The following is a 57,671-nucleotide window of genomic DNA, read 5'->3' as shown; positions in this document are numbered from 1 at the left end:
AGCTTAAGCCATCGCTGCTTTTGCCCCCGCCGTTAGGAATACACCGTGACCAAACCCGCTACCAAGAAACCCGCTACCAAAATTTCGATAAAGCCTAAACGTGTCAATACAGCTTTACCACCCACCAACCGCGGTATCGGATTTGGTGGCTGGGTCAAGCGTATTTTGCTCATAGTCATTGCCTGTTTTGTTGCGTTTCATGTAATAGTTGCAGCCTTATTGGTTGTCTGGAAAACCCAGCCTATCAACAACAGCATGTTCATGATACTGTATCGCTTGGGCAATTTTGCCCCTGTCAGTCAGACCTGGGTGGATGATAATCAAATTTCGGTGAATGTAAAACGGGCGGCGATTGCCAGCGAAGATGCCAACTTTGTCAATCATGCTGGCTTTGATGTGCAGGGCATTGAGAATGCGATTAAGAAAAATGAAAAAGCGGGGGCTATCAGCGCGGGCGGCTCAACCATTAGCCAACAGCTTGCCAAAAATTTATTTTTATACCCCAATCGCTCGTATTTTCGCAAAGGTGAAGAAGCGTTAATTACCTTGATGATTGAAAACATGTGGACCAAAGAGCGGATTTTGCTTGCTTATCTCAATGTCGCAGAGTTTGGTAAAGGCGTCTATGGCATTGAAGCAGCCGCTCAGCACTACTACCATAAGTCGGCAGCGCATTTGACAAAGCGACAAGCCGCATCTTTGATTGCCATGCTACCCAATCCCAAATATTTTGAAGACAACCGTAACGACCGCCGCCTGCTTAACAAAACCCAAATCATTCTACGGCGCATGGGTGTGGCAGATTTGCCCGACACTGAATAGTCAAAAAACGCATCTATCGCTAAGCGGTTAAAAAATTACACTGTTAAAAATGATTTTTTATAGAAGGACTGTGCTATGCCAAACACTGCCAAACAAGATAAACCCAGCGAAGAGCATGTATCACAAATCAATCCGATACTAGGATTTAACAGCATTTGCTACCCAAACGTGTTTGAATACCAACAAAACGATAATGAGCTGTATTTTAATCGTGAATTGTCACTGTTACAGTTTCATCAGCGAGTACTCGCCCAAGCCACCAATCCCCGCCACCCACTACTTGAACGACTGTTTTTCTTGATAATTTTTTCATCCAATTTAGATGAATTCTTTGAAATCCGTGTCGCAGGCCTGATGCAAAAAGTACAAATGGGCGATGTGGTGAGCAGTATCGATGGTATGCGTCCCAGTAAGGTTTTGTCATATATCTCTGAAATCGCCCATCATGCGGTGGATAAGCAATACCGTATTTTAAATGATGAAATTCTGCCTGCACTGGCGGAGCAAGACATTCGCTACCTAAAACGTGATGAATTGACCCAAGAGCAAGCCGCATGGGTAAAAAAATACTTTGCCGAACAAGTCGCGCCCGTGCTGACGCCGATTAGTATTGACCCTGCACATCCTTTTCCTAGATTGGTGAATAAAAGCTTGAATTTTATGGTGGGCTTAGAGGGTAAAGATGGTTTTGGTCGCGATATCAACATGGCGATTGTCCCTGCACCTCGAAGCTTACCGCGGGTTATTCGTTTACCCAATGAACTGACAGGCGGTAAAGAACATCACATCATGCTCACCGCAGTGATTCACGGGCATATCGAAGACTTATTCCCTGGCATGACGGTCACAGGCTGCCACCAATTTCGTTTGACGCGTAACGCCGATTTAGATTTATCCGATGATGTCGAAGACTTGGCGAAAGCGTTGGAAGGTGAATTGGAAAACCGTCGATTTGGTGCCAAAGTGCGCTTAGAAGTGACCACCTATTGCCCACAGCCGATGGTGGATTATCTACTTGATGAGTTTGGTTTAAGCCAAGAGCAACTATACCGTGTCAATGGTCCTGTCAATTTGACGCGCTTGTTGTTTGATTTTAAAATCCCAAATTTGCGTTATCAGTCGTTTAATCATGCCATTCCCAAAGCGTTTCGCCGTGATAGCTTGGATAAAAATGAAAACGTATTTCATGCCATTCGTAAGCAAGATGTATTGGTGCATCACCCGTTTCATTCGTTTTCACCTGTGGTCAACATTTTGCGCCAAGCCGCCAATGACCCCCATGTATTAGCCATCAAACAGACCCTTTATCGCTCAGGGACAAACTCTGAAATTGTCCAAGCGTTGGCCGAAGCTGCGCGTAAAGGCAAAGAAGTCACCGCGGTGATTGAGCTGCGTGCGCGCTTTGATGAAAAATCCAACATTGAAGTAGCAAACTTTCTGCAGCAGGCTGGGGCAGTGGTGGTGTATGGCATCGTCGGCTACAAGACCCACGCCAAGCTGATGATGATTGTGCGCCGTGAGGAAGATAAAATCCGCCGCTATGTGCATTTGGGTACAGGCAACTACCATGCGGGCAATGCCAAAGCTTATACCGACTATGGTCTATTTACCGCCAATGAAGCAATCACCGAAGATGTGCATAAAATATTTAACGAACTCACAGGCATGGGCAAGCCAGCCAAAGTGCAAAAACTACTGCATGCCCCCTTCACCTTACATGACAGACTCATGGGTTTTATCGACAACGAAATTGCCCACGCCAAAGCAGGCAAAGAGGCGCATATCATCATCAAGGTCAACGCAATGACCGAAAAATTACTGATTGACAAGCTATATGAAGCATCGCAAGCAGGCGTTAAAGTCAATCTGATTATCCGTTCGATGTGCTGTATTCGTCCGCAATTACCCGGCATATCCGACAACATCACCGTGCGCTCTATCGTCGGGCGTTTTTTGGAGCATACCCGCGTGTATTATTTTGCCAATGGACATCAAAATCCCAATGCTAATGGCAAACGCACCCACCGTTTATATTGCGCCAGTGCAGACTGGATGGATCGCAATTTATTTAGCCGTGTTGAAGTGGCTTTCCCTATTGAAGACCCCGTCGTCTTCAAACGCATTATGGAAGATTTGCACAATTACCTAAAAGACAATGTTAATGCATGGGAGCTTGATGCCAAAGGCACATGGCGAGCGATTACCCCTGGTGAAGGTGAAGCAGCATTCTCGGCACAAGATTATTTATTGACTAAAATCACCAGAAAAAGCTAATTTTGCTAGTCATAGGTTTTGAGTCAATTACACCGCTATCTAGAGAAGATGGCGGTTTTTTTGTTGATGAATGCGCTGATTTACACCCAGCGTTCAAAATTTACCGAATAGTAATAAATCTGCCAGAATTTCACACAGCTAAACACTTATCACATAGTGATAACAGCTTGTTACGCGAATACTTATCACAAACTGGCTTTATTTGCTACTATCAAACTTATAAAAGCAAAAGTGTGAAAGCGATTGAATTGGCTATTTTTTACATAAAAATTTAATCGCGCTCTATTTAAAAGTCTTTGATTAAAATCTTTGACTTAAATTGATACTAATAAAAATCATAAGGAAAATTACCATGTCACAGAATCAAGCACAAAACCAAGAACAGAATCAATCAAGCAACCAAACCGAAATTCAAAAAGCGACAGAAAATGTGAATCCTAGTCAATTATCAGAAAATTTGGATAAACAAAATAGTGTGAAAGGTGAGCCACAAGACTTAGACAAAAGTGAAAATACCCCTTTTATTGACGAGTCATTGCGTACTGACAACCACTAGAATTTTAATTGTTAAACTTTTGAATACTAAGCTTTTAATCATTAAATTTTGATTTACTAATTTATACAGCTCAACCTATAAAATAATAACTAATTGAGCGATAACAATTAATTAAAGGAATAAAAAATGCAAAATCAAAATAACGTAGAAATTATAGATCCAAAAACAGGTGTCGCCGTGACCCCGCAAGCCGTTATAGTAGAAGACAGTGTCACTCATCAATCAGGGGATGGTGTCACTACAGGCATGTCACCCTCAATGGAAACGCCTGATATTTTTGATAATACGCCACAAGCGGCGGTAAAAGTCCAATCTGCAGAAGACGTGGCGAATGGCGAATTATCGGATGAAAATGTGGCACGTATTTCTGAGGAAGAGGCGCGGAAATTACAGCAAACTGCCCAAGCCAATCTCAATGCAGAAAATTCACTTCATACGTTATCAGATGGTAGTGTTGATATCGACCGAGATTACTAATTTTCGATATCATTAAGTTTAAGCATTTTATTGGGTTGATACCCAAAAAGGAATGACCATGAATTCACCAGAAGCACAAACCAAACACGTTAATTTAGGCGATAAGTCTGCCGAGTTTGTCGATCGTCGTAACCAACCGGGACAAGCGTTCGATGATAATGTTAATGAACATACAATTGGCGGGGACGCGGTTGGTAATGAACGGCTAAAAAGCGACACCATTAATGAGCGCAATCTTTATACTACCCCAGAAAATGCCCAAAAACGCACTATTAATCCTGATGGCTCTATTCCAAGCGTTGGTAGTGAGTGACAATAAGTGGCAATGAGTCGGTTTAAGGATTAAATTGTAATAGCTAACCATCCACTCCATTTGATGGTTAGCTTTTTTTATCGTTACAGTCTACAAAAACGTCACGCAATCCAACCTCATGCAATCCAACTGGGTACCCCACTATGAAAGCGTAATTCATCATCGGGTTCATTGATGAGATGCGCCTCTACTTGACGAAAAAACGCCACGCGAGCATCAATCGGCTCGTCACTGATACTTTGTGCTAATGCCAAATAATCTTCAAAATGACGACTTTCTGATTTTAGCAAATAGCGATAATATTTTGCCAAACGCTCATCCTCAATTACTTGTGACAGTGCCCAAAAACGTTCACACGATCGGGCCTCGATGAAAGCACCAATAATTAACGTGTCTATCATCGCTTGCGGCTCGTAAGTGCGTTTATGTTTGAGCATACCTGCGGCGTAGCGACCTGCAGCAATATGTTGCCATGCTTGTCCCCGCTCTGCCATCAATCCCATCACTTGCTCATAATGGAGCATTTCTTCTCGAATCAGCTGAGCAAGCTTTAATTGCAGCTCGGTATGCGACATATAGCGAAAAATCAAATTCATCGCGGTGCCTGCGGCTTTTTTTTCACAATTGGCATGATCTTGGATGATGGTCGGCAAATCTGCCATTGCGGCTTTTAGCCATTTATCCGACGTCGTACAACCCAAAAACGCCAAAACAGGGGTGATATCAATGGGTTTTGGCTGATAGACAGAGTTATCGTTATCCAAGTCGATGACGGCTAATTCATCAAAACTGCTGTCCGTTTGTACTGGATTATTGATAAGAGCGGAATTTGACAAGGGGTTACTCACTTATTCACAAGTTAATAAAGTGATATTTTACCAAAAATCAGCGATAAAACCCTTAGCACAAAAATTTATATATAACGATTATTTAAAAAATAAATAGTTTTTATTTCTTTATTTTTATAAATGATGTTCGTATAATCAAATGTGAATTTTTTGCTATTTTAGGTCAAAACATAAGGAAAAATGCCATGTCAGAACGCGTTCAAAAGGGTAGTCTAGCGATTGATACACAGCTTTATAATTTCATTGCCAATGAAGTTACGCCAGTCGTGGGCATCGATAACGAAAAATATTGGCAAGAATTTGAAAAAATTGTCCAAACATTCCAACCCCGTAATAAAGCATTGTTGGCAAAACGTGACGAGATTCAAACCCAAATCGATGACTGGCATGACAAAAACCCCGCTAGCAACGGTCAAATCGACAAAGCCGCTTATACCCAATTTTTAAAAGACATCAATTACATCGTGCCAGAAGGCGATGACTTTTTGGTTGAAACCCAAAACGTGGATGACGAAATCGCCCATATCGCAGGCCCACAGTTAGTGGTACCTGTACGCAATGCCCGTTATGCGCTAAACGCAGCAAATGCGCGTTGGGGCAGCTTGTATGATGCGTTATACGGTACCGATGTCATCGATGAGACCAATGGTGCAGAAAAAGGCAAAGGCTACAACCCTGTTCGTGGTGCCGAAGTCGTAAAATACGCCAAAAACTTCTTGGATGCCAACTTTGCCTTAGCTGAGGGTAAATATGCTGACGTTACCGGTTTTAAGGTTGAAGACGGTAAATTAGTGATACGCCAAGGCGACAAAGCTACCTCATTAGCCCAGCCAGAAAAATTCGCAGGTTTTCTAGGCGATGCGGCAAATCCAACGGGTATTTTACTGAAAAATAATGGCCTACATGCCGAAATCCAAATCGACCCATCAAGCCATGTGGGTAAAGATGACCCTGCAGGCATCAAAGATGTCTTGATGGAAGCCGCGGTTACCACCATTCAAGACTGTGAAGACTCAGTCGCTGCCGTTGACGCCGAAGAGAAAGTAGAAGTATATCGCAACTGGTTTGGCTTGATGAAAGGTGACCTGAAAGATAGCTTTGAAAAAAATGGCAAACAAACCACCCGTACCATGAATCCTGACCGTGAATACACCGCGCCAGATGGTGGTAAAATCACCTTGCACGGCCGTTCAGTGATGCTAATTCGAAACGTCGGTCACTTGATGACCAACCCCGCGATTTTAGTCGATTTTGAAGGCAAACAAGAAGAAATTTATGAAGGTATCATGGATGCGCTAATCACACCACTGTGTAGCCTGCCAGATATTTTGGGTAAAAACAGCTTAAGCAATTCACGCACAGGTTCAATGTATATCGTAAAACCAAAAATGCACGGTCCAGAAGAAGTGCAATTTACGGTAGATTTATTCTCAGCGGTAGAAAAAGCGTTAAACCTACCCGAGAATACCTTAAAAGTCGGTATCATGGATGAAGAGCGCCGTACTACCGTTAACTTAAAAGAATGTATCCGCGTTGCTAAAAACCGCGTTATCTTTATTAACACAGGCTTTATGGATCGTACCGGTGATGAGATGCACACCAGTATGAAAGCGGGTCCCTTTGTTCGTAAAAACGACATGAAAAATACCGATTGGCTCAATGCTTATGAGCGTTGGAACGTAGACATGGGCGTCAAATTGGGCTTACCTGGTAAAGCGCAAATTGGTAAAGGCATGTGGGCAAAACCTGACAACATGAAAGAAATGGTTGCCACCAAGTCCAATCATCCAAAATCAGGCGCGACTTGTGCTTGGGTACCATCGCCGACGGGGGCAACGCTTCACGCCATGCATTACCATGAAACCAACGTCATGGACGTGTTAGATGATATCAAAAACCGCGAGCCCGCCAAGCTAGATGACATTTTGACCGTGCCACTTGCTACGGATACCAACTGGACAGATGAGCAAAAAACTGCCGAGCTTGAAAACAACATTCAAGGTATCTTAGGATATGTAGCGCGCTGGGTTGACCAAGGCGTTGGCTGTTCTAAGGTACTAGATATTGATGACGTTGCCTTGATGGAAGACCGCGCTACCTTGCGTATTTCTAGCCAGCACGTTGCTAACTGGCTAGCGCATGGGGTTGTGACGCCACAACAAGTGGATGACGTACTCAAACGTATGGCAAAAATGGTCGATGAACAAAGCAAAGACGATCCAGCCTATATCCCAATGGCAAATGACTATAACACTTGGGCATACAATGCAGCGCGTGATCTTATCTTCAAAGGAACGGTACAACCCAGCGGATATACTGAGCCATTGTTACATCAAGCCCGTCTTAATCTCAAAGCTAACTAGATTTTAGCAATTAAAACCTATCAATCATTTGAAAACCATCAGATTTGTAACTGGTGGTTTTTTTATGGCATAAAAATATTGCAAAATGTTTCAGAGTGAATTACTCTACTTTCACAAGGAAAGTTTTAGATTTTGTTAACTTTTTCATTGTTTTGTAACAAATTGTTGGCAAAATCTATCTATGCAAAAGAATTGCTACGCATCTGTGTAGTTTTACCTAGGATACTGTGGAGAAATCCTTATGAAAAAAATCGCAATCGCTTCAGCCATCGCTTTAGCTTCAATCACTGCTGCCCATGCTGCGCCAACTGTATATGGTAAAGTCTTATTAACTGGCGAATATACAGATGTTGATGATAAAACTGCTAAAAATGATGATACTTCTAGTACAAAATTAGTTTCTAACTCTTCACGTATTGGTTTTAGAGGTGAAGATGATCTTACTGATACTACTAAACTTGTGTATCAATTAGAGTATGGTATTGATGTTGACGCTGATAGCAATGCCCGTAAAACTAACCAACAATTTTACTCTCGTAATACATTCATCGGTTTAGCTCATAACACTATGGGTACTTTACTTGCCGGTCGTCACGACACACCATTTAAACTAACTAAAGGTAGTGTTGATGTATTCAATGATTATGACAATGTAGCGCTAGGCAAGCTAATGGCAGGTGAACAACGCGTTGACAACGTGATTGCTTATAAATCACCAACATTGGTAGGTACGCCAGTTACTTTTTTAGGCGCGGTGAGCCTCGATGAATGTTCACAAAATGATGATGATAAATGTTTAGTAACTGCCGCGGTTCCTGCGACAGGTACTACTCCTGCAAAACCTGCCGTCTATCGTGACAAGAAAAATGCTTACTCTGCAATGGTAAACTATGACCAAAATGGTGTATATATCGGTTTAGGTTATGACAATTCGGTATATGGTAATGATACCAGTGGCTGGCGTGTAGCAGGTTCATTAGACATGGGCAAAATGAACATGGTTGATGGTCTAACACTGGGTGCGCTATATCAAGATTATGACTTTAACACTGATGATAATGAGCAATCATGGCTGTTAAGCGGTAAATACAAAATTGGGGCAACGCCATGGGCGGTTAAAGCACAATATATTGACACTTCAAACCAAAGTGGCGTGAAAGACCGTGATGCTACTGAAGTTGCGTTAGGTGCTGAATATAGCTTTAACAAAGCTACCAAAGGTCACTTGTACGCTGCACAAATCGATACTGATAATGTTTCAGATAGAACAATCGTGGGTGGTGGTTTAGAGTATAAATTCTAATTTAATTACCTAAATTAGACGTCTTTAAAAAGACTAATCAGATTGACTGGTTAGTCTTTTTTGTTATTATCCATTTCCTTCGTGAAATTAAATACTGCCACAGCGTATTTATAGCGCAATCAATGTAAAAATAGTAATGTAAAAATAGCGAGTAGCATGCACATGATAAAAAACCTATGGTTTGTCCCAATCGGGCTATTAGTCTCAATGGCCAATACCCAAGCAGCACCCCTCATTTATGGTAAAGTCTTTTTGACCGCAGATTATGTGCAAACCGATTATGACGAGGATTATCGGGCGACTACCACCGATACCCAGTCACCGAAGGATGAAAAAGTTACTGAGCTTAATTCCAACTTTTCTTATTTGGGCGTCAAAGGACAACAACCCTTAACCGATGATACGGATTTAATTTATCAGCTTGAGTATGGGATTGATGTCGATACCGATAGTAAAAATAACAAGGGTCAGTTTTACTCTCGCAACACCTATCTTGGTTTGTCTCATCAGCAGTATGGTACCTTGCGGTTATAGCGACGATAGATCATCTCTACGCGGGTCGAATCAGTCGGGACAATTATAAAGATGATACGATTGTTGGGACGGGTATCGAATACAAATTTTAATTCTAATTTAACTGGAAACTGCAATTATTGTATATGTTAACTAATTCTTTAGTTAGCTTTTTTTATTTCTTAGCATTCGCGCGGGGTTTGATAAAATAAAACTGTAAAGATTTCAATATGATTAAAAAAAACTGCATCGTTGTTTAAAAAACTATTGCAAAATATTTCAAAATTGTTATCCTAGTATTCAGAGGTATGTTTTTAGTAATTAGTACGAATAAAATGTAAATATATTCATACTTTATTGCTAGACTTATACAGTTAATAGTTGACGCTATTAATAGGAACCAAAGTAGCGATTTTCTTGCTTTGGTTGTTCGGAGAGGTAGTGGTGCTGACAAGTCACCAGTTATCTAAAATTTGTTTTTCCTGATAGAGATGTCCTATGAAAAAATTACTTTTAGCCACAGCCGTCGCTGCACTTTCAGTTTCTGCTGCCCATGCTGCTCCAACTGTTTATGGTAAAGCGTTAGTTACAGTTGATTATTCTGATTTTGACGATGAATCAACTACTAAGTTGAATTCTACTACCTCGCGTATTGGTTTTAAAGGTGCTGAAGCACTGACAGCTAATACTGACTTGGTATACCAATTAGAGTATGGTGTTGAAATTGATAGTGACAACGGTGGCACTGTAAAAGGCAAATCACAAAATCAATTTTATTCACGTGACACTTATTTAGGTCTATCTAACAAACAATATGGTACTTTGGTTGCTGGTCGTTTGTCTGCAATCGATGACAACATCAATTACGTTAGCCAAACTGTAGGTCAATACGACGGTTTCAATGCGGCTTATTGGGATGGTGACCGTGTAAACAATGCGATGTCTTACTTTTCACCAGCCTATAACGGTCTTCAATTCATGGGTATGTATGCATTTGAAGAGGATAACGCATCTGATTTAGACACAGATGCAGAAGCGTTTGGTGTAGGTGTTAAGTATGAGCCAGCAAATCAACCATTCCGTGCTGGTGCAACCTACATCAAATCAGGTGATTTCAATACTACTCGCGTAAGCGGTGCCTATGACTTAAATAACCAAATTGGTCTTGGTGCATTGTATCAAATCAGTGATTTAGACACTAGTGACAAAGAAAACTTGGCTGCAGTAAGTGCAACCTACAAAACTGCAACGCCTTGGACAGCCTATGCGCAAGCTGAAATGACCTCAAATGTTGGCGGTGTTGATGGTGATGATGCACAGCGTTTAGTATTAGGTGGTAAGTATGCATTCAATGCCAATGCAACGGGTCATGTATACGCTGGCTACTCAAATCTAGAGCAAGAAGGTCAAGATGACCAAGACGGTTTTGGTATCGGTACTGGTATCGAATACAAATTCTAATATTTACTAGAATTTGCTATCAAAAAATCCACTCAGCGATGAGTGGATTTTTTTATGAGCGAGCGATTTATTGATAAAAATAATTTTTTGCTAAACCTAGGCATTTTCGAGTAAAATTCTTTTTTACCAACGAGCGAAATAGATAACATGACAAAATTCATCTTTGTAACTGGCGGTGTCGTTTCTTCACTTGGCAAAGGTATCACCGCTGCATCGGTAGCCGCGATTCTTGAGGCACGTGGTCTGAAAGTCACCATGACCAAAATGGACCCTTATATCAATATTGATCCAGGTACAATGAGCCCGTTTCAGCATGGTGAAGTATTTGTTACCGAAGATGGCGCAGAGACTGACCTTGATTTGGGCTATTACGAGCGTTTTTTACGCCACTCAAAAATGACCCAGCGCAACAACTTTACCAGTGGGCGTATTTATTCGGCAGTGATTGAGAAAGAACGTCGCGGTGATTATTTGGGCGGTACGGTACAAGTCATTCCGCATATTACTGATGAAATCAAAGCGCGTATCCGTGCCAGTGGCGAAGGCTACGATATTGCGATGATTGAAATCGGTGGTACTGTCGGTGATATTGAAAGCTTGCCATTCATGGAAGCGGTGCGTCAAATGCAAGTTGAACTCGGCCGCAATAATGCGATGCTGATGCATTTAACCCTAGTGCCTTATATCGCGAGTGCAGGCGAGAGCAAAACCAAACCAACCCAGCACTCAGTCAAAGAATTACGCAGCATTGGCTTGCAGCCTGATGTGTTAATTTGCCGTAGTGAACACGCGATTAGCGATGATAATCGCCTAAAAATTGCATCGTTTACCAATGTTGAGCAACGTGCCGTTATCCTTTGCCCAGATGCCAAATCTATTTATCAAATTCCAAGTATCCTGCATGCCCAGCATTTAGATGATTTGATTTGTGAGCGCTTTGGGTTAGATACCCCAGAGGCGGACTTAAGTGATTGGCACCAGTTTACCCAAGCGTTGTTAAATACCCAAGAAACCGTAACTGTGGCGATGGTGGGTAAATACGTCGAACTGCCTGATGCTTATAAGTCAATCAATGAAGCCTTGCTACATGCGGGCGTGGCAAACAATGTCAAAGTCAATATTGACTATGTCGATGCCGAAAAACTTGAAAATGATGACAGCCTGTTCGAGCATATTAAATCTGCCGATGCTGTGCTTGTGCCTGGTGGATTCGGTGAGCGCGGCACCCTGGGTAAAATGAAAGCAATCCGCTATGCCCGCGAAAACAATGTCCCTTATTTGGGGATTTGTTTGGGAATGCAATTAGCCGTCATTGAGTTTGCGCGCAATGTATTGGGTCTTGACGCCAACTCAACAGAGTTTGATAAAAAAACCAAAGCGCCATTGATTGGTTTGATTACAGAATGGTTTGATGAAAAAGGCGAACTACAAGTACGTAGTGACGCCTCAGATTTGGGCGGTACCATGCGTTTGGGTGCCCAAAAAGCCGAGCTTGTGGAAGACAGCAAACTGCGCCAAATCTATGGCAGCCCTGTGATAACTGAGCGTCATCGTCACCGCTATGAAATGAATGGTCGCTATATCGAACAGCTGGAAAATGCCGGTATGAAAATTTCTGGTTATTCAGCCAAACAGCATTTGGTCGAGTCAGTAGAAATTGCCAATCACCCTTGGTATGTCGCGGTACAATTCCATCCAGAATTTACCAGCCAGCCACGCGGTGGTCATCCATTGTTCAATAGCTTTGTTGCAGCGGCTAAACAAACCAAAAAATAGTATTTATGATGCACAACAAAACCATCTATTACAGGTGGTTTTTTTGTTTTTGGCTGGCTTTGTATCTAGCCAATTATGATATAGTGATAATCAATAAAAACTTTAACAACATACTGAGAGCCCTATGACCACTAACTTACCGACACCGCAATCTCACATTCAGCTTAATGATATCACCATCGGCAATGATCAACCGTTTGTGCTGTTTGGCGGTATGAATGTACTAGAGAGTAAAGATTTGGCATTTGAAATTGCTGAAAGCTATATTGAAATCTGTAAGCGCTTAAATATCGGCTATGTGTTTAAGGCAAGTTTTGATAAAGCCAATCGCTCAAGCTTGTACTCGTTTCGTGGCCCAGGTCTGGAAAAAGGTATCGACTGGCTAAGCGATATCAAAAAAGCGTTCAATGTGCCCATTATCACTGACGTACACGAGCCGTACCAAGCTGAGCCTGTGGCAGCGGTGGCGGATATTATCCAGTTGCCCGCGTTTTTGAGTCGTCAAACTGACTTGGTAGCAGCGATGGCAAAAACTGGTGCGATTATTAATGTCAAAAAAGCACAGTTTTTGGCACCCCATGAGATGAAGCATATCATCAATAAATGCCTTGAAGCTGGTAATGATAAAATCATCTTGTGCGAGCGTGGCAGTGCGTTTGGCTATAACAATCTCGTTGTCGATATGCTGGGTTTTGACACTATGAAAAAAATGCAGGTTCCCGTGTTTTTTGATGTGACCCATAGCTTGCAGCAGCCGGGTGCGCGTGCAGATAGTGCAGGCGGTCGCCGAGAACAGATTACCACGTTAGCACGTGCTGGCATGGCAACAGGATTGGCAGGGTTATTTTTGGAAGCGCATCCAAATCCTGATGTTGCCAAATGCGATGGTCCTTGTGCGCTGAGGTTGAGCCAGCTTGAGCCGTTTTTAGCCCAGTTAAAACAGCTTGATACCTTAGTCAAAGGGTTTGAGGTGTTAGATACCCACTGATTTTCACTCAACCTTTTAACACAAATTTGCAACGCCTCGTTATTAAAATGCTATCAATCGATAACGAGGCTTTTTTTTGGCTATGTTATAGTGCTAGGTTATAGGACTAGAACAATATTTTATCACCCACAGCATAAATACAGGAATAATCATGGCAATTCAAACAGTCGCGTATGATTTAAAAGGCATTAATGACCCAGCAGGCTATGAGGAAGTCATGAAAGCTCTAACCACCATCGGCGGGGTGCAAGCAGTGCATCTTGAGCCTGAAAATCATCGCGTGATTGTAAGCTTTGATGATACCCAGACATCAGTTTTTGCCTTCAAAGCTGCGCTGACCAATGTTGACTATATCACCGAGCCGTTCCCGATTGAGGCACCTGCCAACCCTGCCAACAATCGTACTTTAGCGGGTGATTTGGCAAAAGATGGTAGACTTTTTTAAATTGTTTGTTCAGTGGCTACGCTCGGTGCGGCAAGGGTGGTTGGTCACGGAGTCATCTTGTACGCCATCTTGCAAGCCCTCTAAAATGCTACAGGTAGGCGAGCCATCTCCCAAACAATTATCGTGCCATCCTTGCAGGGTGGCTTTCATTGATTGTAACCGCTGTATTTTATCGTTTAGTTCATCGATGTGATTGCGCGTTAATGCTTTGACTTTGGCATTGCTACGCTGCTTGTTGTCTTGTAGAGCCAATAACGCTTCAATCTGCGCTAACGAAAAATCCACATCACGGGCATGTTTGATAAATTTTAGACGCTGTAATTGGGTATCGCTAAAAATACGGTAACCACTGTCCGTGCGCTGGATGGTCTGTAATAAACCGAGTTTTTCATACTCACGAATTTGCCTAGGTGATAATTCAGTCAATTTAGCGACTTCATTAATATTCATTTTTTGCTTGACCTTGACCTAATGTTAAGGTTTATAGTAATACCACAGTGTGATAAATCAATCTTTTTTTTCAAAGAACGTAAAAAAAGCAACCTGAAGGATATGAATATGAATAACATCATGGGTTTGCCATGGGTGGTGGCATTGGCGCTAGGTATGACAGCTTGTACAAAAAATGACACTACCCAAACTGCAACGACGGCATCAAGTACCGATTCAATGAGTACCCATGCGAGCATGACCCAAACGCAGTCAATGCATCATATGGCTTCGGCAGCGGATACGCAGTCACAATCACAGCCGCCGCATATCATGGCTTATATGGATATCATGAATAAAATGCACCAAGCCATGTCAGCAGGAGTGCAAGCTAAGAATGCCGATGTCGGGTTTGCCAAAGGCATGATACCGCATCATGAAGGCGCAATTGCGATGGCAAAAGTGGAGCTACAATATGGCAAAGATGCCGAAATGAAAGCCCTTGCGGAAAAAATCGTCGATGCCCAGCAAAGTGAAATCAGCGTGATGCAAAACTGGTTGGACAAAAACGAATCAAGTCAGATAGCGGCGAGCAATGCCAAAGAAATAACGCAAGCCTATCAACAAAAAGACATGAGCAACCACGATGCCATGATGCAAGGAACTATGGACGCCAACCCTGATATTGCCTTTGCTAAAGGTATGATACCGCATCACCAAGGCGCGATTGATATGGCAACGATAGAGCAAACTTATGGTAAAAATCCAGCGATGCTAGCACTCGCCAAGCAGATTAAACAAGCGCAGACGCCAGAAATCAAACAAATGCAAGACTGGCTTAGCAAACAAGCCCATTAACCAAACGAAAGTACTTATACAAAGTAACCAGACAAAAGTACCCAGAGAAAGAATAACCGCCTAAAAAAGGAGCGTAGTATGACAACCCAAACCATCACATTAAATATCCAAGGCATGACTTGTGGCGGCTGCGTCAAAAGCGTAACCAATGCCCTCAATCAAGTGACAGGGGTGCAATCTGTCGATGTCAGCCTTGACCATAATAACGCAACCATCAGCTTTGATAATAGTCAAACTCAAGAAAGCACGCTTAAAGAAGCGATTGAAGACGCTGGCTTTGACGTAGTATAACGACGCCACACAAAGACACCCTACAAGACAGACACTATCATGACTACTCAATCGATCACCCACGCGTCAGACAACGCCCATACCGAGCAAGTCATTCTTGATATCGATGGCATGACTTGTCAAGCCTGTGCCAGCCGCATCGAAAAAGTGCTCAATAAAAAGCCTGCGATAGTGCGAGCCGATGTCAATTATGCCAATGAAGTGGCGCAGGTGCAGTTTGATGCATCACAAACCAACGCCGAGCAGATTGTAGAATGGGTGAAAAAGACAGGCTATGAGGCAAAAATACAGCCGCAGAACGCGCTATTTGAGCATGAAGCCCATGAGCAAAAGGCGCCCTATATCTTGATTGCGGTCTGGATTTGCTTGCTGCCTTTTTTGATTGGCATGGCGGGCATGATGATGGGCAGCCACGCATTGATGCCACCGCTGTGGCTACAATTTGTGTTGGCAACTATCGTACAGTTTGGCTTAGCGATGGCGTTTTACAAAAGTGCGTGGGCGAGTATCAAAGGCGGTCTTGCCAATATGGACGTGCTGGTGGTGCTCGGCACACTGACAATTTGGGCGTATTCGACCTATAGTTGGTTAAGCTATCTGCAAACCACAGCCCAAATGGGTCATGATGGGATGGCGCATAGCATGCCCCATGTGTATTTTGAAGCCAGCGTGATGGTGATTGCCTTTGTCAAAATGGGGAAATACCTAGAAGCCCGTACCAAAAAACACAGCCTAAATAGCATTAATTTGATATTAGCCCTCACCCCTGAGCAAGTGGAAGTTAAAAACCCCAATCCGCAAAGCCAAGATGGGCAGTGGCAAACTATGCCACTTGAGCAAGTCACGGCTGGTCAAATTTTACGTGCTAAAGCAGGTACCCGCATTGCCACTGATGGCATCGTCACCTTTGGCGAAGGCTGGTGTGATGAAAGCCATTTGACGGGTGAATCAGTGCCCCTGTCTAAACATATTGGCAGTACGGTGCTAGCAGGTGCCATGGTAGAAAACGGCAGCTTTGAATACCAAATCACCGCTAAAGGTAGCCAAACACGGCTTGGCGATATGATACAAGCGCTCAACGACGCGCAAGGCAGTAAAGCACACATTGCCCGTATCGCAGATAAAGTCGCGGGGATTTTTGTACCAGTGGTGGTTGCCATCGCTTTGTTGACTTTTTTTGCCAATTATTGGTTCTTAGGCGCGTTTGACACGGCCCTCATGCGCGCGGTATCGGTGTTAGTGATTGCTTGCCCCTGCGCATTGGGACTGGCGACGCCGGCAGCCATTATGGCGGGCATGGGTGTGGCAGCACGCTCAGGGGTTTGGTTTAAAGATGCGCAAGCCTTAGAAGCGGCAGGTGCAATTGATACGGTAGTACTCGATAAGACAGGCACCATCACCCAAGGTAAACCCCAATTATCTGCAGCGTACCTAATAGATGACAATTTAAAACTGTTTAACTTAGATAAAGCAGTACTGTTGCAGCTTGTTGCCAGTGTCGAGCGTCATGCGAACCACCCGCTTGCGACCACGCTAGTGAACTATGCTGAATCCTATACTAAGCAAACTGATACGCCTCAAAGCCCAGCGGCATTTACCATCAGCCACGTGGAAACAGTGCTCGGACAGGGGATACAGGCACAGGTAGCCACTATTGGGCGGGTGAAAATCGGCACGCCAAGTTTTGCCAATCTTCAGTTGCCTGCAGCGACTATCCAAGCCAATCCCGTTTGGCAAATTGCCAGTCAAGTGGCGGTAAGTATCAATGACACCCCTGTGGCAGCCTTTGCGCTAGCCGACGAGCTTAAACAAGACAGTGTTAAGGTGATTGCGTCGCTGCAAGCCCATCATTTAGATGTGGTAGTGATGAGTGGTGACAAGCAATCGGTGGTAGATTATGTGGGTGAGCAGATTAATGCCAGCAAGGCACTTGGCGAGCTGTCACCACGTGACAAAGCGCAGCGCATTGATGAATGGCAACAACAAGGCAAAAAAGTAGCAATGGTGGGCGATGGGGTGAATGATGCCCCCGCGATGGCAACGGCAACTGCAAGTTTTGCGGTAGAAGGCGCAACCGATATTGCCAAGCATAGCGCCACGGCAAGGCTGATGGGCGAGTCGCTCAAACATGTCGATTATGCGGTCACAATTGCTCGCGCAACGCTGCGTAATATTAAGCAAAACCTATTTTTTGCGTTTATCTATAATTGCCTTGGTATACCGTTAGCAGCGTTTGGGCTACTCAATCCGATGATTGCGGCCGCGGCGATGGCACTGAGTTCAATTTCTGTACTACTCAATGCCTTGCGACTCACCCGCATGAAGGTTATTTCCTAACGGCTTATGGTTGTTTTGACAACCCGTTGGGGCTGATTTTACTTGGCTAGGCATGACTATGCATGACCTACGGGCGATAGTGATAAGCTGCTAAAACCTGTTAAAATATGCTATGATAAACCCACCCCATTTGTATTTTAACAATCCCATTGTTGATTGTGACAGCCAAGGAAAATACCATGTACGCTGAAGAAACCACCACCAATAACCAAATTAAAGATATTATTGCCCGCGAAATTTTGGACTCACGCGGCAACCCAACCATTGAAGCCGATGTGATTTTAGCGGATGGTACTATCGGTCGTGCAGCAGCACCATCGGGTGCATCGACAGGTTCACGTGAAGCGCTTGAGCTGCGTGATGGTGATGCATCACGCTATCTGGGTAAAGGGGTCAAAAAAGCCGTTGCCAACGTCAATAGTGAAATTCGTTCATCATTGGTTGATATGGATGTATCAAAACAACAAGACATTGACAACAAATTATTAGCGCTTGATGGCACAGAAAACAAAGAAAAATTGGGCGCCAATGCGACCTTAGCAGTATCTTTAGCAGCAGCCCGTGCCGCCGCACAATCACAAAAACTGCCGCTTCACCAATACATTGCTAACCTGCGTGGGCAAACATCACTATCGATGCCTGTGCCGATGATGAACATCCTAAATGGGGGTGCCCACGCGGACAACACCGTTGATATCCAAGAGTTTATGATTGAGCCTGTTAATTTCACCAGCTTCGGTGAAGCCTTGCGTGCGGGTACAGAAGTATTCCATAGCCTAAAATCTGTGCTAAAAAAACAAGGCTTAAACACCGCAGTCGGTGATGAAGGTGGCTTTGCACCAAACTTACGCTCAAACGAAGAAGCGATTACTGTCATCATGCAAGCGATTGAGCAAGCAGGTTATACCGCAGGTAAAGATATTTATCTAGCCCTTGATTGCGCCTCATCAGAGTTCTACAAAAACGGTCAATACGTACTTGAAGGCGAAGGCAATAAAGCCTTTAGTTCAGAAGGTTTTGCGGATTATTTAGCAGGTCTTGTGAGCCAATACCCAATTATCTCGATTGAAGATGGTTTAGATGAAAGCGATTGGGATGGCTGGGCGTACTTAACGCAAAAATTGGGCGACAAAGTACAGCTCGTGGGTGACGATTTGTTTGTGACCAACCCAAAAATCCTACAAGAAGGTATCGACAAACACATTGCCAATGCGATTTTGATTAAATTCAACCAAATTGGTACCTTATCAGAAACTTTAGACGCCATTTATCTAGCGAAGAAAAATGGCTATGCCACCGTCATCTCACACCGCTCAGGTGAGACTGAAGACAGCACCATCGCTGACTTAGCCGTGGGGACAGCTGCAGGTCAAATTAAAACAGGCTCACTGTGCCGTTCTGACCGTGTTGCCAAATACAATCAACTGCTTCGTATCGAGCAGATGGTCACTGCAAGCTACCACGGTGCTGACGAGTTTATCGGTTTACGTAACCCAAAAGCCTAACTTCAAAAGCTTAGCTACAAAAGATTAACTTCAAAAGCTTAAATTTTAAAGCTTGATAAAGCATTGAAGTGATAAAAACCTTAACCCATGACATTGAATTTGCTACAATGCGTGGGGTAAGGTTTTTTTATGCCAAAAGTTTTTATTATTGAGTGCTGTCATGACTTATTTGCGTCAACTGTTTATGATTATTTTTGCGGTGATTGTGTTGGTATGTCTACAATACCAGTATTGGTTTGGCACCAATGGTCGTGGCGATTTGGCAGCGTTAAATAAACAAATCAGCGAACAGCAATCTATCAATAGTGATCAGCAAAAAGCTAATGAGGTATTGCTTGCCGATGTTAAAGACTTAAAAAACGGACTTGAAGCGGTGGAAGAACACGCTCGCTCTGATTTAGGTTTAATCAAACAAGGTGAAACTTTTGTGCAAATGTCGACCGCTAGCAGTGTGTATAGTACAGATGTGGTCACACCGACCGCCCACAACACCGCCACGCCTCACCCATAAAAGCATAAAAACTGCTAAAGTTATATTTGTCTCAATTTTTACTGTCTACTGTTTACTTTATTGTTGAAAAGACGCCATGTCAGAACTTAACGCGATAGCCGCCAATTTATCTAACAACTTTACGATTGACACCGTGGTCGTCGCTGCAGGCGTTGGCAAACGTTTTGGGAGCCAGATCCCAAAACAGTACACCCATATTGGCAGTCAGACGGTGCTCCAACACACCATAGCGGCGCTAAGCAAAGTCCATCAGCTAAGCACTTGCTATTTGGTGATTTCTGAAGAAGATACGATTGCCAAAACACTGGGCTTTAGCATGCCAATCGAGTGGGTGATAGGTGGCAAGGAGCGAATGAATTCGGTGTTTAACGCCGTGCAAACGATCTGGCAACAATATCAAACACCGTTTAGTGACAAAGCCTTCAGTGATAAGGATAGTCATCATGCGTATGATAATCATTGGGTGCTGATTCATGATGCTGCGCGTCCTTGTGTCAATCCAAGCGATATAGAAAAATTGATCACACAGACCACGCAGCAATTTTTGCAACAGTCGCATCAACAGTCACAGCAAGAGCATGGGCAGGAGTCAGCGGGTGGCTTATTAGCAGTACCGGTGCGTGATACGGTCAAACAAATCATCCATTCACAAGACCAAGTGTTGGCACAAAAAACGCTTGATCGCAGCCAGTTGTGGCTAGCACAAACCCCGCAGATTTTCCCATTGGCAACACTGTATGATTATCTAACCCAAGCCATTGAGCAAATGATTGCGTTTACCGATGAAGCCAGTTTATTTGAGCATTTTGGCAAACAGCCGTTATTGGTGGAAGGCAGCCATAGCAATATCAAACTGACTTTTCCAGAGGATTTGCAGTTTGCGCAGGTGTATTTGGCAAAACCTTAGCAAAAATCGCTTGGCAAAAAATTGAGGTTACCGCTAAAAAGCGCATAAGAAAAGAAAAGAACTGCATAAGCAAAAAAGGGCAAAGAGAATTTATAAAGCCACAAAAACAAAAAAGCCATACTAGATTAGCATGGCTTTTTAACTGTATTTTTTAGTGTTACCACTAAAAAAATTGGCGTCCCCACGGGGATTCGAACCCCGGTTACCGCCGTGAAAGGGCGATGTCCTAGGCCTCTAGACGATGGGGACACTAGCACGCTTAGTTTATAGCGCGACCTCGACCGCTTTCACCGTTAATGTCGAAGTGGAGCGTATAATATATATTTTTATTTTTGCCGTCAACTGTTTTTTATGTATTTTTTTATATTTTTAAAAATTAGCCCACGATACGGTACCTCATGATAATTGATAGAGAGGCAGGACAAGCGCATTAGTTGGCTAATGCGCTTAATTACAGTGTTGTCTAAAAAGTGTTGTCTAGAAATTTCACGCTGTGCTTATGAGTGATTGTTTTGCGACTCAGACGTCGTATGAGATTGCGGCGGCAGATTAGCGGCTTTATTTTTTAAATGATAGCGAATCCAGAAATGCGTTACGATGCTAATCACAATCGATAAACTGATAAAACCCAAAATAGTCATCCAAATATTCGTTTGTACGCCCATAGTGACCTCCTTTTCTTTTATCACTTTTTTTATCAAATGGTATTATCTTTTATCAAATATTGTCCAGGTTTAGTGTAGCAGGTCTGGCTAACAGTATTGAGCCATTCACGTAATGATGTGTGGTAGCGATGTTACTGGCTATTTTGCTTGTGCCAATAATGGTATGAAGTAGCAGTAGGAAATAGAAAATAAGCAGCGATACTTTTTTCGCACTTTGTGCCAGTTTTACGTTACTATTCATCTTTTCAACCGCTTATTTTATTAATGCCATTTTATGACAACGATGATGGCGTTTTGGCAACTGACACGGTTGCAGCAAGGAAAATAATTATGAAAGTAGTCATCAGTGATGGCATCGAATACGCCCTAAATCTTAATTATCGTACCATCGATATTGAATCGACCGACTATACCAATATTGCAGCAATTGTGGTCACGATGACAGACTTGCCGCGTGTGTATCAAGATATTGAAGATTTGGGGTTTGCTATTCCGATATTTGTGGCGATTGAATATGGTGATGTAGTGCCTGATGAATGGCTACCCAATGTGTATGGTGTGCTAGAGTTGGCGGATGATCAAAAGTTTTATAATGGACAATTGGTCAATGCGGCAGCGGCAGATTACATCGCCACGCTCGATCCGCCTTTTTTCCAAGCCTTGATGGACTACACTGACTATGGCAATGCGGCGTTTGACTGTCCTGGGCACCAAGGCGGACAGTTTTTTCGTAAGCATCCTTCTGGCAGACGCTTTTATTTATACTTTGGGGAAACGCTGTTTCGTGCCGACTCTTGTAATGCCGATGTCCGTCTCGGCGATTTGCTGATTCATGAAGGCCCAGCTTTTGAGGCACAAGCGCATGCAGCGAAAGTTTTTAATGCGGATAAAACCTACTTTGTGCTCAACGGCACTTCCTCTTCCAATAAAATTGCGATTGGTGCCTTAGTGGCGCATGGTGATTTGGTGCTGTTTGACCGTAACAATCACAAATCTGTGTACCAAGGCGCCTTAACCATGGCAGGTGGTACGCCTGTGTATTTAGAGACCGACCGCAATGCTTATGGTTTGATTGGCGGCATTCCTGCCCATTGTTTTGATGAAGCCGAAATCCGTGAGCGTATTCGTGAAGTTGCGCCCGATAAAGCGGATGATGCCCGCCCATTTCGCTTGGCGGTAATTCAGCTGGGCACGTATGATGGCACTATTTATAACGCCCGCCAAGTGGTGGATCGCATCGGGCATCTGTGTGACTATATCTTGTTTGACAGTGCTTGGGTGGGTTATGAGCAGTTTATCCCGATGATGCGTGATTGCTCGCCCCTGCTACTTGAGCTGGGTGAAAATGATCCTGGAATTTTGGTCACCCAATCGGTACACAAGCAACAAGCGGGCTTTTCTCAAGCCTCACAAATCCATAAAAAAGATAACCATATCAGCGGGCAAGCCCGTTATGTCAATCACAAACGCTTTAATAACTCGTTTATGATGCACGTGTCGACCTCGCCGTTTTACCCGTTGTTTGCCTCACTTGATGTTAATGCCAAAATGCATGAAGGTAAAGCCGGTCAGCGCATGTGGCATGAGTGTGTCATCGGTGGTATCGAAGCACGTAAAATGCTGCTAGACACTTGTACCATGATTTTGCCGTTTGTTCCGCCTACAGTAGATGGGCAAGCTTGGCAAGACTACGATACCGAAACCATTGCTCATGATATTCGTTTCTTCCGCTTTGAGGCAGGCGCGCGTTGGCATGATTTTCAGCATTATGCCGATGACCAATACTTTATCGACCCCTGTAAATTGCTACTGACCACGCCGGGCATTAATATGCAAACCGGTGAGTATGAACCAACAGGGATTCCTGCCGCGATTTTGGCGCATTATCTGCGTGAAAGCTCAGTCATTCCAGAAAAAGCCGATTTAAACTCAATTTTATTCTTACTGACACCTGCCGAAACCTTGGCAAAATTCCAGCACTTGGTCGCCCGTATCGTCAGTTTTGAAAAACACATTCGCGAAAACAGCCCCGTCACCCAAGTGTTGCCGACACTGGCTAAGGCATATCCGCAGTACCGTAAACTGACCATCAATGAACTATGCCAACTGATGCATAACTTCTATGCCAAGCATCAGCTGAATAAACGACAAAAACAAATGTTTGAGCGCGAGCATCGTCCCAAAGTTGCTATAAGCGCGTTTGATGCCCATAACGCCTTTATCCGTAATGAGGTTGAGCTGGTTGCGCTAACAGAAATTCGCGGACGGGTGGCGATGGAAGGGGCGCTACCGTATCCACCAGGGGTGTACTGTATCGTGCCTGGCGAAGTATGGGATGGGGCGGTGCTTGATTATTTCTTGGCACTGCAAGAAGGGGTTAATCGCTTGCCAGGCTTTGAGCCAGAAGTGCAGGGCGTGTACTGGGAGTATGACGACCAAGGTAAAAAGATTGCCTATGCCTATGTGTTAAAACAGTCTCACCAAATTTGATTGACGGTTTTTGATTCATAGGCTTTCTCGGTGAAGTCTATATTTGGCGCGTTTGCAGGAGTAACCAATGACGCAAAAATTGGTCTGTGTAGCTAGGTGCGATGTTATTTAATTAAATGATAATCATTATTATTTACATTCTCAATCTATTATTGGATAATGACGGCTCAATTTTTTAAGAGGCAGTCAAACAATGACAATGAAAGATTTTCGTATCTACATGAGGCTTGGGCACCGCTATGTTGGATTCTTTATGGTTGGCATTATGCTGGTCTATTCGCTAAGTGGCATGTTGCTGGTATTTCGCGACACTGATTTTTTAAAATCTTCAAAAACTATCAAGCAAGTCGTGGCAACCAATCTTGATGAAAAAAATTTAGCCAAAACCCTAAAAATGAAAAACATCGATTTTAGGGAGCAGCAGGGTGATATACAGCTTTTTAAAGATGGACAGTACAACGTTAAAACCGGTGAGGTGACTTATACCAGCAAAAAACTGCCCGTGGTATTAGATAAAATGGTGAATTTTCATAAAGCGCCCTCTAAAGGTAGCATGGGTGGCCTCAATGTATTGTTTGGCATGAGTTTATTGTTTTTTGTGGTGTCGAGTTTCTTTTTATTTGCCCCAAGTTCAAAAATCTTTAAACGTAGTTTGGCGTTTGTTGCTGTTGGGGCGGTGTTGTCGGTGATTTTGTTGATGTTGTAAATTACCCTAACAAAAAGTTTTTTAGCAAGGTTTTCGCCCCTTCGGTGGCGAAGGATTCTGGGTGATATTGCACCCCTTGAATCGGATAGTCACGGTGGCGGATGCCCATGATTTCATCGCCTGCTAGACTGGCATCTTTGAGGTTTTCATCACTATGTTGCTCACTAGATACCACGCTGGTCACTACCAAGCAATCGGGGAGTGAGGCGGCATCGACCATCAGTGAGTGATAACGCATGATGTCAAGCTGCTGTGGCAAGCCCTGATACACGCCTTGACCATCGTGGCGAATCGGTGACGTCTTGCCATGCATTGGGACATTGGCTCGCACCACTTGACCACCAAAAAAATGTGCAATGCCCTGCATGCCAAGACACACGCCTAGTAGCGGTATGGTTTTGCCAAGCTCAGTAATGACGTCGCCACACACACCAAAATACGCAGGGTCATCGGGCGAGCCAGGACCGGGCGAGATGATAATGCGGTCAGGATTCATGGCTTGGATATCCGCCAAGCTAATCTCATTATTGCGTTTCACAACCACATTGAAAGGCTGATTGTCTGCGGCTAAAATCTCACCAATATATTGGTATAGGTTAAAGGTAAAAGAATCGTAGTTATCAATAATTAACACTTGCATAGTCAACTCTAAAAATAGGTTTGGCGGTTATTGTAAACGTTTAAAATACTGCTGATATACATCGCTATCATACGTATCTAGTTGGCGTATCGTCATGATGGAGCAGACTTTACTGCACTGGCGCAAAATTGGATAGTACAACTTTCATCGCAGACAATTTTCGTACGATTTCTTCATATTCGTCTTCAGGATTGGAGTCATACACATTGCCGCCGCAAGTTTGCGCATACGCTTTTTCGCCGTTGATAAACAGCGACCGAATCGGGATAGCAAAAATACAGTCCCCATTAAAACAAAACTGACCGAGTGCGCCACCGTAAGCGCCGCGACCATCGGGTTCTAGCGTATTTATAATTTTCATCGCTTCAATTTTGGGTGCACCCGATAGTGTGCCTGCGGGAAAATTACTGGCAAGCGCGGTAAACATATCATGATTAGGGTCAAGAATGCCGACGATTTCACTGGAGATATGCTGGACATGTGAAAAGCGCTTGATATCCATTAAGTTACGCACTTTTACCGTCCCAAAGCGTGCCACCCGCCCGATATCATTACGATGTAAGTCCACCAACATATTATGTTCAGCGATTTCTTTGGGGTCATTGAGCAAGGCGCGCGCTAATTGGCGATCTTCGGTCTCATCCTTGCCACGTTTGGTGGTGCCTGCCAGTGGGAAGGTTTCCATCTCACCATTGCGCAATCGGAACAACAACTCAGGCGATGCGCCGATGATTTTTTGGGCGCCAAATTTGACATAGTACATATGCGGTGACGGGTTGACTTCGCGCAGTTTACTATAAATTGGCATGCTATCGCCTTGGATGCGATAATGCGACTTGAAACCCACTTCACACTGGAAGATCAGCCCAGCTTTAATGTCTTCTTTGACTTTCATCACCGCTGCCGCATGTTGCTCGCGGTTCATCCCATCGCCCAAGTGCTCAGCAGTGGGCTGCGTATAGTCAGGCGAAATAGCGTTCAATAATGACTTAATTTCGTCAATACGATTGCTTTGGTGGTCGGTATCGTAATAATAATAAAAAATTTCACCGGTCATCTTATCAAGGCTTAACCCATCTAAGTACACCCCGAATTTGAACGGCTCGAAATCATCACTGGTTTGAATATTCAGGGTCGGCTCAAAAAAATTGACACTATCAAATCCCAAAAAACCGACCAATCCGCCGGTATGGCTACGTGAAATTACATGTTGTGGGGTGATTTCGCGCAGTAGTTGGTAAGGATTGTCACAGGTATAATCCGTGCTTTCCCCCGTGCGATTGTTGGTGATAGTCAAGGTATGGCGGTCTTTTGCTACTACCGTCATCGCAGGGTCAAAGCCGATGGCATGATGACGTGAGATATAGCTTTCTTCGCCCAACGATTCCAGTAAAAAACAGGTAGCGTATTTGGCTTCAATACGTTTAAAGAGTTCAAAAAAATCAATGTCTTGTGCAAGTTTAATCAGGCTTGGTTTGCTGGCAAGGGCGATTTTGGGCGGTTTGGCGTGTGTAGTCATCATGGTGTCTTAAATTTATAGTGTCCTAAATTTACCGTATCTTAAATTTATAGCGGCTTAAATTTACCCTATCTTAAATTTTAATCAATGTTTCAGTGTTCTAGTATGATGATACATTGTAATCAGATTAACCCCTGCTTGCAACTCTTTTATGTCATGCCAGTTATTTTCACGCTGATTTTCATCGTCCTTCTAATCACCCAAAGTATGTCACCCCAAAGTATGCTACTGTGATGGGCTTATTGACTCTTAAAGCCATTATCACAGACTTATTGGGTTAAATGACTCAGATTTGGCAATAATTGGTTAATATCGTGTTGTCCATACGCTTTGGCACCCCGTGATACGGTTGCAATGCCCACCCCCAAGCGCTCAGCGATTTCGCGTTGTGGTAGCGCTTGCTGAAACAAGGCAAAAATCTGAATGCGATTGGCGATTTCTTTTTGTTCTTTTTCAGTCAGGAGCGCTGCCAAAATTTCGCGGATAAAGTCACTATCATCGGTTTGGCTCAATAGCTCAACCAAATAATCATAGGCGGATAGGGATGATGGCGAAGTGTGCGGCATAGTAGTTTTTTTGAGTATAAGATAACAAGTAAAGCATTTCAATGTTCTAGTATAGTGATACATTTTACGAAGTTTAGCAAGTGAACTCAATCGATTTTTATCCCTTTAGAAAACTAAAGAGGTGCGATGACTGGTTACTTTTGATTACAAAAACGCAAATAACTGAATATTTAATCAAAGCTTAATCGACACAAAGTCGCTTTAGCGTGGTTATACAATGTGGTTATAATAAAATTGCTTAGTTAAAAATCTAAGTGAGTTTATTAATTATAAATAATGACTATCAGTCATAGTTACTATAACCGCGCCGTTATCTTTAGTTATTGTGTAGCAGTCTTAATGGGCAATTAAGAATGGGCAGTTAAGGTCAATGTCAAAGGGTAGCAACGCGGTTTAAAGAGTTAGTTAACGCTAATGTTATTCAACACTTATCTTATTCAAAATAGGGCACTTCATTATGACAACCAACGCTAAGAACAACAGTGAATTTTTGAACAATCTGGTTTTTAAAAAGGTCGATCATCAGCCACAGCGCGCGGCTTATCAATCCAACCAATCTGGCAATTCGATGCCTTTTAGCGATGCCCGTGGTAACTATCAGCGTAATATCGGTTTTGATACCGGACGTTTTAAAGACAGTAAAGTCTATATCGTCGGCGGTGGTATTGGCGGGTTGGCAGCGGCGTATTATTTTATCCGAGATGCCCATATCCCAGGCGAGAATATTACCTTTTTAGAAGAATTAGCGGTGCAAGGCGGCTCGCTCGATGGCGCTGGTAATGCCAAAGACGGTTATATCATGCGGGGCGGTCGTGAGATGATTACCACCTATGAGAATTTTTGGGATATGTTCCAAGATATACCGGCGCTAGAGCTACCAGAGCCTTATTCAGTGCTTGATGAATACCGCCTGATCAATGACAATGACCCCAACTATTCCAAAGCACGGTTGATTCATAACAAAGGTGACATCAAAGATTTTCACAAGTTTAATCTTAGCAAAGCCGACCAACTTGCCATCGTCCGCTTATTACTAAAAAATCAAGACGAACTCGATAATCTCACCATCGAAGATTACTTTAGCCAGAGTTTTTTGGACAGTAATTTTTGGACGCTATGGCGTAGTATGTTTGCTTTTGAAAACTGGCACAGCTTACTTGAGTGTAAACTTTATATGCATCGGTTTTTGGAAGCCTTAGATGGTATCAAAGATATGTCGACCCTGTTATTTGCCAAATACAACCAATACGATAGCTTTGTGGTACCTGCGCAAAAATTTTTAATCAATAAAGGCGTCAAACTACAAAGTGACACGTTAGTGACCGCGGTTGATTTTGAGCAGCAAGGCGACAAAAAAATCGTTAAAGGGCTGACAACTATCCAACAAGGTCAACAAGTCCATATCCCTGTACGGGACAATGATTTTGTGATTATTACCACAGGGTCAATGACGGAAGATACGCGCTATGGCACCAGTGATACTGCGCCTGATGTCCGTCTAACTGATGATAAAATGGGAAAAACGAAAGGTTGGGTCCTGTGGAATGACCTTGCCAAACAATCGCCAGTGTTTGGTCGTCCAGAAAAATTTAACCGCCATGTACCCAAATCTGCCTGGATGTCAGCAACATTAACCTGCAAAGACTCGGCGCTTTTACGCAAAATCAGCGAAAAATACTGTGTCAATCCGCCGCTATCAGGCAAAACAGTCACAGGCGGTATTGTTACCATCACCGATTCCAACTGGCTTATGAGCTTTACTATTAACCGCCAACCGCAATTTCCTGACCAACCCAAAGACGTGGTGGTGATATGGGTGTATGGGCTATTGATGGATAAAAAAGGCAACTATGTGCCAAAAACCATGCCAGAGTGTACGGGGCATGAAATTGTGACGGAGCTACTATACCACCTAGATTTGCTCGAGCAAAAAGATGATATTTTAGCCAATACTATCGCTAACACCGCCTATATGCCGTATATCACTTCGATGTTTATGCCACGTGCCAAAGGCGACCGTCCACAAATCGTACCCGAAGGCTGCACCAATTTAGGTCTCATCGGTCAATTTGTTGAAACCAATAATGATGTGGTGTTCACCGTTGAAACTTCGGTACGCTCGGCGCGGGTTGCGGTGTACACCCTCACAGATAGCAACAAGCAAGTGCCTGATATCGTGCCAACCCAATACGATATTCGCAACATGCTCCGCTCTGCCAGTACACTCAACGATGACCAAGGCTTCATCGGCGAAGGCATACTGCGCCGAGTGCTCGCCAATACCTATTATGAGCACATCTTGCCACCCGTCGCCAAAAAAGCGCCCAAAGACAGCTCGTTGATGCAGACGCTTGCTGAGCAATTTGAAGTAGTTAAAGCCTTTTGGCATAAAGAAGGGCAAAAAGATGAGCAAAAAGCGCAGGATAAAAAATAAGCTTTGATACGCTTTTGTCATCAAACCGAAAAATCCTCCTGCCGTCAGGGGGATTTTTTATCAATAAAATTTCCTTTGCGCCTAAAAACCCTATTTCGTAAAACGGTGGTTTCAAGTATATTAAAGCTAAAATCACACATCATAAAGGAACAAGTGATGAAACTATATACCATGAATGCCCCGCCAAACCCGCGCAAGGTCGACTTATTGTTAAAAGTCAAAGAACTTGATATCAATGATATTCATAATTTACAAGTCATCAACGTAGATATTGGCAAAAATGAGCAAAACTCGCCGGAGTTTTTGGCGGTCAATCCACTGGGGCTGTTGCCTGTATTAGTGCTTGATGATGGCACTGTGCTTAATGATTCACATGCCATTTGTGAATACCTTGATATTCGACTCGCAGGCAATGGTAAGCAAGTGATGGGCTCAGATCCTATACAGCGCGCCAAAATCACCGCGATGTCACGCAATGCGGAGTTTCATGTGCTTTATAACATGATGCTAGCTTTCCAGCATGGGCATCCATCTCGCGCGTCGGTGGGCAACCAAGTGCCTGGTATGGCAGAAGAGAGCATCAACCGCGTCAAAAAAGCATTGCCGTACTTTGACAAGCTATTATCGAGTCATAAATATTTGCTCGGTGATCGACTCACCTTCGCTGATATCGTGTTGTATGTTGGCTTGGATTTTGGGCGAGTGATGAAGTTTAATCCAAAAGATGCCAGTGTGGTGGGTGATAATGTGGCACGTTTTTATGCACAAATGAGTGAGCGTTTTGGTAAAAAATAACGGTTGTTGACATAAAAAGGGCAAACTAGATGCCCTTTTTTTATTTGTAGTGGTTATCCATCACTTCTAGCCAGCGTTTTTTGCAGCGCTTTTTTCAATAGCGCCAGGGTTGTCATTAAGACTAATTGTTAGCCATTAATGCACTAATGCCATCATATAGGATGTCATTAACCGGCGTGTCAATGCCATGCTTATCACCCAATTCGCGAATCGTCCCTGCAAACAAATCAAGCTCACAGCGTCGCCCTGCTTTTAAATCCTGCCGCATCGAGGGCATGCCTTTGGGATCCAGCGCATCCATAATTGCCAACCATTTTTTGAAATCTTCCTCGGTCAAAGTTACGCCTTCAGCGTGTGCCACTGCCATCACTTCACGCATGGCGGCTTTGAACATTTCACGCGCTTCACCCGCTTGTTGCACGGTATCAAAGGTGCCTTGATACAATGCCACGGTTTGATTGACGCCGGTATTTAGCATCAATTTGCCCCACAATTGACGCGGCATATCATCGCTCACTGAATGCGGAAAATTGACTTGATTAAAGAGGGCATCGACTTGTTGCACGCGTGCCCGTTCAGCGCTATCATTTGTCATCGTGCCAATGACCAATTGTCCATGATCGCGATAAATCAGTTGGCTACCATTTTGCCCATTTTTTTTTTCATGCGGCTCATTTTTCATGGCGTCCATTTGCTGCGCCACACAATACACAATGCGCTCGTCACCAAAGGCGTTTGCCAACACTTTTTCGCTGGCGATACCGTTTAGGGCAGAAACGATCAGTGTATTGTCGCCAAGTTGACTTTTGATGAGCGGTAACACCGCGTTTAACTGATAAAATTTGGTACATACCATCACCAAATCGGCAGGACTTAGGTTGGAATGAGGGCTTGCATTTGGTGTGACATAGTTGAGTGTTAATGGCTCGCCATTCACCAATAAACCTTGCTGTTGGTAGCGGCTGATACGGTCACTATCGGCGACGATACGCAGGTTCTCAAAAGGCATATTTGGGGCTAATAGACTTGCAAATAACGCCCCTAATGAGCCAAATCCAACAATGGCAATAATCGGTGAATCGTTCATCTTTTTTCCTGTTATTTTGCGACATTCATTAGAGTTGTGATAAAGTTTAGCAGATTTTTGCACGTATTTTAAAAAAGGAATCACAATGAAATTATTAAACATGGCTGTGCTTATGGGTTGTTTATGGGCTGCTTATGAAAAATCAGCAACAAACTTTGCAAGAACTCATGCCAGCGTTTGAGCAAAGAATTGAAAAAATCACCCAATCAGCTCAAAAAACCACCCAAATCATTAACCATAAAGCAAGTAAGAAATAATGAATCTATCCAATGTTAACGATGCTGCATCTTCACTAAACGGCGCGTATTTTGTCACAGGTACCGATACCGAAATCGGTAAAACCACCACCACAGCGCAATTGGTCAAGAATATAGCTCAGCAAAGCAAAAGTGTATATGCCATCAAGCCAGTCACCGCAGGTCTAGAAACCGATGACAACGGGCAAACATATAGCGATGATGCAAGGCGCATCAATCAATTTGCCAATGTCAAACCACCGCTGTCTGCCATTGCGCCTATCCAGCTAGCGACACCTTGCTCACCGCATATCGCCGCGCAGCTTGATGGCGTGACACTCACCAACACCCAATTAGTCGATACCATCCATAAGTCCATCGCAGCCTATCCTGCCGATGTGATTTTGGTTGAAGGGGCAGGCGGCTGGTTTACCCCTATTAATGAGCAAGAAACGCTTGCTGATGTGGCAGCCTCGCTCAAATACCCTGTCATCCTGGTCGTCGGTATCAAGCTTGGTAGCCTTAATCATGCCATGCTAACCCTACAAGCAATTTGGCAAGCAGGGCTAAAAGTCGCTTTGGTTATTTTTAATCAATTACAGACCGACACGCCGTTTGTCGATGCGCAAATTGACTGGTTAAGTCAGCAAATTTTACGCCAGTCTAGTGGGTATCAAAACCCGCCACCCTTGATGGTCAAACAAGGCGTTTTAACCCATTAAATTTTTATCCAATCACATTGCATTTTGGCATAAGTTATGGTATAAATAGCGGCTTTAAATTTACTAGCGATTTTTTGACGCTTGCTTAAAATGGTTTTGATTGACGCAAGTCAAGTGACTAGCCGTGAGTAGCTAATTTTAAGTGCGCCGCCAAAAGATTAATTATTGATTCAAACTGAGATACTCAACACTAGAATCGTTGAAACCCTAGCTTTTTTAGCTTCAATGATATGCGAGATGTGCGAGTATCAGTTGTGACAGGCATGAGCAGCCCTCATGCACACCGATTAGGAGTAAGCCATGTCTCGAGTATGCCAAGTGACTGGAAAACGCCCAGCGGTAGGTAACAATGTTTCTCACGCAAACAACAAAACCCGCCGTCGTTTTCTACCAAATCTACACACCCATCGTTTTTGGGTAGAGAGCGAAAACCGCTTTGTTAAGCTTCGCTTGACTACCAAAGGTATGCGTATCATTGATAAAGTTGGTATTGACCAAGTTTTAACTGATATGCGTGCTCGTGGCGAAAAAATCTAATTTTTGCCTTTTCATATTCTTAGGGAGCAATTGCGATGCGTGATAAAATCAAATTAGTTTCAACTGCAGGTACGGGTTATTTTTACACCACGACCAAAAACAAACGTACCATGCCAAACAAAATGGAAATCAAAAAATTTGATCCAGTGGTACGTCAACATGTTGTATTCAAAGAAGCTAAAATCAAATAATTGACTGATACAGTCTATTTGACGCGCTATTTGATAAAAAAGTGGGTAACTCAGGTTAACCCACTTTTTTATGTCCAAAAGTTTTATGCACAAAAATTATAAAATCGCTAAAAAATTGGCAGCAAATATCAGTTGCTCCCAATCGCTACTGTGATGGATGGTAAGACGAGTTGCAATGTATCTTGGTAGCTAAAACAGCCAAGGCAGCCGATGTTACTTATCCAATTGGTGGCTACTTAAGCTATTGGCATCGCTACTAGTAGCACTGGCGGCAGTCGATGGCGCTATGACAACCGCAGGTAAGGGTTTAAGACTGTTTTCAAACTCTGGCAATCTCGCTTTAATAGCCTCACCCATCACCAATTGTGGCTCAGACGGTTCAAAGCCCATCATTTTTTCCCGTTCAGCAATGCGTTTGCTGGCGGCTTCAAACGCAGGTTGAAAACGGCGAAGCTTGGGTAAGCTTTCAGCAAAAAATGCTTGTCCAAAGTAAGTATATTCGGCTTCATTAGAACAGCCAAACGATGATTTGTTCGCCGCTGAGGCAGTAATGACGAGGGTGTCTGGCGATTTTAACTCATTGATAAACGAGCCAGAATAACAGGCGGATACCACAATGACGCGCCATTTAATGCCAGATTTATCCAATGATTGGCGTAGCCATTTGGCATCGACATTATCGAGCGCTAGCGGTGGGTTGGACATCTCAATCACCTCGTCACCCCCATGCGAGGTCAAGGTCAAAAATAGCACGTCTTCATTGACATCCATTTTTTTGGCGATACTTTGCAAGGCGCGTTCAATACTGGTTTTACTGGCAATCGGTAGCGCAGACAGGGTGTTGGCGTTGTTAATGAGTTCCACCGAGCGTCCTGCTGTGCCAAATTGATGGTCAAAGTATGCTTTGGTCAGCTCAATTTCTGACCGGAACACATCTTGCTCGCCATGACCTGCAACACCCATAAAGTACCAATCATGTATAGTCGGGCGTTGCGGCTGCACGTTATTTAGCATATCGGTCAGAAGCTCAGGCTGCGCATAAAATGCCGCTTCAGTGACCACGGGCTCGACGGGGTCGGATTGAAAAATCGGCTCAGATTGCACGTTTTTTTGCCAAACACTGAGTACGGCAAACGCACCTAGCATAATCAGCACACGCTCAATCCATGACCAGCGTAATTGATTGCCAAAAATCCACAGCAGCGATAACGACTGCCAGACAAACGCCAATACGAACACAATACCAATCGTATCAAACGTCCATTCAGGTAGCCAGCCCAAGTCTGAGATAAACTGAATCAAGCTTTGCACCAGCATCATAAAGGTGTCAGCACACAGCCACAAAATCGCCGGCACAAAAATCAGCATGGCATTAAAATGCCGTTTGGCAAGAATCAATCCTGCCACCAACATCACCATCGGCCATACCAAATAACTAATCAGACCTTGTGGATTAAAATGGGTGGCATCTTCAGCAACGAGCCACGAAAACAGCAAATTACTCGCCAGTGCCGTCAATCCAAACAATAAAAACTGCCATACGGTGGGCTTAACCCAATAAAACGCACGTTTTGAACCTATTAGCATGTGACCCGTGGCACGGATATTGGCGATGACGTTATGAGAAAAACGTTTGAGCGGGGTTAAATCAAGATCGGTAAGAGAAGTTGGCAAAATATCCACACTATTGAAAGGCTGATTCTAAATCGGTAGGCAAGTAGCGATAAAATGATAATACAAAATAGCGATGGGGTGTTAACAACTTTCTCAATCATTCGTGTTTAGAATTTTAACTATCAACGCTAGCAAATCATACGCCCAAAAATTAATTTATCTAAAATAGCGATTAAATGAATAAAATTTTCTATTAACGTAAAATAATGAAATTATTTATCATAAAAATAGATTATATGATATAATAAAATATATGGTATGATGGTATTATAGGCTATTTTACTTGGTTTAAGTGTGGTATGTTTCATAAATAAAAAATGGTATTAAAAAGAGTTTTAGACGGATGATAGTATTTAACCAATTTAAAAAATTTTTGGCACACGATATGGCGGCGGGTATCGTGTTGGCGTTTGCCGCTGTGTTGGCGATGGTGGTAGCAAACTCTCCGATGAGTGACATATACGAGCACTTTTTGCATCTGACTATTTCGATAAAAATCGGCTCTTTTAGTATCGACCATCATTTACTACACTGGATTAACGATGGCTTGATGGTGGTGTTTTTCTTTTTAGTGGGGCTTGAGCTCAAGCGGGAAATGCTAGTGGGTGAGCTATCAGACGTCAAAAAAGTCGTCCTGCCTGCGATTGCTGCAGTCGGTGGCATGATGGTACCTGCGATTTTTTATGCCGCATTCAATTATCAGCACGCAGATTTGATGAAAGGTTGGGCGATTCCGGCGGCGACAGATATTGCGTTTGCCTTAGGTGTGCTGACTTTACTGGGCAATCGCGTGCCCGCTGCGCTCAAAGTATTTTTGGCATCGATTGCTATTTTTGATGATATTGGCGCGATTATCATTATTGCGTTATTTTACTCATCGGGTCTGTCCATGGCGGCACTGGCTTGGGTTGGGGTATGTTTGGTGATATTGTGGCTCATGAATCGCTTTAACGTCACCCGCACCACCGCTTATATAATGATTGGCGTTTTGCTATGGGCAGCCATGCTAAAGTCGGGGCTACATGCGACGCTTGCCGGTGTGCTGCTTGCGCTATTTATCCCAATGACAGACAACAAGCACCCTGAGCATTCACCCCTCGAATCGGTTGAACATGATTTGCAAGACACAGTCAGTTTTATTATTTTACCGATTTTTGCGTTTGCCAACGCGGGCATTTATCTCGGTGGTACCGGGCTGTCGTCGCTGTTTCATACGGTACCGCTCGGCATTGCCCTAGGGCTGCTGCTGGGCAAACCGATTGGGGTGATGTTATTTAGTTGGCTTGGCGTCAAGCTTGGGTTAGCTAGCTTGCCTACCAATGTTGATTGGCGACAAGTATTTGGCGTGGCGATTTTATGTGGTATTGGCTTTACCATGAGTTTATTTATTGGTGGGCTTGCCTTTGCGGGGCTTGAAGTCAAACCGTTTGACGAACGACTTGGCATTATTTTAGGGTCATTATTGGCAGGTATATTGGGATATTTTTACCTCAAGAAAGTCTTACCAATCCAAGCGCTGACACAGCAGGTGAGTAATCCTGATGACCATACCTATATTCGCTAAGCTATTTACCCAAGGGTGTGGTAACGATAAATAAAATCTACAAATGATAGCAACGAATATTGCTATCATTTTTTTATCCCAATAATTTTGTGATCAATAATAAGGAAAACACCATGCTAACTAACAAGATAAAGGGTAAAAAGGCCGCATGGTTGGGCGGGGGTGTGGCGATAATTGGCTTATTGGCAAGTTGCGCCAGCGTGGCGTACCAATCGCTGCAAAATGGTAAGTTAAACGATATCAAAGAAAGCATTGAGAGTGTGCCCAAAAAAACGCTGACGCTAAAAGGCACCTTTACCCAAAGCTTAGAGCAATCTGAATTTAATGACGGTACCACCAAATACCATGTATTTGACCCAAACAACCTGTTAGCCGAGTATGCCAAAGCGCAAGGTCAAACGGGCGTGTCGATTAGTTTACCTGTCTGTATTGAAGGGCGAGTAACTGAAAAAGGACGTTACGGACATTTAGGAAAATATCCGTATGAGCTGTGGGTGGATAAAATTTGCCAGTCCTAGACCAGTCCTAGATAAGCAGTTTGTCTGACCCTCCCTCATTGACGGTCAGGATCAATTTCAACCAAATCAATAGGCTGGGTATGCAGCGAACCGTCTTGAATCGCGGTTTGTAGCGGATACTTGATGCGATCTTCGGCGATGATTTGTCGCGACACATGTTGAATCAACTGACGTAACCAACGATGCGCAGGGTGATGCTGTAATAGTGGCGACCATGCCATCGTCAATTCAAACTCTGGAATAAAAAATGGCGGCTCTTTAATTACGATATCATCATTATTTGCCTGCATGCGCGCCACCCGAGTCGGTAGTGTAGCAATTAAATCTTTATTGGCGGTGAGCATGGCAGGCATTTGATAATGACGGGTAAAGACACTGATTTGACGTTTTTGACCGAGGCGTTGTAACGCCGCATCAATCGAGCCAAGTCCACCAGATTTTTCGGGATTGACTCCAAAACCGACACCCATGCCTGTTTTAGAGACCCAAACGTGCTGAGCTTTAAGATAATTTTTTAGGTTAAAGCGATTGACATACGGACTATCAGCCGACAACAGGCAACTAAAAGTATCACGCCAAATCAGCACTTGGTGAAAGCTTTGCGGTACCTCGTTAAAACGATTAATCGCCAAATCAACCCGACCTTGCTCCATATCTCGATAGGAGACATCTGAGGGCGTCAAAAAGTCCAAAATCACGTTCGGTGCTTCACTGCGCAGCGCTTTAACTAGCCTAGGCACCAGCGTCGCTTCGGCATAATCTGACGTCATAATCCGAAATACACGACTTGAGGTATAAGGACGAAACTCAGTACGCGGCTCTAATAGCTGGGTTAAATCCGCTAACAATTCGCGTACGCGCGGCTGTAATTCAAGCGCCCGCTCTGTCGGTGTCATGCCTTCAGATGAGCGAATCAACAAGGGATCATTAAACAACTTACGCAAACGACGTAAAATATTACTCATGGCGGGCTGGGTAATGCCGAGTTGCTCAGAGGCTCTGGTGACGTTTTTCTCTCGAAGTAACACATCAAGATGCACCAACAGGTTCAAATCCACACGTTGTAAATCCATAAATTACTGTTTGTCTAGTTAAAAGTTAAGAAAAAAAGGCTAAAACCGCTAGTTTTAACAGGGCTAAAACCTAGCAATAAAACTTAAGTTATTGATTGTATTATACTATATTTTAAATAAATACTAAAGATACGAATCATTAAATAGCTAAATTATGAATTAAAGGGTATAGTGCATTCATTCCATTATTTAAGCCAACTTAAAGCTTTATTAGGGCCAAAATAGAATTTTTAATTTTAACAGACTATTTAATATCACTGTCAGAAATATCACGTATTTTGTTAAAAAAATTGTTAGGCTATTTTGGATATGTAGTTTGTGTCTTAAACATTATTCATATTTTCGGTGTTTAACACTTGCTAAATACTGGCTTATTTAAGACTTTTGCTATTATCACAATACAACAATCATCCTAAGTTTTTTTATCCCACCGTCCTCAACAGGAGACTGCTATGTCAACTTACGTTTCAGCGATTGACCATATCCGCGAACTAAAAGCCAAATATGGTAACTGGAAAAACATCAGCGAAAATGATGCTGCGCGTTTGGTTATCCAAAACCGTTTCAAGACAGGTTTAGAAATCGCTCAATACACTGCCGACATCATGCGTCGTGATATGGCAGCTTATGATGCTGACAAATCAAAATACACCCAGTCTCTTGGTGCATGGCATGGCTTTATCGGTCAACAAACCATGTATGCGGTAAAAAAATACTTCGGTACTACTGAACGTAAATATATCTACCTTTCAGGTTGGATGGTTGCTGCGCTTCGCTCAGAATTTGGTCCACTACCTGACCAATCTATGCACGAAAAAACCGCTGTGCCAAAATTGATCGAAGAAATCTACACTTTCTTACGTCAAGCGGACGAAAAAGTATTAAACGATTACTTCCGTGAATTAAATGCGGCGCAAGAAGCAGGTCAAGACACTAAAGCTATCTTAGACAAAATCAACAACTTTGAATCACACATCGTGCCAATCATCGCTGACATCGACGCAGGTTTTGGTAACGAAGAAGCAACTTACTTGCTCACCAAACAAATGATCCAAGCCGGTGCTTGTGCTATCCAAGTTGAAAACCAAGTATCAGATGCTAAACAATGTGGTCACCAAGATGGTAAAGTTACCGTACCACACGAAGACTTCATCTCAAAACTTAACGCGATTCGTTATGCGTTCTTAGAGCTTGGCATTGACAACGGTATCATCGTTGCCCGTACTGACTCTGAAGGTGCATCATTAACGCAAAAACTTCCTGTGTCACGTGAGCCAGGCGACCTTGCTTCACAATACTTAGACTTCCTAGAAGTTGAAGAAGTGACTTTGGAAAATGCAAGCGAGTACGATGTTTTATTAAAACGTGATGGCAAATTGGTTCGCCCAACTCGTATGCCAAACGGCTTGTACTCATTCCGCGAAGGCACCAACATTGACCGCGTGGTACTTGACTGTGTGACTGCCCTTGAAAACGGTGCTGATCTACTGTGGATTGAAACACCAACGCCAGACGTTGCTCACATCAAATCAATGACTGACCGTATCGTTGCGCAAGTGCCAGATGCTAAACTGGTTTACAACAACAGCCCATCATTCAACTGGACACTCAACTTCCGTAAACAAGTCATCGCAAAATGGGAAAAAGAAGGCAAAGACATCTCAGCTTACGACAAAGCAAACTTAATGTCTGCTGACTACGACAACACTGAGTTGAATACCGCTGCTGATGAACTAGCGCGTACCTTCCAAGCTGATGCGTCACGTGAAGCCTGTGTATTCCACCACTTGATCACCTTACCTACTTTCCACACGGCGGCATTAAGTACGCACCAGTTGGCAAAAGGTTACTTCGGTGACAAAGGTATGCTAGCTTACGTTGAAGAAGTACAACGTAAAGAACTTCGCGAAGGCGTTGCAGCAGTTAAGCACCAAGCCATGGCTGGTTCTGACATCGGTGATGACCACAAAGAAATCTTCTCGGGTGAGAACGCATTGAAAGCGGGCGGCGCCAAAAACACTGCCAACCAATTTGGTCACTAATGCTTCATTGACTGATTGATTAATTAACAAAAACACCTCACGGCATGTGGGGTGTTTTTTTATGAGCGGATAAAATTAAATGGTTTGCATAATTTCTTGGTAGCGAAGTTGGAATTTTTTGATAAAATCAATGGTGGTCTGAATACCCATAAACAAAATAATATACGGGTTTAAACTATTTTCGTTCGACAGCTCAACCGCTTTATCACTTGGATATTCACTGATAAGTAACATGTCTTGCTGGCGCTGGGCTTGGATATCCGCAAGTTGTTGCTCAAAGTTTGGCTCTGCTAGTACATAACTACTGGAATCATAGGATTTGATATCACTTAAATATTGAATACAAATCGACTCCAAATCTGCCCAGCGATAAGTTTCGGTTTCACGTACCAAATTCTCAATACTATTGACCAATTCATCCAAGGCTTGATAATAGTACCAAATCAAAGGCTTACGCGGGTCATCGGTCAAGCGCGCCGAGGCATTAAATAAATGCTGTAAATTAGTAAATTCTAACGTTTCGGGAATAGGCTCATGAATACCAATAAGCTGCTGGGGGACTTTGGCGTCAGGGGTGCTGGGCAAATCAGGCGAGCTAGTTAAATTAGCGCGACCCTCACAGTCAGATTGCGCCACCGGGGTTTGCTCTGATTCTATGCCCAACAGTTGATTAACCCGGTTTAGATAAGTATTCATGTTAAGCGTAATCAAACTATCATGACTGTGCAGGCGCGCAAAGGCATAAGAGATTTCTTTTCTTGCTTCATAGGCGTCCATCAGATTGCTCATGTTTTCTTCACGCTGATAGGTAATCGCATTTAAAAACAAACCTGCGGATACCACCCCAATGGTGGCTTCAATCATCACAAACGCCCGCGTAAAGGTGTTGGTTGGTGTGATATCGCCAAACCCGGTGGTGGTCACCGTGATGGTACTAAAATACATGGCTTCCAAAAAGCCCACGTTTTCATGGTTAAACTGCATATTTGGCAAGGTACTGTACAAAAAGCCAAATAGCGGAATCAGCGTCAAATAGATAGTGCCATACACAGCAGGCGGCAACGAAAAAATATCATCGCGCACGATAGGTTTGGCAAGCTTATTGAGGGTAAAGGTTTGCGGCGTGTTACGGGTTGATATGGTTGGTTTAGGGGACTTTTGCGCAAGTGGTTTCATAAGCTGCCTGATTTTTTTTGCTTTAGACTAGCATAGCCATCCAAAAAGAAACATAGTATTGTAGTAACCCCTGATGGACGATAGGGTAAAAGAATCAAAGCAAAAAAATTGCCGCTATTGGGATAAAAATGTAAAAAAACCAACTTGCTTGTTATCGAATCAAAGAAAACTAGGCAGATAAGGGATGAAAACCCAGTTATCCTAGTGGGTGACGCCAAACGTATCAATCATGCCATCGCTATTCATCGCTTGAGTAGTGTTGAATTAGGGTTGCAATAAACACAACCCTATTAAAGCCAGTAAAAAAGTTACGGCCACTATCAATTGGCTAGATTAACTTGTTATGCGTTATGAGAAGTCTAAAAATAAGCAGTGTAACATTAGTGCTGACCCAGCAAATCCTTTTTCATCTCAAGTGATATAGGATTATCGCCTAACCAAGCACGAAGAATAGCTTGGTCAAAGCCTTCTTCTTTGATATAAGGAAGATCGCCAACCTCATCATAATTTAAGCGGACGCCATGCTCTGGCGAAAACTCAATGGTAAACATTGCCCCTTCTTTGATGGTGTTGGTTTTGAACAACTCACCGAACACGTCATCAATCACTGAGGCGATTTTCTGATATTCTTTAGCGCTACTATTCGCTCTAATGCCGTCTTTGAAGGCGTTTTCCAGTAACGAGCCTTTGATATTGCGGCGAGACACCATGCGCAATTGCTTGGCATAGCGTGAAGTAATAGCTGTTTCGGCATCTTCAGTCATTTCACCCAAGTATAGGGCAATATCATAGATACCAATCATAAATTTACTGCGAATGCTCATACCGTTTCGCACGCAGATTTGACCATCTAGTTTTAGGGTAGGGGGAAATAGGGTTTCAAGATCGTTGGTTTTTCCTTTAAATAAAATCATCCTAGCATCCTTATCGTTCCTTGACGTTTTTTGTCCCTGGATAATGTCGCAATATCCTTATCTCGTTTCATTGTGTAAATATTAGGCCAACATGTAAAGTATTATCAATGAACATCAAGTCACAGAGTGATGAGCGGTTAAAAAAAGGGTTAGACGACAATGTACTAACCCTCACCGCTAACCTTATGCCTGTAACAGACTTATACTTGTAACAAACTTAGGCTTGCAACATCGGTTTTAAGAATCGCCCTGTGTGTGAGCGCGCGTTTTGCGCCACCTCCTCTGGCGTGCCCTCGGCAATAATCTCACCACCGCCCGAACCGCCCTCAGGACCCAAATCGACAATCCAGTCGGCTGTCTTAATCACATCGAGATTATGCTCAATCACCACCACGGTATTGCCTCGGTCACGTAGCGTATGCAAGATGTCTAAGAGCTTGGCGATATCATGGAAATGCAAACCTGTCGTCGGCTCATCGAGTACATACAAAGTCTGACCGGTATCACGTTTGGACAGCTCTTTGGCAAGTTTCACCCGTTGCGCCTCACCACCCGATAAGGTTGGTGCAGACTGACCCAAGCGAATATAACCCAAGCCGACTTCTTGTAAGGCTTGCAAACGGCGATAAATTGCCGGAATCGCCTCAAAAAATTCTGCCGCATCTTCCACCGTCATATCGAGCACGTCATTGATGTTTTTGCCCTTGTAGGTGATTTCAAGGGTTTCACGGTTGTAGCGTTTGCCTTGACAGGCATCGCAAGGCACATACATATCAGGCAAAAAGTGCATCTCAACCTTAATCAAGCCATCGCCTTGGCAGGTTTCACAGCGCCCGCCTTTCACGTTAAAGCTAAAGCGCCCTGCTTGATAGCCACGAGCTTTGGACTCGGGTACTTGGGCGAATAGGTCACGAATCGGACTAAATACCCCCGTGTAAGTCGCAGGATTGGAGCGAGGGGTACGCCCAATCGGGCTTTGGTCGATATCGACGACTTTATCTAAATGTTCTAGCCCAGTGATACTGTCAAACTCTTCGGCAACATGCGTGGTAGCGTTATTGAGCTGTGTGGTCGCTAGTGGCAATAAGGTGCGGTTGATTAAGGTCGATTTACCCGAACCCGACACGCCTGTGATGGCTGTAAATACACCAATCGGCAAGTTTAAGGTCACGTTTTTAAGGTTGTTACCTTTTGCCCCTGTCAAGGTCAGCATCAAGGGTTTGGCTTCGACTTTACCTTTTTTGGCTTTTTCTTTTTTCTCGCTTTCCGCTTTTTTCGCTTGGTTTTTGGTTAAGGGAATGGCGGAGTCTTGCATTTTTTCATATTTATCGTCATTGGCGATTTTGGCTCGGTGACGCACGGTTGGCACTGCGATTTTCTTTTTGCCCGATAAATATTGACCCGTTAATGATTCGGGATTTTTGGCAATGTCTTTTGCCGTCCCTTCTGCAATGATACTGCCACCATGCACACCAGCACCCACACCCACATCGATGATATGGTCGGCTAGGCGAATGGCATCCTCGTCATGCTCGACGACAATCACGGTATTGCCCAAATCTCTGAGCCGAGTCAACGTTTGCAGCAAGCGATCATTGTCACGTTGGTGCAAGCCGATTGATGGCTCGTCGAGTACATACATCACGCCCATCAAGCCTGCCCCGATTTGGCTAGCAAGGCGTATCCGCTGAGCTTCACCGCCCGATAGGGTTTCGGCAGAGCGGGCAAGGGTGAGATAATCCAAGCCCACACTCACCAAAAATTCCAAGCGCTCACGGATTTCTTTGATGATTTTGGCGGCGATTTCGCCCTTTGCACCTTCAAGTTTCAATTGCTCGTAATACGCCATCGCTTCGCCAATCGATAGCTTGACCATTTCGGCAACGGTACGGTCGCTGACTTCGACATGGCGAGCGATTTCGTTTAAGCGTGAGCCGTGACAGGCATCGCAGGTGGCATCGGCAAGGTATTTGGCAAGCTCGTCTCGCACGATGTTGCTTTGCGTGGTGCGGTAACGGCGTTCCATATACGGCAACACCCCTTCAAATGGCACGGTTTTGGTGGATTTGCGCCCGCGTTCATCGACAAAGTTAAAAGTCATTTTGTCTTTACCAGAGCCGTGTAAAATGACATCTTTATGCTTTTTATCCAGTTGTTGCCAAGGCGCTTCCATATCAATGCCATAATGCTCGGCAACGGTGGTCAGCAAGCCAAAATAATAGGCGTGGCGTTTATCCCAGCCTTGAATCGCCCCTTGGTTGAGCGATTTTTCAGGATGCCCGATGATTTTTTCGGCAGCAAAATATTGGCGTTTGCCCAAGCCATCACACACGGGACACGCGCCATAGGGGTTGTTAAAACTAAACAATTTTGGTTCAAGCTCAGCAACCGAGCGATCGCAGACAGGGCAGCTATGTTTGGCGGACAAAATTTTATCCTCAAACTCAGCATCCATGTCATGCAAGATGGCAATGTCGCTACCGAGTCGCAAGGCGGTCTCCAAGCTTTCGGCAACCCGATTTCCCAAGTCATCCCGCACTTTGAAGCGGTCAACCACCACATCAATGGTGTGTTTAAAGGTTTTGGCAAGCGGTGGCACATCGTCAATATCATAAATTTCGCCATCGACTCGCAGCCGTACAAAGCCTTGCCCTTTTAGCTGTTCCATCAACTGGATATGCTCGCCTTTGCGGTCATCGACGACGCGCGCGAGAATCATCAGCTTGGTGTCTTCAGGCAATGCCATGACGGTATCGACCATTTCGGTGACGGTTTGCGCGACCATCGGCAGGTGGTGTTCTGGGCACATGGGCGTACCGACACGGGCATACAGCAGACGCAAATAGTCATAAATCTCGGTAATGGTACCCACCGTGGAGCGGGGGTTATGGTTGGTGGATTTTTGCTCGATGGCGATGGCAGGTGATAGCCCTTCGATACTATCGACTTCGGGCTTTTCCATTTGTGATAAAAACTGGCGAGCGTACGCCGATAGGCTCTCGACGTAGCGGCGTTGTCCTTCGGCGTATAGGGTGTCAAAGGCTAGGCTAGACTTGCCCGAGCCTGATAAGCCTGTGATGACGACAAGTTTATCACGGGGAATGTCAATATCGATGTTTTTGAGATTGTGGGTACGAGCTCCACGGATTTTGATTGCTTCGTGCTGTGCCATGTTGTGCTTCTTATTGTGTGTTTTTGAGTGGGAAATTTGGGTAAAAAGATGGGGTTTTAATGGGGGTAAATATTTATGCGTTCAAGTTGTTAATAATAAAAACGATATTGAATAACGCATAATTATGATTCATACTAAAAAATCCCTGCTTTCTATTAAGAAATAAAAGGAATCCTTATAAATGGAAATTTTTCAAATAAATTCTAATCCATCTTTTGAATTTGGTTTTTTAGATAATCTTGATGATAGTTCAATTGTTTCGGATGTCAGGATGCTTTTATTGCAATTAGAAAATACTTTTATTGATGCTAATTTATCTTATGGTTTATTTAATGCTGAATATCATAAGCAAAGGATAAATGACAATGATTCAAGTATTCCAAGAAAATATTCACATAGACTAATTTTTATATACGCAAAAAATTTTGTGCAAGCTCTAGATAATTTTCAAAGAGCTCTAAAAACATTAACTACATATAAAACCTTGCCAAAAGAAATATCTAAACTTGAAAATAAACTTCTTGAATTTTTTCCAGATTTAAGAGGTGTAAGAAACTCTATGCAACATATGGAAGATAGAATAAGAGGTTTAGACAGTAAAAATAAACCATTAACATTACAACCAATAAATGATGGCATTATCGCTCCTAATGGGGCTTATGCTTTTGATAACTTACACGATACAAAATTTAAAACTACAATGTCCAATGGATATTACGGTGAAATAGATATTTCTAGACAATCAATGATAAACTTACAAGAAATAATAAATAGCGTATTTGATTTGTTTAAATAGTTTTTTAGAATTTATTAATTTAAAAAATCGCTTAACCGAGCGATTTTTTATTTTTTATAAAACCCTTAAACCTTGCTATACTTGATTGAATCAAGGAAAAAGAAAATTTGTGACTGCAAAATTTGAGACAATAACATGGCAACGTTAACCCAAGAACAAACCGACTTCTTAAAAAGCCACCATATCCCAATGGACAAAACCTTTGACGCCAGCGGACTATCGAGCAAAGAATACAAAGCCAAAATGAAAGAAAACGGCGCGCTCGTTGCTTATGGTGTACCGCCCTGTCCAAAAGGTCACACCCTCAAAAACAAACAAGCCAACTGCCTACAATGCAACCCCCAAGCCATCGCATCGCTCAAACGCCAAGCCACCCCAGGTGAGGTGTATATCGCCGTCTCACCCAGTCAGCTACTTGCCAAAATCAGCCTCGTTGAAGACGCGAGCGATATCATCCAGCAATTAAATAACGAAAATCATGCCGAAATCAACGATTGGGCATTAGCGATGACAGGTCGCACCGAATCCATCGGACAAATGGAAAACCATTTGCAGCAGCGCCTTGCCGATTACCAAGTACCTAGAAAACTCACTGCCGATGGCAAAACCACCAAAGCCTCTGGCGTGTACGACGTCGATGTACATGACGCGCTTGAAGTAATTAATGAAATGCATTTTACCCTAAGCGAAATTGATAACGCCGTGATGGATGATTTTCACGCGCGCTATAGCGATAAACAGCTTCGCGAGCAGCAGCAAACTGAGCAGTTAGCCATCGAAGAGGCAGCACGTAAACAGGCAGAACTTGCCGAACAAGCGCGACAAAAACAGGCTAAGCTTGAAGAACAGCGCCAACTACAACAACAAGCCAAACAGCAAAAATTGGCACAAAAACAACAACGCCAACAGCAACTTGAAGCCAAAAAAGCGCAAAAACAGCAAAAAATCGCCAACCAAGTGACGCATAGCCCGTTAGAGGGCGCGCTAGTAGCTACCCCAAAATCCTCATCTATCAGGCAATCACCGCAAGGATTTTTTGACAATCAAAAAAATGTGATGTGGCTGATAATTGCTATCGCAGTAATTTTAGCCATCATGGTAACCGCTTACGCAATGCTAAAATAATGGGGCCGAAACGATAAAGCCAAAATAATGGGGCTAAAATAATTTTTATTGCCAATAAATTCTCTGTGATAAAAATTAGGCATATAATAAGCCGTTTTTGGCAATATTTTGTGAGCCACCATGTCAGTAAAACCCACGTCAGTAAAACCAACGTCGAGAAATATAAGTCACAACTCCTCCATGAATACATCCGAAAAGAAAGCGATTGCCGGGTTGGGCGGTATCTTTGCCTTGCGCATGCTCGGACTATTCATGATTGTGCCTGTGTTTGCAGTGTATGGGACACAATATGCACACGCCACACCGTTTTTGATTGGATTGGCGATTGGTATCTATGGCTTAGGGCAGGCGATTTTTCAGATTCCCATGAGTTTTTTGGCGGACAAATATCCGCGTAAACCGATTATCATTGCAGGGTTATTGGTGTTTGCGCTCGGGGGAGCCATTTGTGCCTTATCAACAGACATCTATATGGTGATATTGGGGCGTTTGATTGCAGGCAGTGGGGCAGTTTCAGCGGTGGTGATGGCACTACTCGCGGATGTGACCCGTGAAGAGCATCGCACCAAAGCGATGGCAACCATGGGGCTGACCATTGCCATGTCGGTGATGGTCGCATTTGGGCTCGGTCCGATTTTGACGCATGTGCTCGATATCTCAGGCTTGTTTTGGGTGACAGTGGCGTCCGCTATTTTTGCCATTGGCTTACTGTGGATTGTGCCCACCCCAAATCGGGTACTAAAGCACAATCTCAATAATCACTCAGTTAAAGCACAGTTTGCTGAAGTATTAAAAATTGCCGATATTAACCGGTTGCATTTGGCGATTTTTGCGCTGCATCTGTCAATGACAGCGATGTTTACCTTATTGCCACACCAGTTTCATGATGTGCTGGGCTTGACGGTAGCACAGCAAGGTTTTGTGTATTTGCCGCTACTGTTATTGGGTTTTATCATTGCGGTTCCATTGATTATCATCGCAGAAAAGAAACGGCAAATGCGCGCTGTGTTTTTGGCGTCTTTAGCGACCTTGGTGGCGGGATTGGTATTTTTAGCGGTGGCTAGTCAAACCATTGTAGGTTTAATTATTGGGCTTGCGGTTTATTACATCGGTTTTAATAGCCTTGAGGCGACCATTCCGTCTTGGATTTCCAAACGCGCGCCCGTTGCCAACAAAGCGACGGCAATGGGTATTAACTCATCTGCACAGTTTTTGGGTGCTTTTGTGGGCGGTGCCATGGGCGGTATTTTGCTGACCAAACCGATGTGGTTGTCATGGACGGTTCTCGCCATCGTGACCGTCATTGCGTTATTGTTTATCTTGCCGATTGCATCCCCACCGTATTTGACCAGCCTAACGATTACCCTGCCAACAGGTATTGACACGACTGCGTGGTCACAGCAAATTTTGGCGATTGACGGCGTGGATGAGATAGTGATGATGCCAAAAGAAAACATTGCTTATCTCAAACTGGATAAAGAAAAATTGACCGATGACACGCGACAGCATTTGTCACATCTTACCGGTCAGACGCTAGCAATTTGATGCAAAGTTTAGTAAAGTAATGGCATTGTACTTGCGCTAAATCTGCAAAGATTTGGCTAAAAATACTATAGCGTTATTGAGAAATTCATTAAGAAAGTTATCAAAAAAATCATCAAGGAAATTCTATGCGCGGCGTAAACAAAGTAATTATTGTAGGCAACCTTGGTTCAGATCCTGAAGTCAAACAATTTGCCAATGGCGGTAGCGTGACGCGTATCGCCGTGGCAACAAGTGAGCAGTGGAACGACAAACAAACAGGTGAGCGCCGTGAGCAAACCGAATGGCACCGTATTTCATTGTTTAATAAACTCGGTGAAATTGCGGCGCAATACTTGCGTAAAGGTAGCCAAGTCTATATCGAAGGTAGCCTTCGCACCAGTAAATACACCGACCAAAATGGCGTAGAGCGTTATGCCACAGAGATTCGTGCCGACCAAATGCAAATGCTTGGCACAGCAGGCGGCGTTCAAGGCGGTATTCCTAATAACAACACTGCAAGCACAACCTACCAAAACCAGCAGCCCCAAGGTGGTTATAATCAAGTTGGCTATAACCAAGGTGGCAACCAAGTGCCCAATCATTTTGGCGGCTATCCAAACCAAAATAATGCCCAAACTAATAACCAAGCTGCGCCACAAGCGGCTCAAAATGCAGGATTTAGCAATAACCCATTTATGAATGGCAACCAAGCGCCACAAGGGGCAAATACAGCAAATAATCAGCCTGCCCAAAATCCCCAACAAAATCCAGCCATGGCAATGCCAAAACCAGGCGCAGTTGATGATGATATCCCGTTCTAGACTTTAATTTTTACTAGGTTTAAAAAAAATCCTTGCACAGTCATACTGTCGCAAGGATTTTTTATGCCGTTTTTTCTGATCCTAGCCTGCTAGTAAGGTGCAGGATTTAAGGTACGAGGTTTAAGGCGCAGGGTTAGGATATAAGGTCTGCACCGCTTCGATATCAGCCAATACTTCTTGGGACAATACCAAGTCTACGGACGCGATATTGCTGGCTAGCTGCTCAATGGTGGTTGCCCCAATGATGTTGGCTGTCACAAACGAGCGGCTATTGACAAACGCCAGTGCCATTTGTGCCATATCTAGATTATGTTTTTTGGCGACCTCGGCATAGGCTTGGGTGGCTTGTTGCGCTTGCTCATTCAAATAACGGGTAAAATGGCTATAAAGGCTCAAGCGACTGTTGGCAGGCTTGTTACCTCCCAAATATTTGCCTGATAACACCCCAAATGCTAGCGGTGAGTAGGCAAGTAGCCCAATTTGCTCGCGGTGACTGATTTCTGCCAGTCCCACTTCATACAAGCGATTAAGTAAACTATACGGATTTTGTATGGTGATAGGTCTAGCAAGCCCATGTTTATCGGCTTCTGCTAAGTAGCGCATGACGCCCCAAGGGGTATCATTAGATAACCCATAAGCGCGGATTCGACCTTTGCTGATTTCATCATTGAGTGCTTCGATGGTTTCCAAAAATGGCGTCAATTCTTTGGTGTCTTGCTGCGCCATACTTTCTGTATAGCCGCGTTGACCAAAAAAGTTGGTCTGACGCTCTGGCCAGTGTAGCTGATAAATATCGATATGGTCGGTTTGCAAGCGCTGTAAATTGCTATCTAATGCCGCACGAATGGTTTTTTTATCAAACTTGGTATTGCCATCACGCAAAAAGTCATTGCGAGAGATTTTACTCGCCAATATGACATCATTTCTTTTGCCTGTCTTGGCAAACCAGCTACCCATAAAGCGCTCGGTATCACCCTGTTTGTCTTTATCAGGGGGTGACGGATACATCTCTGCGGTATCCCAAAAGTTCACACCTTGGGCAAGGGCATAATCCATTTGTTCATGGGCATCCTGCTCGCTGTTTTGCTGTCCCCAGGTCATGGTGCCTAAGCAAATTTTGGAGACGCTATCGCCCAGTTGAGGCAATGTATCAAATTGCATGCTATTTTCCTTGTGTTTTGCATTATAGTTTTAACCAGCTTGGTGAGGTGATTGTAGCAAACTCATGGTGATAAAGTCGGTTGCAAATTGTAGTGAGTATGGCAGGTAGCCGCAATAAACAGTGCGCCCAAAATAAGCCTGACAAAATTTTGATTTTTTATGGATTGACATTACAACGCAATAAAAATCAGTTATGATAAAGCGTTTCATTTTAGTTAGAAAAATATTCGAGTGTTGGCGCAGAGTCGGTTCAAAATTTTGCGCTAATGGCAATTTTTATCCTGCATGAATTATTTGATCGTTGATTAATCTGCTTGTGGATTGCGTCACTTTATCTGTGTCAAAAATATTGGTGTCAAAAATCATTGTAAAAAGGTATTCAAGTTTGGCAAGTGTCAATTCATTACGTCCGACAAAACTATGGTGGCTGGTAGGTCTAGTTTTGCTTTGCTTAAGCTTGTTGATTCAGCTACCTGCAGCGTGGTTGCTGCAAAAATTTGCCCCAAACAACCCTTACTTGCAGCAAATATCGGGCAACCTTTGGCAAGGTCAAGCCAATTGGCAAATCAATGCGCGCCCCAATACGCCGCTAGCGGGTAGTGTCGATTGGCGCTGGCAGCCGTGGCATTTATTGATGGGAAAACTGGGTATGGCGGTCGATATCCGCTCTGGTAAAACCGACTTGCAAGGGGTGGTCAAATTCAATAAAACCAGCTGGCAAGCCAATGATTTCAACGGCAAAATCAGCCCTGACACATTGGCGCAGTTAGTCAGCTGGCAATTACCCGACACACCGATTACCATCAAAGAAGTGTCGATTGAAAAAAATAAGCAAGGCTATCAAACCGCCAAAGGCAGTATGAATTGGGCAGGCGGTGATTTGGGGTATCCCACAGGCGGCAAAACCTACCTCATCAAACTCCCGACCATGCAAGGCAACTTAAGCGCGGATAAAGCAAGTGTGCAGCCAGTAGCCAACGCTAATGGTATTAATAGCAACAAGGCAGCGCAAGGTAAAAGCTTGCATTTAGCCCTTACTACACCGCAAGCCGAGCGTCTAGGGGATTTTTATCTTGACCAAGATAATATGATAGATGTGTCATTGACCCAGCGGCTGCTCAAAAATATGCCAGCGTACCAAGGCAAAGGGGCTGATGACAGTGTGGTGGTGTCCATTCGCCAACCTTTGACCAGTATGGGTAATTAGAGACGTAGCGATGATAGCAGATATGATAAAAGCCAACCAGCGCACCTCGTTGAGCCGTAAAACAACGACTGGTAAATTTGTGCCGATGGCGGTGGTAGAAAAACTGTATCCTTGGTTGCTATTGGCAGCTATTTTTTGGTTGGTGTGGCAATTAAGCCAAGCGATTTGGCTGGTGGTTGCACCGCCCAAAGCCCCCGCACTCACCCCACTCCCCTTACAGCCGAACTTGGTCACGCAATCTGCCAATACTAATGCGTTAGATTTTTTTGCGCAGCCAACTGCCCCGCAAGCACCGGCAGCGACACCCCCAGATATTAAAGTGGTGGGCGTGACCATTGCCACCCCAGAGAGTCAATCGTATGCAATTTTGACCGCCAATGGTAAAACCTTAAGCTATCGTATCAACGACATGATTGATGGCAGTGGTTATAAATTGGTCAAAGTCGCAGCCGATTTTGTAATGGTGGCAGATGCCAGCGGCCAAACCAGTAAAGTGCCATTTGGGCAACCATTTTTTCTTGACCAAAGCGAGGCTATCAGAGCCAAAACGCAAGCCAACGGTGCGGCAGGCGTGGGTAACGGCTCAAATATGGGACACACCCCCACACCGAGCTTAGGCGGAGCTGCGCCACAAGCGATTGGCGGCGCGCCAGTGGCTACAGGCGATCCCCATGATCGAGAGGATTCTGCGCCCACTATGGCGACGTCAAATGGTGCCAATACCTCGCCAAGCGGTGCAACCTCAGCCATTGGCGGGGCGATTCAAGGACTTCAGCAAAATGCCTCGGGGTATCTAAGCCAAATGGGTGTGGCAGCGACAGGGCAAGGCTATTTGGTGACCGATGCGATGTCCGCAGGACTAAAAAATCGACTGGGGCTACAAACAGGGGATAAAGTCCTCTCCGTCAATGGACAAAACGTGGGTCAAAACCCAACGCAAGATGCCCAGCTACTACGTCAAGTGCAACAAGCAGGGCAAGCGCAAATTCAAGTTCAGCGCGGCGACCAAGTCGTGACAGTACGCCAGTCATTTTGATAAAAGATAGTAAAAAGTTACAGACGTCATGGCTACGTGAGACACAAGCCGGTGACATGTGTTAAAAATTGATAAGGTAAATTATGAAATACCCAACCATGCTAAAGCCACTATTTTTGAGCACGACACTGGCTATGAGTATCAGTTTGCTTAGCAGTGGTCTGTCAGCTGCCCATGCAGCCACTGGCTATAAAGTGCATTTGCAAGACGCTGATATCAAGGCGTTTATCGACCAAATTGCCACCATCACGCAAAAGAACTTTGTGCTAGACCCACGTATTAATGGCAATGTGACGGTAATTTCAAATAAACCCTTATCCCGTCAAGAAGTGTATGACTTGTTTTTAGCCGTGATGAAAGTCAATGGCATTGTAGCGATTGATCGCGGGCTGACCACAGAGCTGGTCCCTGATACCGTTGCCAAGCAAGCAGGGGTGGATGTGGACTTGCGGGGTAATACTGCAGGTAGCCAAATGGCGACCCGCATCTATTATCTCACCAACACTAATGCCAATGATATCTTAAACGTCATCCGTCCGATGATGCCGCCGTACGCCAATGCCGCTGTGGTGCCAAATGTCAATGCGATTATCCTCTCTGACCGCGCCGACAGCCTCAATCAATACGCAAAATTGATTAGCGATCTTGATAGCAATATGAATGACAAGCTGACCATTATTCCACTGCGTCATGTAGATGCCAAGCGCATGATGGATTTATTAAGCTCACTGACAGGTACGGGCGGTGGTACAGCGCCAGCTGCTGCGGGTCAATCAGGACAACCTGCTGTGGCATCAACCGGTGGCAGCCTGATCAATATCATTGCTGACCCGATTTCTGATAGGCTGCTCGTCAAAGGTAGTGCCGAGATGACAGCCAAAGTACAGCGAATGGTAGAGCAGTTAGACACCGTGCCGACGCAGCGCTTAAGTGGGCTTCGCGTGTTTCGTCTAAAATATGCCAGTGCCACCCATATTGCAGAAATGCTACGCGGACTGCTTGCCTATCAATCCATCAATAGCTCAGGTGACCAAACCACCTTGCAAGCAAGCTCAATGTTTCAATCTAGTAGCGATACCAGTAATAACAGCGCAGCGACCACCACCAATACTGCAGCGTCACCGACAGGCTCACCGCTTAATACCTCGTCCACTAGCAACACAACGACTGCACAAAACAGCGGCTATCAAGGTAGACCTTTTAGTATTATCGCTGACCAAACCCAGAACTCCGTCATCGTCAATGCCAACCCAGAGTTAATGGTAGAAATCGAAAACGCTATTAATGAGCTAGATACCCGCCGTGACCAAGTGTTGATTCAAGCAGCGATTATGGAAATCTCAGGCAATGATACCCAACAACTTGGCGTACAATGGGCAATGGGCAACGCCAATAGCGGCGTAGGGGTGATTAACTTTAATAACATCGGTGCCTCTGCAGTAGGTCTGGCATCTGAGATATTAAGCAAAACCCCAGGTACGGCGGCAGCCTCCGTGGCAGGCGCGCTGTTGGGGATTGGTACTAGTAAAACCGATAGCAACGGGAATCGTGAGTTTTATGGTGCGATTTTGCAAGCCATCAATAAAACCAACAATGCCAATCTGTTATCCATGCCCTCTATTTTGACGTTGGATAACGAAAAAGCCAATATTTTGGTAGGGCAGAACGTGCCATTTGTGACCGGCTCTTATACCACGGCAAGTAACTCATCAACCACGCCATTTCAGACCGTGAGCCGTCAAGATGTCGGTATCAATCTTAATGTCATTCCGCATATTGGTGATAATGGTTCAGTGCGACTTGAGATTTCGCAGGAAGTGTCCTCCATTGTCGACGGTACCCTCAATAACGTGAGCGGTGTCGTCACCAACAAGAATTTAATCAAAACCACCATTTTAGCGGATGACCAACAAACCGTGGCATTGGGTGGGTTGATGCGTGATAACAGCACCTATGGCCAGCAAAAAGTCCCAGGATTGGGTGATGCGCCGATTCTTGGTAATTTATTTCGCTCAAAAAGCAAAAACTCGGACAAAACCAATCTCATTGTATTTTTACAGCCGACCATTTTGCGTAATGGTAGCGCGGTGGCAAGTGTGACCGAAAAAAGCTTAGACGGTATTCGTACCATGCAACTGGTAATTGATAAAAACGGTACGCTAAAACAAATCCCACTTAATATCAGCGCCATGTTCCCCAATACTAGTACGGTGCAAAATGGCGTCAAATTGCCAACAGATGATTTGGTTACCCCAGCCGAGCAAAGCTTATCAAACACGCCAAGAGTGTATGCCAATGGTGTCGATATCGTCACGCCCGTGTCATCAAACGCGTCTCGCACAGGCAGTTCATCGACCACAACCGTGAGTCGGCCAGCGAGCAATACCGTTACCCAATCTACAGGGCAGGGCGCAAAAATGGCTCAAACGCCTGTGGTAATTGCGACGCCGCCTGCGGTGCAGACCATCACCGTGACAAATCCCTAAAAATGTCCCATAATGCCAAGCATAATGATACTATTAAATACCCCTTAGGAGTAGGAGACTTGCATGGATAATCATCAAACTAATGCAGTGAATACGATGAACCTCACCGACAACTCACAAGGCACTTCATGGCAACTCATTGGACTGTCACCAGCGTTGGCGGATTTAACCATTGATATTGATAAGAGTTTAAGCATCGGGCGTAGCGATAGCAATGATTTGGTATTAGCAACCTCACAAATCTCTCGCCAACACGCCAAAATTAACCGTATTGGTGAGCAGTTGTATGTGCAAGACCTAGGCTCAAGCAATGGTACCTTTGTCAATGGTGAGCGCATCAGTACAGACGCCCATGCTTTGCAAGCCACCGATGAACTTGCCTTTGCTGACTTGGTATTTTTGGTGGTAAATGCCCCAGTCGACGCACTGGATGGTGATAGTTTTCTCAATAGTTTACAAGATATTGAGAATTTCACACCCACCACTGACATTCATGCCCAAACTGAGTTGGCTAAATCGGTTGAGCCCATATCACCGAACGCTGCAGCCAACGCCGCGCCTGTGATAGATGTCGTTACCACGCAAGATTTTTTACCTAGCGAGCAGATGAGCAACACTCACGTCGAACAATCCGTACCCTCTACACCGACAACCACAGTCGATGTAGCAAGCGCTGGCAATCCACCATCGCCGATAGTTGATACACCGGATCAGCCGCCTGTTGTCACCGAGGCAGTAGCAGTATCATCACAGCCCGTTGTGTCACCCACTCAGCCAGCGCAACCATTGCCAGTTAGCACAGTAGAAGCTGATGCAATCAAACCTGCGGCAAAGAAAAACGCCACAGTCGCGATAATAATCGTGGTAATTATTGCGCTGATTATTGCATCCGTGTTGTTGATGTATTAGGGTTTAGGTAGCAAATAAGCGGTGCAAAGCGCCTAAAATGCGGATTTGAATCAGTAAATTTACGTTTTAGCAAAAAAAATGAAAAAAAACTAAAAAAACGCTTGCAAGATTAAAAATATTTGCTAAAATGCTCACCACTTTCAAGCGATACGCCGGCTTAGCTCAGTTGGTAGAGCAACTGACTTGTAATCAGTAGGTCGCCAGTTCGACTCCGGCAGCCGGCACCATCCTTTAACACATCGTGTTAAGCGTACCTTGAAAGACAACTATGGTGGGGTTCCCGAGCGGTCAAAGGGGACGGACTGTAAATCCGTTGCGAGAGCTTCGAAGGTTCGAATCCTTCCCCCACCACCATTTGCCTGCTATTGTTATCTGAATATTCCCTAATCACGTTAACAGTAAGTCCAGTATGCTTGGGCGGGTCGCATTGCGGGTGTAGTTTAGTGGTAGAACCTCAGCCTTCCAAGCTGATGGTGCGGGTTCGATTCCCGCCACCCGCTCCATTATTCTAAACCAAAGTTTTGCTCATATAGCTCAGAGGTAGAGCACTCCCTTGGTAAGGGAGAGGTCCCGAGTTCAACTCTCGGTATGAGCTCCAGTTTTATAGAAAATACATTGATAGAAACCAAAAAAATAGTTGAGGCAGCACAGAGGTGTTGCCTTTTGTTTTAGCAATAACAAAAAAGTTTGACCATAAAGATGAAGGCTATGGAAAAAACTTGAAATTTATGTTAAATTTGCTATTTTAGTGACCTAGCAACACTCAAATTGGCAACACCAGTACTGGCAATACAGATACACCAGTTGGTTTATAGCTTTGAGCTAGGGTATTGCTAACAGTTTAACAATGATCAGAGGATTAAATTATGGCAAAGGCCAAGTTTGAACGTACTAAACCACACGTTAAC

At 44.0% G+C, this 57,671-nt stretch carries 50 protein-coding genes and 5 tRNA genes; 41 read left to right on the top strand and 14 right to left on the bottom strand.

The annotated features are described in order from the left end of the window. The first annotated feature begins 135 nt into the window (after window positions 1–135). The 5 genes from mtgA to RT143_RS00255 all read left to right on the top strand — a co-directional run bounded on the left by mtgA (window position 136) and on the right by RT143_RS00255 (window position 4,442). The gene (gene mtgA / locus RT143_RS00275; RefSeq protein ID WP_313090462.1) at window positions 136–822 is read left to right on the top strand and encodes a monofunctional biosynthetic peptidoglycan transglycosylase; all 687 of its coding nucleotides are present in this window, start codon (window positions 136–138) and stop codon (window positions 820–822) included. Between the two features lie 75 nt (window positions 823–897). Next, complete coding sequence (ppk1, locus tag RT143_RS00270; RefSeq protein ID WP_313090286.1) at window positions 898–3,096, top strand: polyphosphate kinase 1; 2,199 nt, start codon at window positions 898–900, stop codon at window positions 3,094–3,096. Between the two features lie 352 nt (window positions 3,097–3,448). Then, a complete protein-coding gene (locus tag RT143_RS00265; protein WP_313090284.1) occupies window positions 3,449–3,652 on the top strand; it encodes a hypothetical protein in 204 nt (67 codons plus the stop codon). A 126-nt stretch (window positions 3,653–3,778) separates the two neighbouring features. Next, window positions 3,779–4,129 (top strand): hypothetical protein, encoded by a 351-nt coding sequence (locus RT143_RS00260; RefSeq protein ID WP_313090282.1) that lies wholly within the window; start codon window positions 3,779–3,781, stop codon window positions 4,127–4,129. 58 nt (window positions 4,130–4,187) lie between these two features. Then, entirely contained in the window at window positions 4,188–4,442 is a 255-nt protein-coding gene (locus tag RT143_RS00255; RefSeq protein ID WP_313090281.1) for a hypothetical protein, read from the top strand. 116 nt (window positions 4,443–4,558) lie between these two features. Here the strand turns inward: RT143_RS00255 and RT143_RS00250 are convergent, their stop codons facing one another. Beyond that, the gene (locus tag RT143_RS00250; protein WP_409519672.1) at window positions 4,559–5,206 is read right to left on the bottom strand and encodes a MiaE family protein; all 648 of its coding nucleotides are present in this window, start codon (window positions 5,204–5,206) and stop codon (window positions 4,559–4,561) included. Between the two features lie 269 nt (window positions 5,207–5,475). On the opposite strand from RT143_RS00250, the gene RT143_RS00245 reads away from it, so the two are divergent. The 7 genes from RT143_RS00245 to RT143_RS00215 all read left to right on the top strand — a co-directional run bounded on the left by RT143_RS00245 (window position 5,476) and on the right by RT143_RS00215 (window position 14,139). Beyond that, a complete protein-coding gene (locus tag RT143_RS00245; protein WP_313090280.1) occupies window positions 5,476–7,653 on the top strand; it encodes a malate synthase G in 2,178 nt (725 codons plus the stop codon). A gap of 241 nt (window positions 7,654–7,894) precedes the next feature. Further along, window positions 7,895–8,956 (top strand): porin, encoded by a 1,062-nt coding sequence (locus tag RT143_RS00240; RefSeq protein ID WP_313090279.1) that lies wholly within the window; start codon window positions 7,895–7,897, stop codon window positions 8,954–8,956. Window positions 8,957–9,118: 162 nt separating this feature from the next. After that, complete coding sequence (locus RT143_RS00235) at window positions 9,119–9,490, top strand: porin (RefSeq protein ID WP_313014846.1); 372 nt, start codon at window positions 9,119–9,121, stop codon at window positions 9,488–9,490. Window positions 9,491–9,967: 477 nt separating this feature from the next. Continuing rightward, window positions 9,968–10,930 (top strand): porin, encoded by a 963-nt coding sequence (locus RT143_RS00230; RefSeq protein ID WP_313090277.1) that lies wholly within the window; start codon window positions 9,968–9,970, stop codon window positions 10,928–10,930. A gap of 147 nt (window positions 10,931–11,077) precedes the next feature. Further along, the gene (locus RT143_RS00225) at window positions 11,078–12,706 is read left to right on the top strand and encodes a CTP synthase (protein WP_065262630.1); all 1,629 of its coding nucleotides are present in this window, start codon (window positions 11,078–11,080) and stop codon (window positions 12,704–12,706) included. Between the two features lie 124 nt (window positions 12,707–12,830). Next, complete coding sequence (gene kdsA, locus RT143_RS00220) at window positions 12,831–13,694, top strand: 3-deoxy-8-phosphooctulonate synthase (RefSeq protein ID WP_099807605.1); 864 nt, start codon at window positions 12,831–12,833, stop codon at window positions 13,692–13,694. Between the two features lie 151 nt (window positions 13,695–13,845). Then, window positions 13,846–14,139, top strand: coding sequence for a heavy-metal-associated domain-containing protein (locus RT143_RS00215; protein ID WP_313090274.1), 294 nt, complete (start codon window positions 13,846–13,848; stop codon window positions 14,137–14,139). A gap of 9 nt (window positions 14,140–14,148) precedes the next feature. On the opposite strand, the gene RT143_RS00210 is transcribed toward RT143_RS00215, so the two are convergent. Continuing rightward, a complete protein-coding gene (locus tag RT143_RS00210; protein WP_313090272.1) occupies window positions 14,149–14,589 on the bottom strand; it encodes a MerR family DNA-binding protein in 441 nt (146 codons plus the stop codon). Window positions 14,590–14,697: 108 nt separating this feature from the next. On the opposite strand from RT143_RS00210, the gene copM reads away from it, so the two are divergent. The 6 genes from copM (at window position 14,698) to ispD (ending at window position 20,977) form a co-directional block, all read left to right on the top strand. Next, window positions 14,698–15,426, top strand: a complete 729-nt coding sequence (copM, locus tag RT143_RS00205) for a CopM family metallochaperone (RefSeq protein ID WP_313090269.1) — start codon at window positions 14,698–14,700, stop codon at window positions 15,424–15,426. A 78-nt stretch (window positions 15,427–15,504) separates the two neighbouring features. Next, entirely contained in the window at window positions 15,505–15,717 is a 213-nt protein-coding gene (locus RT143_RS00200) for a heavy-metal-associated domain-containing protein (RefSeq protein ID WP_313090267.1), read from the top strand. A 39-nt stretch (window positions 15,718–15,756) separates the two neighbouring features. Continuing rightward, window positions 15,757–18,054: a heavy metal translocating P-type ATPase gene (locus RT143_RS00195; protein ID WP_313090265.1), complete on the top strand. Its 2,298-nt coding sequence runs from the start codon at window positions 15,757–15,759 to the stop codon at window positions 18,052–18,054. Window positions 18,055–18,233: 179 nt separating this feature from the next. Further along, a complete protein-coding gene (gene eno / locus RT143_RS00190) occupies window positions 18,234–19,559 on the top strand; it encodes a phosphopyruvate hydratase (protein ID WP_050325797.1) in 1,326 nt (441 codons plus the stop codon). A 160-nt stretch (window positions 19,560–19,719) separates the two neighbouring features. Next, window positions 19,720–20,070 carry a septum formation initiator family protein gene (locus RT143_RS00185; RefSeq protein ID WP_065262636.1) on the top strand — a complete coding sequence of 117 codons (351 nt, stop codon included), beginning with the start codon at window positions 19,720–19,722 and terminating at the stop codon, window positions 20,068–20,070. A gap of 76 nt (window positions 20,071–20,146) precedes the next feature. Then, entirely contained in the window at window positions 20,147–20,977 is an 831-nt protein-coding gene (gene ispD / locus RT143_RS00180; RefSeq protein WP_313090262.1) for a 2-C-methyl-D-erythritol 4-phosphate cytidylyltransferase, read from the top strand. A 173-nt stretch (window positions 20,978–21,150) separates the two neighbouring features. Here ispD and RT143_RS00175 read toward each other — a convergent pair. Next, window positions 21,151–21,226, bottom strand: a tRNA-Glu gene (locus tag RT143_RS00175). Window positions 21,227–21,474: 248 nt separating this feature from the next. Continuing rightward, window positions 21,475–21,642: a hypothetical protein gene (locus RT143_RS00170; RefSeq protein WP_313090261.1), complete on the bottom strand. Its 168-nt coding sequence runs from the start codon at window positions 21,640–21,642 to the stop codon at window positions 21,475–21,477. A gap of 330 nt (window positions 21,643–21,972) precedes the next feature. Here RT143_RS00170 and speC point away from each other — a divergent pair, with 330 nt between their 5' ends. Both speC and RT143_RS00160 read left to right on the top strand, forming a co-directional pair. Continuing rightward, complete coding sequence (speC, locus tag RT143_RS00165; RefSeq protein WP_313090259.1) at window positions 21,973–24,132, top strand: ornithine decarboxylase; 2,160 nt, start codon at window positions 21,973–21,975, stop codon at window positions 24,130–24,132. Window positions 24,133–24,325: 193 nt separating this feature from the next. Continuing rightward, window positions 24,326–24,838, top strand: coding sequence for a hypothetical protein (locus tag RT143_RS00160; RefSeq protein WP_313090257.1), 513 nt, complete (start codon window positions 24,326–24,328; stop codon window positions 24,836–24,838). 1 nt (window position 24,839) lies between these two features. Here the strand turns inward: RT143_RS00160 and RT143_RS00155 are convergent, their stop codons facing one another. The 3 genes from RT143_RS00155 to RT143_RS00145 form a co-directional block, all read right to left on the bottom strand. Continuing rightward, window positions 24,840–25,478: an anthranilate synthase component II gene (locus tag RT143_RS00155; protein WP_313090255.1), complete on the bottom strand. Its 639-nt coding sequence runs from the start codon at window positions 25,476–25,478 to the stop codon at window positions 24,840–24,842. Between the two features lie 109 nt (window positions 25,479–25,587). Next, window positions 25,588–27,000 carry an anthranilate synthase component I family protein gene (locus tag RT143_RS00150; RefSeq protein WP_409519670.1) on the bottom strand — a complete coding sequence of 471 codons (1,413 nt, stop codon included), beginning with the start codon at window positions 26,998–27,000 and terminating at the stop codon, window positions 25,588–25,590. Window positions 27,001–27,266: 266 nt separating this feature from the next. Beyond that, window positions 27,267–27,563, bottom strand: a complete 297-nt coding sequence (locus RT143_RS00145) for a Trp family transcriptional regulator (protein ID WP_313090252.1) — start codon at window positions 27,561–27,563, stop codon at window positions 27,267–27,269. 457 nt (window positions 27,564–28,020) lie between these two features. Between RT143_RS00145 and RT143_RS00140 the strand changes: the two genes are divergently transcribed. Next, a complete protein-coding gene (locus tag RT143_RS00140) occupies window positions 28,021–29,997 on the top strand; it encodes an oleate hydratase (RefSeq protein WP_313090250.1) in 1,977 nt (658 codons plus the stop codon). Between the two features lie 156 nt (window positions 29,998–30,153). Continuing rightward, window positions 30,154–30,792 carry a glutathione S-transferase family protein gene (locus RT143_RS00135; RefSeq protein WP_313090249.1) on the top strand — a complete coding sequence of 213 codons (639 nt, stop codon included), beginning with the start codon at window positions 30,154–30,156 and terminating at the stop codon, window positions 30,790–30,792. 121 nt (window positions 30,793–30,913) lie between these two features. On the opposite strand, the gene RT143_RS00130 is transcribed toward RT143_RS00135, so the two are convergent. Beyond that, window positions 30,914–31,879, bottom strand: a complete 966-nt coding sequence (locus tag RT143_RS00130) for a ketopantoate reductase family protein (protein WP_313090248.1) — start codon at window positions 31,877–31,879, stop codon at window positions 30,914–30,916. A 134-nt stretch (window positions 31,880–32,013) separates the two neighbouring features. On the opposite strand from RT143_RS00130, the gene RT143_RS00125 reads away from it, so the two are divergent. From RT143_RS00125 to rpmG, 4 genes are all read left to right on the top strand, one after another. Next, entirely contained in the window at window positions 32,014–32,136 is a 123-nt protein-coding gene (locus tag RT143_RS00125; RefSeq protein WP_313090247.1) for a hypothetical protein, read from the top strand. Then, a complete protein-coding gene (gene bioD / locus RT143_RS00120) occupies window positions 32,136–32,837 on the top strand; it encodes a dethiobiotin synthase (RefSeq protein WP_313090245.1) in 702 nt (233 codons plus the stop codon). The genes RT143_RS00125 and bioD overlap by 1 nt, the downstream gene beginning before the upstream one ends. 300 nt (window positions 32,838–33,137) lie before the next feature. Next, entirely contained in the window at window positions 33,138–33,374 is a 237-nt protein-coding gene (gene rpmB, locus RT143_RS00115) for a 50S ribosomal protein L28 (protein ID WP_007116088.1), read from the top strand. Window positions 33,375–33,409: 35 nt separating this feature from the next. Continuing rightward, the gene (gene rpmG / locus RT143_RS00110; protein ID WP_007116087.1) at window positions 33,410–33,565 is read left to right on the top strand and encodes a 50S ribosomal protein L33; all 156 of its coding nucleotides are present in this window, start codon (window positions 33,410–33,412) and stop codon (window positions 33,563–33,565) included. Between the two features lie 213 nt (window positions 33,566–33,778). On the opposite strand, the gene RT143_RS00105 is transcribed toward rpmG, so the two are convergent. Beyond that, window positions 33,779–35,239: a C13 family peptidase gene (locus RT143_RS00105; protein WP_313090243.1), complete on the bottom strand. Its 1,461-nt coding sequence runs from the start codon at window positions 35,237–35,239 to the stop codon at window positions 33,779–33,781. Window positions 35,240–35,585: 346 nt separating this feature from the next. On the opposite strand from RT143_RS00105, the gene nhaA reads away from it, so the two are divergent. After that, window positions 35,586–36,803 carry a Na+/H+ antiporter NhaA gene (nhaA, locus tag RT143_RS00100; RefSeq protein ID WP_409519671.1) on the top strand — a complete coding sequence of 406 codons (1,218 nt, stop codon included), beginning with the start codon at window positions 35,586–35,588 and terminating at the stop codon, window positions 36,801–36,803. Window positions 36,804–36,916: 113 nt separating this feature from the next. After that, the gene (locus RT143_RS00095; protein ID WP_313090239.1) at window positions 36,917–37,321 is read left to right on the top strand and encodes a hypothetical protein; all 405 of its coding nucleotides are present in this window, start codon (window positions 36,917–36,919) and stop codon (window positions 37,319–37,321) included. A gap of 35 nt (window positions 37,322–37,356) precedes the next feature. On the opposite strand, the gene RT143_RS00090 is transcribed toward RT143_RS00095, so the two are convergent. Next, window positions 37,357–38,394, bottom strand: a complete 1,038-nt coding sequence (locus RT143_RS00090) for a LysR family transcriptional regulator (protein WP_062333830.1) — start codon at window positions 38,392–38,394, stop codon at window positions 37,357–37,359. Window positions 38,395–38,846: 452 nt separating this feature from the next. Between RT143_RS00090 and RT143_RS00085 the strand changes: the two genes are divergently transcribed. After that, complete coding sequence (locus RT143_RS00085) at window positions 38,847–40,436, top strand: isocitrate lyase (protein ID WP_096488512.1); 1,590 nt, start codon at window positions 38,847–38,849, stop codon at window positions 40,434–40,436. A gap of 75 nt (window positions 40,437–40,511) precedes the next feature. On the opposite strand, the gene RT143_RS00080 is transcribed toward RT143_RS00085, so the two are convergent. The 3 genes from RT143_RS00080 to uvrA all read right to left on the bottom strand — a co-directional run bounded on the left by RT143_RS00080 (window position 40,512) and on the right by uvrA (window position 45,698). Then, window positions 40,512–41,612, bottom strand: a complete 1,101-nt coding sequence (locus RT143_RS00080; protein WP_313090237.1) for a potassium channel family protein — start codon at window positions 41,610–41,612, stop codon at window positions 40,512–40,514. 380 nt (window positions 41,613–41,992) lie between these two features. After that, entirely contained in the window at window positions 41,993–42,526 is a 534-nt protein-coding gene (locus RT143_RS00075; RefSeq protein WP_313090234.1) for a chalcone isomerase family protein, read from the bottom strand. Between the two features lie 217 nt (window positions 42,527–42,743). Next, on the bottom strand, window positions 42,744–45,698 hold the full coding sequence (gene uvrA, locus RT143_RS00070) for an excinuclease ABC subunit UvrA (RefSeq protein WP_313090233.1): 2,955 nt from the start codon (window positions 45,696–45,698) through the stop codon (window positions 42,744–42,746). Between the two features lie 181 nt (window positions 45,699–45,879). On the opposite strand from uvrA, the gene RT143_RS00065 reads away from it, so the two are divergent. The 4 genes from RT143_RS00065 to ssb all read left to right on the top strand — a co-directional run bounded on the left by RT143_RS00065 (window position 45,880) and on the right by ssb (window position 49,964). Continuing rightward, window positions 45,880–46,494 (top strand): hypothetical protein, encoded by a 615-nt coding sequence (locus tag RT143_RS00065; RefSeq protein WP_313090231.1) that lies wholly within the window; start codon window positions 45,880–45,882, stop codon window positions 46,492–46,494. 135 nt (window positions 46,495–46,629) lie between these two features. Next, window positions 46,630–47,619: a hypothetical protein gene (locus RT143_RS00060; RefSeq protein WP_313090230.1), complete on the top strand. Its 990-nt coding sequence runs from the start codon at window positions 46,630–46,632 to the stop codon at window positions 47,617–47,619. 180 nt (window positions 47,620–47,799) lie between these two features. Further along, window positions 47,800–49,164 (top strand): MFS transporter, encoded by a 1,365-nt coding sequence (locus RT143_RS00055; RefSeq protein WP_239741529.1) that lies wholly within the window; start codon window positions 47,800–47,802, stop codon window positions 49,162–49,164. A gap of 125 nt (window positions 49,165–49,289) precedes the next feature. Then, window positions 49,290–49,964, top strand: coding sequence for a single-stranded DNA-binding protein (ssb, locus tag RT143_RS00050; RefSeq protein WP_313090229.1), 675 nt, complete (start codon window positions 49,290–49,292; stop codon window positions 49,962–49,964). A 120-nt stretch (window positions 49,965–50,084) separates the two neighbouring features. On the opposite strand, the gene RT143_RS00045 is transcribed toward ssb, so the two are convergent. After that, window positions 50,085–51,125 carry an NADP(H)-dependent aldo-keto reductase gene (locus RT143_RS00045; RefSeq protein ID WP_313090227.1) on the bottom strand — a complete coding sequence of 347 codons (1,041 nt, stop codon included), beginning with the start codon at window positions 51,123–51,125 and terminating at the stop codon, window positions 50,085–50,087. 385 nt (window positions 51,126–51,510) lie between these two features. Here RT143_RS00045 and gspN point away from each other — a divergent pair, with 385 nt between their 5' ends. The 8 genes from gspN (at window position 51,511) to RT143_RS00005 (ending at window position 57,361) form a co-directional block, all read left to right on the top strand. Continuing rightward, window positions 51,511–52,332 carry a type II secretion system protein N gene (gene gspN, locus RT143_RS00040; protein WP_313090225.1) on the top strand — a complete coding sequence of 274 codons (822 nt, stop codon included), beginning with the start codon at window positions 51,511–51,513 and terminating at the stop codon, window positions 52,330–52,332. Between the two features lie 22 nt (window positions 52,333–52,354). Continuing rightward, the gene (locus tag RT143_RS00035; RefSeq protein WP_313090224.1) at window positions 52,355–53,368 is read left to right on the top strand and encodes a type II secretion system protein N; all 1,014 of its coding nucleotides are present in this window, start codon (window positions 52,355–52,357) and stop codon (window positions 53,366–53,368) included. An 83-nt stretch (window positions 53,369–53,451) separates the two neighbouring features. Further along, complete coding sequence (gene gspD / locus RT143_RS00030) at window positions 53,452–55,854, top strand: type II secretion system secretin GspD (protein WP_313090221.1); 2,403 nt, start codon at window positions 53,452–53,454, stop codon at window positions 55,852–55,854. Between the two features lie 63 nt (window positions 55,855–55,917). Beyond that, the gene (locus RT143_RS00025) at window positions 55,918–56,763 is read left to right on the top strand and encodes an FHA domain-containing protein (RefSeq protein WP_313090220.1); all 846 of its coding nucleotides are present in this window, start codon (window positions 55,918–55,920) and stop codon (window positions 56,761–56,763) included. 151 nt (window positions 56,764–56,914) lie between these two features. Continuing rightward, window positions 56,915–56,990 (top strand) — tRNA-Thr (locus RT143_RS00020). A gap of 43 nt (window positions 56,991–57,033) precedes the next feature. Next, window positions 57,034–57,117: transfer RNA gene (locus RT143_RS00015), tRNA-Tyr, on the top strand. Between the two features lie 75 nt (window positions 57,118–57,192). Further along, a tRNA-Gly gene (locus RT143_RS00010) sits at window positions 57,193–57,266 on the top strand. A gap of 20 nt (window positions 57,267–57,286) precedes the next feature. Next, window positions 57,287–57,361, top strand: a tRNA-Thr gene (locus RT143_RS00005). Window positions 57,362–57,671 lie beyond the last annotated feature (310 nt).

This window comes from Moraxella sp. CTOTU48268 (assembly GCF_032069585.1).
In the GTDB taxonomy this organism is placed as follows: domain Bacteria; phylum Pseudomonadota; class Gammaproteobacteria; order Pseudomonadales; family Moraxellaceae; genus Faucicola; species Faucicola cinerea.
Note: the sequence above shows the minus strand (reverse complement) of the source record. Positions and strands in the feature narration are given on the sequence as shown.

Bases quoted from the DNA above. Each gene is read 5' to 3' on its own strand.
- RT143_RS00225 (WP_065262630.1), top strand. From the start codon at position 11,078: ATGACAAAATTCATCTTTGTAACTGGCGGTGTCGTTTCTTCACTTGGC.
- RT143_RS00095 (WP_313090239.1), top strand. From the start codon at position 36,917: ATGCTAACTAACAAGATAAAGGGTAAAAAGGCCGCATGGTTGGGCGGG.
- gspD (WP_313090221.1), top strand. From the start codon at position 53,452: ATGAAATACCCAACCATGCTAAAGCCACTATTTTTGAGCACGACACTG.
- RT143_RS00245 (WP_313090280.1), top strand. From the start codon at position 5,476: ATGTCAGAACGCGTTCAAAAGGGTAGTCTAGCGATTGATACACAGCTT.
- rpmB (WP_007116088.1), top strand. From the start codon at position 33,138: ATGTCTCGAGTATGCCAAGTGACTGGAAAACGCCCAGCGGTAGGTAAC.
- RT143_RS00025 (WP_313090220.1), top strand. From the start codon at position 55,918: ATGGATAATCATCAAACTAATGCAGTGAATACGATGAACCTCACCGAC.
- RT143_RS00080 (WP_313090237.1), bottom strand. From the start codon at position 41,612: ATGAAACCACTTGCGCAAAAGTCCCCTAAACCAACCATATCAACCCGT.
- RT143_RS00160 (WP_313090257.1), top strand. From the start codon at position 24,326: ATGACAATGAAAGATTTTCGTATCTACATGAGGCTTGGGCACCGCTAT.
- RT143_RS00090 (WP_062333830.1), bottom strand. From the start codon at position 38,394: ATGGATTTACAACGTGTGGATTTGAACCTGTTGGTGCATCTTGATGTG.
- RT143_RS00085 (WP_096488512.1), top strand. From the start codon at position 38,847: ATGTCAACTTACGTTTCAGCGATTGACCATATCCGCGAACTAAAAGCC.
- RT143_RS00135 (WP_313090249.1), top strand. From the start codon at position 30,154: ATGAAACTATATACCATGAATGCCCCGCCAAACCCGCGCAAGGTCGAC.
- RT143_RS00230 (WP_313090277.1), top strand. From the start codon at position 9,968: ATGAAAAAATTACTTTTAGCCACAGCCGTCGCTGCACTTTCAGTTTCT.
- RT143_RS00235 (WP_313014846.1), top strand. From the start codon at position 9,119: ATGATAAAAAACCTATGGTTTGTCCCAATCGGGCTATTAGTCTCAATG.
- speC (WP_313090259.1), top strand. From the start codon at position 21,973: ATGAAAGTAGTCATCAGTGATGGCATCGAATACGCCCTAAATCTTAAT.
- copM (WP_313090269.1), top strand. From the start codon at position 14,698: ATGAATAACATCATGGGTTTGCCATGGGTGGTGGCATTGGCGCTAGGT.
- RT143_RS00210 (WP_313090272.1), bottom strand. From the start codon at position 14,589: ATGAATATTAATGAAGTCGCTAAATTGACTGAATTATCACCTAGGCAA.
- RT143_RS00240 (WP_313090279.1), top strand. From the start codon at position 7,895: ATGAAAAAAATCGCAATCGCTTCAGCCATCGCTTTAGCTTCAATCACT.
- RT143_RS00075 (WP_313090234.1), bottom strand. From the start codon at position 42,526: ATGATTTTATTTAAAGGAAAAACCAACGATCTTGAAACCCTATTTCCC.
- uvrA (WP_313090233.1), bottom strand. From the start codon at position 45,698: ATGGCACAGCACGAAGCAATCAAAATCCGTGGAGCTCGTACCCACAAT.
- RT143_RS00145 (WP_313090252.1), bottom strand. From the start codon at position 27,563: ATGCCGCACACTTCGCCATCATCCCTATCCGCCTATGATTATTTGGTT.
- ispD (WP_313090262.1), top strand. From the start codon at position 20,147: ATGTCAGAACTTAACGCGATAGCCGCCAATTTATCTAACAACTTTACG.
- RT143_RS00185 (WP_065262636.1), top strand. From the start codon at position 19,720: ATGACTTATTTGCGTCAACTGTTTATGATTATTTTTGCGGTGATTGTG.
- RT143_RS00195 (WP_313090265.1), top strand. From the start codon at position 15,757: ATGACTACTCAATCGATCACCCACGCGTCAGACAACGCCCATACCGAG.
- RT143_RS00170 (WP_313090261.1), bottom strand. From the start codon at position 21,642: ATGGGCGTACAAACGAATATTTGGATGACTATTTTGGGTTTTATCAGT.
- RT143_RS00260 (WP_313090282.1), top strand. From the start codon at position 3,779: ATGCAAAATCAAAATAACGTAGAAATTATAGATCCAAAAACAGGTGTC.
- RT143_RS00060 (WP_313090230.1), top strand. From the start codon at position 46,630: ATGGCAACGTTAACCCAAGAACAAACCGACTTCTTAAAAAGCCACCAT.
- RT143_RS00265 (WP_313090284.1), top strand. From the start codon at position 3,449: ATGTCACAGAATCAAGCACAAAACCAAGAACAGAATCAATCAAGCAAC.
- bioD (WP_313090245.1), top strand. From the start codon at position 32,136: ATGAATCTATCCAATGTTAACGATGCTGCATCTTCACTAAACGGCGCG.
- RT143_RS00255 (WP_313090281.1), top strand. From the start codon at position 4,188: ATGAATTCACCAGAAGCACAAACCAAACACGTTAATTTAGGCGATAAG.
- RT143_RS00065 (WP_313090231.1), top strand. From the start codon at position 45,880: ATGGAAATTTTTCAAATAAATTCTAATCCATCTTTTGAATTTGGTTTT.
- RT143_RS00130 (WP_313090248.1), bottom strand. From the start codon at position 31,879: ATGAACGATTCACCGATTATTGCCATTGTTGGATTTGGCTCATTAGGG.
- rpmG (WP_007116087.1), top strand. From the start codon at position 33,410: ATGCGTGATAAAATCAAATTAGTTTCAACTGCAGGTACGGGTTATTTT.
- eno (WP_050325797.1), top strand. From the start codon at position 18,234: ATGTACGCTGAAGAAACCACCACCAATAACCAAATTAAAGATATTATT.
- RT143_RS00045 (WP_313090227.1), bottom strand. From the start codon at position 51,125: ATGCAATTTGATACATTGCCTCAACTGGGCGATAGCGTCTCCAAAATT.
- RT143_RS00125 (WP_313090247.1), top strand. From the start codon at position 32,014: ATGAAAAATCAGCAACAAACTTTGCAAGAACTCATGCCAGCGTTTGAG.
- ssb (WP_313090229.1), top strand. From the start codon at position 49,290: ATGCGCGGCGTAAACAAAGTAATTATTGTAGGCAACCTTGGTTCAGAT.
- RT143_RS00215 (WP_313090274.1), top strand. From the start codon at position 13,846: ATGGCAATTCAAACAGTCGCGTATGATTTAAAAGGCATTAATGACCCA.
- RT143_RS00035 (WP_313090224.1), top strand. From the start codon at position 52,355: ATGATAAAAGCCAACCAGCGCACCTCGTTGAGCCGTAAAACAACGACT.
- kdsA (WP_099807605.1), top strand. From the start codon at position 12,831: ATGACCACTAACTTACCGACACCGCAATCTCACATTCAGCTTAATGAT.
- ppk1 (WP_313090286.1), top strand. From the start codon at position 898: ATGCCAAACACTGCCAAACAAGATAAACCCAGCGAAGAGCATGTATCA.
- RT143_RS00200 (WP_313090267.1), top strand. From the start codon at position 15,505: ATGACAACCCAAACCATCACATTAAATATCCAAGGCATGACTTGTGGC.
- RT143_RS00140 (WP_313090250.1), top strand. From the start codon at position 28,021: ATGACAACCAACGCTAAGAACAACAGTGAATTTTTGAACAATCTGGTT.
- RT143_RS00150 (WP_409519670.1), bottom strand. From the start codon at position 27,000: ATGATGACTACACACGCCAAACCGCCCAAAATCGCCCTTGCCAGCAAA.
- RT143_RS00055 (WP_239741529.1), top strand. From the start codon at position 47,800: ATGAATACATCCGAAAAGAAAGCGATTGCCGGGTTGGGCGGTATCTTT.
- RT143_RS00155 (WP_313090255.1), bottom strand. From the start codon at position 25,478: ATGCAAGTGTTAATTATTGATAACTACGATTCTTTTACCTTTAACCTA.